This window comes from Rhizobium sp. 05N430, assembly GCF_056396985.1.
In genome coordinates, this window is the sequence record NZ_JBFTMO010000002.1 from 740,975 (window position 1) to 785,080 (window position 44,106).

Genomic DNA, 44,106 nt, shown 5'->3' on the forward strand with positions numbered 1-44,106 from the left:
GCGCGGATTGGCGAAGAGCTTTCGGGCTGCAAGCGGAATGACGAGATCCACCTTGTCGCCGCTCTTCCATTCCCGCTCGATGCGAGCATAACCGTCCACGACGACGGATTCGAGGGCGATGCTTTCTCCATTGACGGAAAGCGTCGAGCCATCAGCCCATTCCGGGATACGCAACGAGATGGCAAAGCGGGCAGGGCGGTCGAGATCGAGGTCGAAATGGATCGCGCCGTCCCATGGGTAACGCGTCGTCTGCGCCAACTCGACCTTGGCACCTGAGACCTCGAAGCGAGCCTTGCTTTCCCCATAGAGATGGACGGCAATCTCGTCTTCGGCGACCGCATACATGTAGGAGCCGACGGATGCCAGAAGCCGGGCAATGTTCGGCGGGCAGCAGGGGCAATGGTGCCAGATCCAGCGATGATGCTTGCCGGAGCTTTCCAGCGGGTTTTCGTAGAAGAAGGTCTTGCCGTCGAGCGACAGACCCGCCATCGCGCCGTTGTAGAGCGCCTGCTCCATGATATCGGCATAGCGGCGGTTGGGGCCGCGGCCGAGCATGCGGTTGGCCCAGAAGACGAGGCCGACGGAGGCGCAGGTCTCGGCATAGGCGCTCTCGTTCGGCAGGTCGTAATAGTCGGTGAAGCCTTCGTTGGAAGCCGCCGGGCCAATACCGCCGGTGACATACATCTGCTTGGTCGTCAGGTCGTCCCAGAGCGTCTCGAGCGCCGCGGTCAGCGTATCGTCGTTATACTCGGTGGCGATATCGGCCATGCCCGCATAGAGATACATGGCGCGTACGGCATGGCCGACGACCTTCTTCTGCTCGCGCACCGGCAGATGTGCCTGGCCATATTCATAGGTCTTCTGATGGAAATCGGCAGCACTGCGGCCATCGCGGGTCGCTTCCTCGGTGAAGAAATGCGGTTCAGTGCCGCGCTCGTCGATGAAGAACTTCGAGAGGTCGAGATATTTCTTCTCGCCGGTCACGCGGGCGAGCTTCACCAGCGCAAGCTCCACTTCCTCATGGCCGCAATAGCCGGGAAGTTTGCCGGGGCCATGGCCGAAGACAGTGATCAGGTAATCGGCATAGCGGCACATGATGTCGAGCAGCTTGCGCTTGCCTGTTGCCTGGTAGTAGGCGACGGCACCCTCGATCAGGTGCCCGGCGCAATAGAGTTCGTGATGGTCGCGCAGGTTCGTCCAGCGGCGGCCGGGCTGCACGCGCTGGAACCAGGCGTTCAGGTAGCCGTCCTTGTCCTGCAGCTTCTCGTACATGTCGATGATCTCGTCGACGCGGGCCTCAAGCTTCGGATTGGTGCGGCGGTAGAGCGAATAGGCCACTGTTTCGATCGACTTGCCGAGATCGCTGTCCCAGAACATCTGCGTCGAGCCGCCCCATGGGCCGATCGGGATGACGACGCCGGGGCTTGGCTGGTTGACGTCAATCGCCTGGATCAGCCCCGCCTCGACGCAGCGGTCGAGCAGCGTTTCGGCCGTCGAATCGCAGATCGCATCCTGGCGGTCGCCGAACAGGCCGGCGAGCTCGACGCTCGGCACGGGCAGGGGACGGAACTGGCGGTCTCTCTTCAGCTTGTTCATGGCTTCATCCATTTCGTTGAAAGATCATCATTTCACCGCGCCGGCCATCAGCCCGCGCATGTAGTAGCGTTGCAGAAGCAGGAAGACGATCAGACAGGGGATCGTCATGACGACGACACCGGCCTGGACCGCACCCCAGTTGATGGCGCCAAGGCGCCCGGCGCGCACCGCCGTCATCAGGACGGGCAGCGTGTATTTCTCGTTGCTGGAGAGCAGCACGAGAGCGGCAAGGAACTCGTTCCAGGCGTTCAGGAAGGCAAAGATCGCGACAGTCGCGACGCCCGGCAGGACGAGAGGCAGGAGCACGCGGATCAGCAGCTTCATATCGCGCGCACCATCGATCTGCGCCGCTTCCTCGATCTCCTTCGGCACGGCGTCGAAGGCATTGCGCATCATGAAGACCGAGAAGGGCAGCTGCAGCGTCACATAGACGAGCGTCAGCCCGAGCAGCGAGTTGTTGAGGCCGAGCTTTGCGAGGATGATGAAGAGCGGCGTCAGGATCGACTGGAACGGGATCATCAGCGTGGCGATGATCAACACGAAGAGCGCGTTCTTCAAGGGAAAGCGGTAGCGCGAGAAGCCATATCCGGCGAGCAGGCTGACGGCGACCGTCAGCACCACCGTTGCCAGCGACACGAACAACGAATTGATCATGTGCTGCCAGATACCGGCGCCGAACGTATCGAGCAGCGCATACGCATCGAAGCTGACGCCTGTCGTCGGCCATGGCGGCAAGGGCGGTAGGCTGGCTTCCGTGCCATGCCGGAAAGACGAGAGCAGGGCGATGACGAAGGGCGCCAGGAAGAACACCGAAATGGCGATGCCTGCGACATGATAGGCCGATTGCGAGCGGAAGCGCTTGCGGGCGCGGCGCTGACTGGAGGAAGTCATCAGCGTTCCTCCCCGACACGCAGCAGCCAGAGCTGGACGATGGAGATCGCCACCAGGATCGCCAGCAGCGCGATCGACAAAGCGGCGCCATAGCCGAGATTGAAGGACACGAAGGACTGGTTGAAGATGTAGTAGACCACCGAGATCATTTTGTTCTGAGGCCCGCCCGAGGTCATGATGTAGAACTGGTCGAAGGCGAGGATCGAGCCTGTAACCGAGACGATCAGCGCCAGCGCAATGGTCTTGCGCATCAGCGGCAGGGTGAGATGGCGGAAGCGCTGCCAGCGCCCGGCGCCGTCGATGCGGGCGGCTTCGGTGAGTTCCGTGGGAATGGCCTGCAGTCCGGTCAGCAGGATAATCATCGTGAAACCGGCAATCTTCCAGACGACCATGACGACGATGGTTGCAAAGGCGGTGTCGAAGCTCGCCATGATATTGGGGCTGCGCTCGACGAGACCGAGGGCGCCCAGCGCCGGGCCGAAGAAGCCGCTGTCGACATTGGCCAGCCACACCCAGAGCAGCGAGGCCGTGGCGAGACCGACGACCACGGGCAGGAAGATGATCGTTCTGTAGGTGCTGACGAAGCGCCGCTCCTTCTCGACAAAGATTGCCAGCGGAAAGGCAACGGCGAAAATCGCGATGGTGACGATGACGGTGTAATAGGCGGTGAAATTCAGCGCCGCCATGAAGCGGCTGTCATTGAACATGCGGGTATAATTGGCAAAGCCGATCCAGCGCTGCGCGCCCATCAGCGGCCAGTTGTGCAGGCTCATCCAGCCGGTAAACAGCACCGGCATCACGAAGAAGACGATGACCAGCGCCATGGCCGGCGCGATGTAGAAAAGTCCGCGCCATTGCGATCTGCGCCGCCGCTTGCGACCGGCGAGCTGGCGCTGGGGACCTGAAACGGTCATCGAAACGCTCCGCATCTTTCATTGCTGCATAAGGGATGGATCGGCCGGAGAGCTGCCACCGCTCCCCGGCCGCGGCCGGGAGAGACTTATTGGCCGCTGTCTATGATCGACTGCATTTCGGACTGGGCGTTCGAGAACGCACCATCGACATCGTCGCCGAAGATCGCTGCGTTGGTGAACGTTGCCCAGGGGCCGTTGGCGCTGTTGATCAGGTCGTTGAACTGCAGCGTGTAGGGCGTCTTGGCGACGGCGATCGCCTTCAGGCCGACTTCCATGCGCGGGTCGAGCCCGGCGAGGACCTCACTGGCGATATCGCCGCGGGTCGGCAGGCTGCCATACTTGGCCATCACTTTCTGGCCGTCCATCGAGTAGATATATTCGATGAACTCCTTCACCGCGTCGATCTTCTTCGTGCCCTTGGTGATGACGAAGTTGTCGCCACCGGCGAAGGATGACGGCTTGCCATCGACGCCGGGGATCAGCGTCACGCCGAAGTTGATATCCGGATGGCTGGTGACCAGCGTGCCGATGGCAAAGGCGCCCAGCGACTGCTGGCCGATCTTGCCGTTGGTGAAGCTCAGGAAGTTCGAGCCGTTATCGCTGGCAGCGCCTGCCGGAACTAGATCCTTCTTGACCATGTCACGGTAGAAGCCGACAGCCTTGCGCATCTGCGGCGTATCGAGCGTCGCAGTCTTGCCATCGGCCGACAGGATATCCGCACCACCGCCCCAGACGAGCGGCGTGAAGGTGAAGATCATGCAGCCGCCGCAACCGCCGCCCGAGAAATAGAAGCCATAGGTATCGTCACCGAGCTTGCGGATCTTCTCGGCATTTGCCTCGATTTCTTCCCAGGTCGCGGGCGCCTTTTCAGGGTCGAGCCCGGCCTTCTTGTAGAGGTCTTTGTTCCAGGCGAAGACCGAGGTCTCGACCGAAAGCGGCAGGCCGTAGATCTTGTCCTGATAGGTGCCGAGCCGGACATGCGACGGCGACAGCGAGTTGAAATAGGGCAGTTTCTTCGCCCAATCCGTCAGGTCCTCCAGCTGCCCTGCTGCGGCGAAGGCCGGCGTGTAGATCAGGTCCATCGACAGCGCATCGGGCGCCTGGCCGCCGGCGATTGCCGTCGCATATTTCTGCACCAACTCGCTGAACGGCACTTCGGTCGCGACGACCTGGTTTTCGTGGCTGGAATTATAGGCTTCGACGACCTTCTTGAAGGCGTCGCCGATACCTGAGCGAACCCACATTTCAATCTTTTCGGCAGCCGAGGCTGTCGATACGAGGCTAAGGGTGGCAAGGCTCGTTGCCACCAACAGACGCTTCATCATGGCACTCCTCCCAATAGGGCGCGTCTCCTTCGCGCCGTTTCTAAATCCCGAGGGCGTCGCCCCCGCATGTCTGCCGCACCACGAGGCGGCACGGCAATTTCCGGATGCCGGGCTCCACCGGCCGCCCTTCGGCAAGCGCCAGAACCGTCAATCCGGCCTGGCGCCCCAGTTCCCGCAGCTCCATGTCCACCGTTGTCAGCGGCGGACGGGTCTGGGCGGCGACAATCTCCCAATTGTCGAAGCCGACCACCGAAACATCCTGCGGCACCTTGATGCCGCGCTCGCGCAACGCGTCGATGACGCCGCGGGCAATCTGGTCGTTGCCGCAGAAGATGCCGTCGGGTCTTTCGCCCCCGGCACTCCAGAGCCTTGCGACCGCATCGTGCCCCCAGCTTTCCGACCAGACGCCGAACATCACGGGCCGCTCGCTGTCGGCAGCCTCGCGAAATGCGTTGGCCCGTTCGCGCACCGAGAAGAAATCCTCCGGCCCGGTGATATGCACGAGCCGCCGCCGCCCAAGCTTCGCCAGCCATTCCGCGGCAAGCTTTGCGCCATGTGCGTCGTCGGAACGGAAAGTGACGCTGTCAGGCGCCCCTTCGGTGAAGGCGTAGACGACAGGCACATGCAAATTCGACAGATCGACCGGCAACCGTCTATCCAGACGCTTTCCTGTCGCGATGATGCCGTCCACCTGCTTGTCGAGCATCGCATCGACATGGATCTGCGCGAGGGCCGGATCATCCTCGATGGCGCAGAGGAAGACCGAGACGCCATGATCGACCAGCGCCTCGGAAATCCCCGCCATGACAGGCAGGGTGAAACGGCCGTATGTGTCGTTGGTCAGAAGCCCGATCGTGAAGCTGCGCTTGCTGAGCAGACCGCGCGCCAGAGCATTCGGCCGGAAGCCGATCTCGGCTGCGATGCGCTTGACCCGCTCTCGGGTATCGATGCCCATGCGGCCCGTGTCGTTCAGCGCCTTCGATGCCGTCGAGATACTGACGCCGGCGGCCGCCGCCACGTCGTGAATGGTAATCCGCCCGCGCTTTCCTCCCGCGATATCCAGTGTCGTCCTCCCGCAGTTCGACGGTGAGAAAACCTTTTACCAAGTCGGCTGTCAAGTGAGAAAAGGTTTTCTCACAGCTGATAGCTGTCTTGCTTCGATCGCGGTTGTGAATAGCGGTGAGCGAGGATGGCTATCGCGCCCTCGATGGGAGAGGTGAAATACTGAAACGTCATTGGAAGCAGCGCTTCCATTCACGTGAGACTTGCAGAATGCTCGGGCGGTAGTAATATTTACCACCGATGTTGGAGAAACAGCCGATGGCCAATGTTGAAAAGATCAGTGTTTCCATGACGCCGCAGCAGGCCGATCTGCTTCGCGATGCAGTAAGCAGCGGCGCCTACGCGAGCAATAGCGAAGTGATCCGCGAGGCTCTGCGGGACTGGACCGCCAAATGGGAGAACCGCAAAGGCGACATCGAGCGCCTACGCCGCGCGTGGGAAGAAGGCAAGGCGAGCGGAGAGCCGGTTGCCGCTGATTTCGAGAGCATTCGAATGGAGGCGCGCAAAGCATTGGACACAGCGCGCAACAATGGCCGCTAAGCTACTCTGGCTACCGAAGGCTCTGACGGATGTGCACGACATCTACGTGCAAATCGGCCTCGACAATCCTGCCTCTGCCGAGCGCTTCTTCGATCGGTTTGAGCAAAAGGCACAGTTACTGGCAGGCCAGCCACGCATGGGAGTGCGCCGCCCTGAGATCAGCGCAACCACGCGAATGCTTGTCGAAGCGCCATTTGTAATTCTTTACGAGACCATTCCTGACGATGATGAGGCACCGATCGAAACCGTTCAGATCGTCCGTGTCATAGACGGTCGTCGCGATCTCGAAAATCTGCCGATTTGACCCAGGCAAGATCACACTAGCTCGCCGGCACCTGCTTGGCATCTCGCTTGTTTGGCTAATAAAGCATCGGTTTACGAAGTTTCGGCAGCGATCCTTAATATCTGAGGGGTACAGCATATCGGATGATGGTGCTGTGCGGGGATCCGTCGTCTGCGATGAGAGAGAGACTTTACTATGTGGATCGTCTGAGGGTTTTCGCCTTTGGCCTGCTGATCCTCTATCATTCCGCGGCCGCATTCTTCCCTGACATGGGCTGGCTGCTGCATAGCGAGAATACCAGTCGCGGCCTGTCGCTCATCATGGATTTTCCGCGCGCCTGGCGTCTTGCGCTGCTGTTCTTCATATCCGGCATGGGCGTCGCCTTTACCTTCAAGCCAGAGCACGGGCTGACATTCATTTACCGGCGCACCCTGCGCCTGCTCATCCCGCTGCTCTTTGCCATGGCTGTCATCGTCGTGCCGCAGGTCTGGTACGAGCGGATGTATGAGAACGGCTATACCGGTTTGTTCCTGGAATTCTGGCTGACGCGCTATTTCACCGAGGGAAAATATCCGACCGGCAATTTCACCTGGGCGCATATGTGGTTCGTCGCCTACCTGCTGGTGATGTCCGTCATCTGCTACCCGATCTTTCAGTATCTGCTGCGGCCGGGAAACCCGGTCTTTGCCTGGTTCGAGCGCACGGCCAGGACAGGCGCTATCTATCTTTTCTTCCTTCTGCCCCTTGGCCTCAACCTGGCGCTTTCGCCGATCTACCCGCGCGAGACCAACGCGCTCTATAATGACGGCGCCTGGTTTGCCGTCTGGGCCAGCTGGTTCGGCCTCGGCTTCCTGATTTCCCGCCATCACCGGGCGCTGATCGGTACGCTGATTGCGCGCCGCTATGTCAGCGGCGGGATCGCGCTGGCGACCACCATCTGGCTCTATCTGGCATCCTGGACGGTCGCGCCGGAACAAGCGATCGGCAGCTACGATATCAACGAGACGCTACTCTTCAAGACCAGCGTCTTCCTGCTTGCCTGGAGCATGATCCTCACCCTGATCGGATTTGCGGCGCGCTATCTCAATCAGCCGAGCGAACGTCTGGTGACGATGAACCGGCTGGTTTTCCCGCTCTATATCGTCCACCAGACGGTAACGGTCGGAGCGCTCTATTATATCCTGCCGCTCGATTTGCCGGCGATCCCGAGCTTTGCACTTGTCGCTGCGGCAACGGCTGTTATCTCGATTGCCTTTGCGTTTGCCGTCGATCAGTTGCCGAGCCCGTTGCGCCAATTGGTGGGGCTGACGGACAAGCCGCGGCCGGCGCGCGAAAACGACGCACTGGAGCGCTCGGCGCGGCGTGGATAATCGCCCTTCTGGCGGGTTCCGGCGCGGGGATGGCGTCAACGCGCTTGCCTAATATTTGCGGCAAATCCTATCCTGTGTGATATCGCCGAACCGCACGGATTGTACCATGACCGCTACGCGCCCGATGCCCGAAGAAAAGGGTATTCTTGAGTTCCTGGAGATCTGCGCCAGCGTCTATTCGGACGATGCGATATCGCAATCGATTGAGGCGCAACGGGCGCAATATGATGCGCTTTGCGCCCGCTTCAGCCCGCCGATTCCAGAGGGACTGACATTTGCCGACAGCATCATTCGGGGCGTCCCGACGCGGCGCTATCGGCCGGCGAAGGTGACGACACCGACGCTGCTTCTTTATCTGCATGGCGGCGGCTTCGTCGTTGGCTCGCTGGAAAGCCACCATGCCATTTGCGCCGAGATTATCGAGTTTACCGGCGCCGAACTCGTCGCTGTCGATTACCGGCTGGCGCCTGAGCACCTTTGGCCGGCACAGACCGACGATGGTTTCACGGTGCTTTCGGCGCTTGCAGAAAGCGGACAGCGGATCGTGCTGATCGGCGATAGTGCGGGCGGCAATCTGGCCGCGGGTCTGGCCGTTCGCGCAGCGCAGACGGGCATCTCCAGCATTGCAGGTCAGGTGCTGATCTATCCGGCTCTCGGCGGCGATCTTTCCAAGGGATCGTATATCGAGATGGCCGAGGCACCGGGGCTGACCACCACCGATGTCGCCTACTACCGCGAGGTTCTGCAGGCGCCGCAGGATGATCCCGTTGCCGCGCCGCTGAACAGCGCCTCGGTAAAGGGCCTGCCGCCCGCTTTCATCACTGCCGCTGCTTTCGATCCGGTACGCGATGACGCGCGGAACTATGCGGCACGGCTGGCAGAAGCCGGCGTCGAGGTCTGGTTCCGCGAAGAACCACAGATGGTGCATGCCTGGCTGCGCGCGCGCCACATGAGCGACGGAGCGCTAGCCGGATTTCGCGCCGTTTGCGAAGCAGTACGCCGCTTCGCTTGTGGCTGAGGCTCACATCAGGTCGCGCGGAATGCGCTTTTCCGCAAATACCTTCTCGAAGACCTGAACATCTCCTTCATAGGCGGTCACCACGGCGCTGATGACCCATTCGCTGGCGGTGCAGCCAATCTTTGCGGTCGAGACCGTCCGCACGAACCAGCCTAGGCGGCGCATGTCACAGGTCCAGGTGGATGTGCCGGCCATCGATAGCGGATCGCCCGGCGTGATCGACCAGGTTTCTTCGCGCAACTGCCGCGTCGAGAGCCCGGCATCCGGATGTTCGAAGAGGCCAGTATCCTCATGTATCCGGTAATCGGTGCGATTGGCCGAGAGATCGCGCAGAACCTGCCGCTTTGTCACCGATGGCGCGTGCTCGATATATTTCGGCAGCGGATCGGGATTTTCGGGCTCGGGAATGCTGATTTTCCTGTGATCGCCAAGCAAAGGTAGCCCCAAGCCAAGCGAAGCGATATCGATCTCGACACCGAGATCGTCGGGTGGCGGCAGGATCATCGGCCAATAGGCCGTCGAGATCGCCAAGCGGATGCGGTGGCCCTTGCGGAAGCGATAGCCGCAGGCATCCAGCTGCAGCCGGATGGACACCGTTTCACCCGGGACCAGCGGCTGCGGATCCGCATTGCTGTCCTTATGGGTGAGATTGATGACGCCGAAGGCGACGCGTGTTGCCGTTCCGTCGGGATGAACGTCGACGAGACGGGCGCAGAGATTGCCGGTCTTCGCCGGCGAGCGCAGGGACAGCGTCAGCACCGGGCGGCCGAGATAGTCGTGATCCGATCCGAGCGGCATCGTGTCGAAAATCAGCGAACCGGCATCGTCGGAGCGCTGATCCAGCGCCATTTCGGCGTCCGGTTTCAGCGTGAAGTATTCACCCGAAGACGTCCCAGTATCGAGTGGCGAGCGAAGATAGGCGCTATGTTCCGGGGCCTGCGGGATCGGCATGCCCTCGGTGAGCTTGCCGAACTGCTCGACATAGAAGCACTGCATTTCGGGTGCGGTCCAGACATCCTTCGCCACCCAGAACCCGGGATCGAAATCGCGCCGCGGGGCAGGGCGGATGGCGTCGAGAATGTAGGCGCGGGTCTGCGGCAGCTTGTCGATGCCGTTGTCCTCGCCGCGCAACCACTTGTTCCACCAGGCGATCGCCTCGCTGTGGAAATCCGTGCGTGGTTTTGGCCAGGCGAAATGTGGATATTTGTGCACCCAGGGGCCGACAAGCGCCTTGGCCTTTTCACCGAGGCCTTCGACTGCCATCAGCGGTGTGTTGCGATACCCGTCTGCCCATCCGGCAAGCACGAGGGCCGGGATTTCGACGTCCCCGAAATTCTCCGAGATCGAGCCATGCTGCCAGAATTCATCGCGGCGCTGGTGCGTCAGCCACTCTTCCATGAAAAACGGCTCGTGTTCGAGACGCTCCAGCCACATTTCTCTCCAGCGATCGCCGACCAATTCAGGGTCGGGCGAGCGGGACTGATAGCCGAGCATTGTCGCCGCCCAGGAAAGCTGCGCCGAGAGATGGCAGCCGTTCTTGTAGTGGATGTCGTCATTGTAGCGATCGACCGTCGAGGCGATCGAGATAACCGCCTTCAGCGCCGGCGGGCGAAGGGCTGCGACTTGGAGGCTGTTGAACCCGCCCCAGGAGATGCCCATCATGCCGACCGAGCCGTTCGACCATGGTTGCGCGGCGATCCAGGCGATCAGCTCGCAGGCATTGGCCAGTTCGAGCTCGGTATATTCGCCATCGATAACGCCATCGGATTCGCCGGACCCGCGGATATCGACGCGCACGCCGGCGATGCCTGCGGCGGCAAAGACCGGATAGGTCGACTCGTCGCGCAGGCAGGTTCCGTCGCGTTTGCGGTAGGGCAGGAATTCGAAGACAGCGGGAACCGGATCGCTCTCGGCGCCATCAGGCATCCAGATGCGGGCGGCAAGCCGGGTGCCGTCGTCAAGCGTGATCCATTGATTTTCGATGGTGGTGAAGCCGCGGTCGGTCATGCCTTTTCCTCTATGCACTCTTGCAAGACGAGGCGGCTTGCGCCGCCCCGCGCCTGTTTAGTTGCCGGCACTTTCCATGCGGCGCGTGGCAAGAACCCGTTCCAGCCAGCCGATCTCCATCTCCGGCACGGATTTGAGCAGCAGGTCGGTATAGTCGTCGAAGGGCGGCGAGAGCGCTTTCGACTTCGGCCCGAACCTGACAAGCTTGCCCCGATGCATCACCGCCACGCTATCGGCGATCGCCCGGACGATGGCGATGTCGTGGGTGATGAAGATATAGGAAAGCTTCTCCTCCTCCTGCAGTCGCAGCAGCAGCTTCAGGATACCCTCCGCGACCAGCGGGTCGAGCGCCGAGGTCGGTTCGTCGCAGAGGATGAGCTCGGGCTTTGCCGCCAGCGCCCGGGCGATCGCCACGCGCTGTTTCTGCCCACCGGAGAGTTCGGCCGGGTAGCGGTCGATGAAGCCGTTGCCCATTTCGATCTGGTCGAGCAGCTCCTTCACCCGCGCCGTCTTCTTGGCGCCCCGCAGCCCGTAGTAGAAGGTGAGGGGACGGCCGATGATATCGCGAACGGTCTGGCGCGGGTTCATCGCCGTATCGGCCATCTGATAGATCAGCTGGATACGCCGAAGGTCATCTTTCGAGCGCTTCTTCAGATCCGGCGTCAACGGCTTGCCGTCGAAGATGACACGGCCTGCATTCGGCGGCAGCAGGCCGGTGATGACGCGCGCGAGCGTCGATTTTCCGGAACCGGATTCGCCGACGACCGCCAGTGTCTGGCCCTTCGGCACGTGTAGAGAAACGTCGTGCAGCACCTTGAAGCCGTTGGAATATTCGGCGCTGACATTCTCGACCTTCAGCAGTGTCCCCGATTGATCCGGCGCCTCCGCGCGCGCGGCCTGCCGGACATTCACCAGCGCCCGCGTATAGTCCTGCCGCGGTTGCTCGATGATCTGCTGCACGCTGCCATACTCCACCGTCTTGCCGTGCCGGAGAACCATGATGTCGTCTGATATCTGCGCAACGACGGCGAGGTCGTGGGTGATGTAGAGGGCCGCCGTATGCGTCTCCTCGATCGCATGCTTGATGGCGGCGAGCACGTCGATCTGTGTCGTCACGTCGAGCGCAGTCGTCGGTTCGTCGAAAACGATCAGCGACGGGTTGGAGCAGAGCGCCATCGCGGTCATGGCGCGCTGCAGCTGGCCACCGGAGACCTGATGCGGAAAGCGGTCGCCGAAGCTTTCCGGGTTTGGCAGGCCAAGCACCTGGAAGAGATAGAGTGCCCGTTTGCGCGCCTCGTCCTTGGTCATCAGGCCGTGTTTGACCGAAGCCTCGATCACCTGATCGCCGAGCTTGTGGGCCGGGTTGAAGGCGGCAGCCGCCGACTGCGCGACATAGCAGACGCGGGCACCGCGGATCTGCCTGATGCCGCCCTTGCCGAGCGGCAGGATGTCCTTACCCTCGAGCAGAACTTCGCCGCCGGTGATCTCGGCGCCGCCGCGGCCATAGGCGAGCGCCGACAGACCGATGGTCGATTTGCCGGCGCCGGATTCGCCGATCAGGCCGAGCACCTTGCCCTTTTGCAGGTCGAAGGAAACGCCATCGACGATCGTCACCCGTTTCGGCGGCTCGCCGGGCGGATAGCTGGTGGCCTCGATCTTCAGATTGCGAACGGAAAGAAGCTCAGGCATCGCCGCGCCCTCCCTTGAGGCTGGATGTGCGTTTCAAAAGCCAGTCGACGACGAGATTGACGCAGACGGCAAGAGCAGCGATCGCCGTTCCCGGAACGAGTGCTGCCGAAATGCCGAAGATGATGCCGTCCTTGTTGTCCTTCACCATGCCGCCCCAGTCTGCTGCCGGCGGCTGGATGCCGAGGCCGAGGAAGGAGAGGGTGGAGAGAAACAGGATCGAGAAGGCGAAGCGCAGGCCGAATTCGGCCAAAAGCGGGGTCAGCGTGTTCGGCAGGATTTCCCGGAAGATGATCCAGGCCTTGCCCTCGCCACGCAGCTTTGCGGCCTCGACGAATTCCATGACGGCCACATCGAGCGCGACGGCGCGGCCGAGGCGGTAGACGCGGGTGGAATCGAGGATCGCCATGACGAGGATCAGGATGATGATGTTCTGCGGCAGGACCGCCAGAACGACAAGCGCAAAGATCAGCGTCGGGATCGACATCATCAGGTCGTTGAAACGCGAGAACACGGTATCTATGATGCCGCGCGAAACGGCTGCCGTGAAGCTGAGCAGGATGCCAAGCGAAAACGAGATCAGCGTTGCGCCGAGCGCCACGAAGAGCGTCGTTCGGGCGCCGTAGATCAACCGCGAAAGAATATCGCGGCCGAGATTGTCGAGGCCGAAGAAATACTGGCTGTCGGCCACCTGCCAGACATTGCCGACCACTTCGGTCTCGCCGTAAGGGGCAATCCACGGGGCAAAGATCGCGAAGATGAAGGCGATGACGATACCGGTCATGCCGACCCAGGCGGTGATGGGGATATCTCTCAATCTCATCGCGGGTGCCTCAATCTCGGATTGGCAACGATGGCCAGAATGTCGGCGATCATGTTGAGGAAGATGTAGACGGCGGCGAAGATCAGGCCGCAGGCCTGCACCACGGGCATGTCGCGCACCGTCACCGCATCCACCATGTACTGGCCCATGCCGGGATAGACGAAGACCACCTCGACCACGACGACGCCGACCACGAGATAAGCGAGGTTGAGCGCCACGACATTGATGATCGGGGCCAGCGCGTTGGGCGCCGCATGCTTGACGATGGAGCGGAAGGCGCTGAGGCCCTTGAGTTCCGCCGTCTCCATATAGGCCGACGACATGACCGAAAGGATCGCCGCGCGCGTCATCCGCATCATGTGAGCAAGGACGACGAGAACCAGTGTTGCCGTCGGCAGCGCAATCGCCTGCAGCCGCTCGGCAAAGCCCATGCTGTCATAGACGGTTGCCGGAAAGGTCGCGACACCCAGCTTGACGGCGAAGACGAGGATCAGCAGGTATCCGATGAAAAATTCCGGCAGCGATATCGCCGCCAGCGAAATCACGTTGATGATCTTATCGGGCAGCCGGTTTCGGAAGTGCACCGAGAACATGCCGAGCGCCACGGCCAGCGGCACAGAGATCAATGCGGCGAAACCGGCAAGAAACAGCGAGTTCCCGAGACGTTTGCCGATCTGTTCGCTGACCGAGTTCTTGCTGGCCCAGGAGGTACCGAAGTCGCCCTGAACGGCATTGCCGAGCCATTCGAAATAGCGCGTCGTCACCGGCCGGTCGAGGCCGAGATCCTGGCGGATATTGGCGACCGCCTGCGGCGTTGCCGACTGGCCGAGATAGGTGGTGGCGAAATCGCCGGGCAGGGCTTCCAGCCCGCCGAAGATCAGAACCGACACCGCAAGCAGCAGGATGAGCGAGAGCACGAAGCGCTCGATGATGAGGGCAAGCAGCGGAAAACGCTGCCTGAACCTCAGGCCCGGCAGGGGACTGCCGGTCGATGAACTGGACATGGCGAAAGCCTCGCGCTGAAACGTCAGGGGGACCGCAAGGCATGTCCTTGCGGTCCTGGTTCAGTCAGAGATGGCGGGGAAGCCCCCGGCCGTCAGGCATCAAGCCAGACGCGGGTGGCGACGTAGCCGTTCGACATGTCGTTGCCGATATCGTGGACATAGCCCTTCACCTGCTTGGAGCAGGCGTTCACGAAATCGTTGAACATCGGCAGGATCAGGCCGCCTTCATCACGCACCATCATCGCCATGGTGCGGTACATGTCCTTGCGCTTGGTCTCGTCGAGTTCCGAGCGGGCTTCGAGCAGCAGCTTGTCGAAGTCGGGACGCTTGAAGCGGGTGTCGTTCCAATCGGCCGTCGAGAGATAGGCCGTGGAATACATCTGGTCCTGCGTCGGGCGGCCGCCCCAGTAGGAGGTCGAGAAGGGCTGGACGTTCCAGACGTTGGTCCAGTAGCCGTCACCCGGCTCGCGCTTGACCTCGATCTCGATGCCGGCCTTCTTGCAGCTTTCCTGATAGAGAACCGCCGCGTCGACACCGCCCGGGAAGGCGACTTCCGAGGTGCGCAGCAGAACCGAGCCGCTGTGGCCGGACTTCTTGTAATGGAAGGCCGCCTTGTCAGGATCATAGGCGCGCTGCTCGATACCTTCGGGGAAGAGGGCATAGGTGTTGTTGATCGGAAAGTCGTTGCCGACCTTGCCGTAGCCGCCGAGGATCTTCTTGACCATGGTTTCGCGGTCCATGGCGTATTTCAGCGCGAGGCGAAGGTCGTTGTTGTCGAACGGCGCCTTGTCGCAATGCATGATGAAGACATAGTGGCCACGGCCCGAGGTCGATAGAATCTCGACGGTCGGCGCGCGCTTTAGGAGATCGACGGTCTTCGGATCGACGCGGTTGATATAGTGCACCTGGCCCGACGAAAGCGCCGCGATGCGGGCGGTGGCGTCGTTCATGCCGATGATTTCGATGGAATCGACATAGCCGCGATCCGAGCGCCAGTCGTCGGCGTTCTTCTCGAAGGTAGCGCGGACGCCCGGCTCGAAGCTCGCCAGCTTGTAGGGACCGGTACCGATCGAGGCGAGCGGATCGTCATTGCCGCCATTCGGCTGGATGACGAGGTGATAGTCCGTCAGCAGCAGCGGCATGTCCGCATTGCCTTCGGTCAGTGTCAGCACGAGGTTGCCGCCGTCAGCCTTGATATCCTTGATCGAGCCGAGAACGCCGAGCGCACCGGATTCCGACTTCTTGTCGGTATGGCGCTTCAGGGTGGCGACGACGTCGTCGATCGTCAGTTCCTTGCCGTTGTGGAATTTCACGCCCTTGCGGATCTTGAAGGTCCAGGTGGCGGCGTCCTTCGACGGTTCCCAGGATTCGGCCAGCGACGGAACGGCGGCACCCGTCAGCGGATCGGATTCCACCAGCATGTCGCCCCAGCAGCGACCGACGCAGAACATGAATTGCGAGAGAAACTTCGCCGGGTCCTTCGAGTCGGTGGCAGCGCCGCCTTCGAGGCCGAGCTTCAGGTGGCCGCCGCGCTTCGGTTCGGCGGCTTCGGCGCTTTCGGTGAAGAGCTTGTCGGCGACGGCGAGCGTGAGGCCGGCAGCCATGGCGCGTCCCAGAAATTCGCGGCGGTTAAGCCCGCCTGCGGTGACTCGGCTTGCAAGATATTTCGTGTAGTCGTTCATTCCCCTGTTCCTTCTTGTCATGATTTAAGAATTGGCAAGTGGACCGCAGAACCGGTTTCCTCTCCGGTGCCAGATCCATATTCGTTCGGGAAAACGTCGCGGTTGGTGCCGCCTTATCTTCCTTTCTCGGTTCGACGATTGCGCGTGAGCGGAGGCGCCAGCTTGATGGCGCGGCGATCGGGAATGCCGGGAGTTCTTATTGTCCGGCCTGTTTCCTGAAGATCGGAATGATGGGTGAGAATGGCGCCCGCGATGGCGAGACGACAGCGTGCCGCATGCGTCTTCGCCGCGGCGGAAGGCGGGGAGGTCAGCAGCTCAAAGGCGCTCAAGCTACGTCCGTTCAACCTACGCTACCTCCGCTCTTGCGGCGACACGGCCCGTCAGGACTGCCTCTGCCTCTGATGTGAGTGAGATTGAATTAAGGGCTGTTTTGGGCAGTAGGGGGGCGGGTGTAGCGACATGATCTGCATCGTATGCGACATAACGAGCATATGCCCGCGCCAAGGGCAGTTTCGCATTGATGAGGGCAGGAGACATTTCGCGACTGCGCGGGAAAAGCCACCCGGCAGATAGGGGTGCAGTCCTATCCCCCTGGTTGTATTGGTTGATTTCTGCGCTGCCATGCGCTCCCCATCCCGCTAGCCCGCGCAGTGATGCCTCGCGGTATCTGCTTTCGGAAAGGGGAGTTGGCAGGCAGATCATTGCTCACCCCTGTTTCTTCTGCCCGACATGGCGTCCAACGCCATCCGGGGCAGGGAGGGAGGAATGACGCTCGGCAATCGCTTTCGCTTCGGCCAGGATTTCCGGCGGTGCCGGAACCGCCTTTCCAGCATTGGAGTCGACATGCAGCAGCATCTGCTCGGCGGTTGCCAGAACCTCGCCGCTCGCCGCATCGCAGATGCTGTGGAAGACATGCAGCCGCTTGTCGTCGACCGAGAGCAGCTGGCAGGTCGAATAGATCGCCTGGCCAAGCTTCGCTTCGCCTAGATGCCGGATATGGGTCTCCACGGTGTAGTAGCTGTGTCCGGCCTCGACATAGGCGAGACCGGCGCCGATCAGCCGTAGCAGTGCGTCGGTCGTATCGCCGAACACCTGCAGGTAGCGATGCTCGGTCATGTGGCCGTTGTAATCGACCCAGGCGGGGCTGACCTTGGCATCAACAAGCCGAAGTGGAGCCGAAGTCTTCGCCTGTTCGGCCGGCTTTGCGGCAGCCCAGAGCGAATGCTCGAAATCCTTGAGCAGCTTGCCCGCACCCCAGCCCTTGCCACCATCACCGGCCTTCAGAGCCTGGAAGATACCGGCCAGGTTTTCATCGCGGATCCGTTCGAGCTCGCGGATCGAAAGATCGCCCGCCTGCTCATCCGACTGCTGGCCGATCTTTTCGACCAGTGCGTCGTCGAGATCGACGACGTCAGTGAGCTTGGTCCAGGGCCACTGCAGGCAGGGGCCGAACTGCGCCAGGAAATGGCGCATGCCGGCTTCACCACCGGCGATCCGATAGGTCTGGAACAGACCCATCTGCGCCCAGCGCAGGCCGAAGGAATAGCGGATCACGTCGTCGAGCGTCTCGACGGTGCAGATATCGTCCTGGATCAACCAGAGCGCCTCGCGCCACAGCGCCTCCAGAAGGCGATCGCCGACAAAGGCCTCGATCTCCTTAGCGATATGAACGCCCTTCATGCCGATCGGCGGCAGCTTTTCCATTGCCGCCTTGATCGTTGCATGGCTGGTTTTCTCGCCGCCGACGATCTCGACCAGCGGCAGCAGGTAGACCGGGTTATAGGGGTGGGCAACGAACAGGCGATCGGGGAACTGCATGTCTCGCTGCAGATCGGTCGGCAGCAGGCCCGAAGTCGACGAACCGATCAGCGCATCGGGGCGGCAGGCGCCGTCGATTTGAGTCAGCACGCCGCGCTTCAGATCGAGCCTTTCAGGGACGCTTTCCTGGATCCAGTCGGCGTCGACAACAGCTTCCTCCAGTGTCTTGCAGAAGGTAAGCTTGCCGCGCGGAGGCAGGGGGGCGCCTGTCAGCATCGCATAGGCGCGCTCGGCATTGGCGATCACTTCGCCGACGATGCGCTGCGCTTCCGGATGCGGGTCGAAGACATCGACATCGATCCCGGCCAGCAGGAACCTTGCGATCCATCCGCCACCGATGACGCCGCCGCCAACACAGGCTGCCTTGTTGATCTTGATCATGCAGCCCTCAACGCTTCGTGAGCTTCAGTTTTTCACGCACGGCCGCAGGGCCGATGATGCGCGCACCCATGCCCTCGACCACCTGCACGGCCTTTTCGACCAGCTGCGCATTTGTGGCGAGCATGCCTTTTCCGGCATAGAGATTGTCTTCGAGGCCGACACGGACATTGCCGCCGGCGAGCACCGCGGCCGCCGGATAAGCCATGGCGTTGCGGCCGATCGAGAAGGCTGAGAACGTCCAGCTTTTTGGCACGTTGTTGACCATCGCCATGAAGGTGTTGAGATCGTCAGGCGCGCCCCAGGGAATGCCCATGCAGAGCTGGATCAGCACCGGATCCTCGATCAGGCCTTCTTCGGCGAGCTGCTTGGCAAACCAGAGATGACCGGTGTCGAAGGCCTCGATCTCAGGGCGGACGCCGAGATCGGTCATCTTCTTCGCCATCGCCCGCAGCATCGCCGGCGTGTTGGTCATGACGTAGTCGCCGAGGCTGAAATTCATCGTGCCGCAATCGAGCGTGCAGATCTCCGGCAGGCATTCGGCGATGTGGCTGACGCGTTCGGTGGCACCGGCCATGTCGGTGCCTGCGGGATTGAGCGGCAGCGGGCGTTCGACATCACCGAAAATCAGGTCGCCACCCATGCCGGCCGTCAGGTTCAGCACGACGTCGATATCGGCGGAGCGGATACGGTCCGTCACTTCGCGGTAGAGATCGTTGCGGCGGCTTGCAGCCCCCGTCTCGGGATCGCGGACGTGACAGTGAACAACGGCCGCCCCAGCCTTGGCGGCGTCGATCGCGGAATCCGCGATCTGCTTGGGAGTAATGGGAACGTGGCTGGATTTCGAAACCGTGTCACCGGCGCCGGTGACGGCACAGGTGATGAAGACATCGCGGTTCATCGCAAGAGGCATCGTGTTCTCCCTCGTATTGACCCCATTACGCGGCAAGATGCGGCCGCATGCTTTGCAGAAACGGAATTGATTGATACAGTTTCGGCAATCTGGAGAGACCATGCTCACCCGCTCGAACGACCGCCTCGATCTCGATCTTCTCGTCCTGCCGGAGACGAACCTGATCCTGCTCGCCTCGGTGATCGAGCCGATGCGCGGCGCAAACCGTATCGCCGGCAGCGAGCTCTACCGCTGGCGGCTTTTGACGCCTGATGGCGCGCCTGTCTTGACGACGAGCGGCATTCCGGTGCCTGCGGCCGGGGCATTCAGCACTGCACGGGAGGATGCGCCACTCTTCGTTCTGGCGAGCTACAACTGGCGCCGGAGCGCAACAGCGGCGCTGAAGATGCAGCTCTCACAGGCGGCGCGCCATCGCAGCATCATCGCCGGAATCGAATCCGGCACCTGGCTGCTGGCCGAATCCAGCCTTCTCGACCGCCTGACGGCAACGATTCACTGGGAGGATTTCGAGGATTTTTCGCTGGCCTATCCGCAGGTCAAAGCGGTCAAGGACCGCTTCGTCATCGACGGAAAGCGCCTCACCACGGCGGGGCCGCTCCCGACCGTCGATCTGATGCTGGAGATCATCCGCCAGCGGCAGGGCTATTCGCTGGCGCTCGAGGTCAGCCGCCTTTTCAGCTACGAGCAGATCTCCTTCCACAACCAAAGCCAGCTTTCACCGTCCGCCGCGGGCTTGAGCATGCGCGATCCGCGCGTGGCGTCAGCCGTGCGGCTGATGGAGGAGCACATCGAGCAGCCCGTCATGCTGAGCCGTATCGCCAAACGCGTCGGCGTCAGCGCCCGCCACTTGCAGGGGCTGTTTCAGGAGAGCATCGGCGCGCCGCCACATGTGCATTATCTGGCATTGCGGCTGAATGCGGCGCGGCGGAAAGTCATCGAGACCAAGGCATCCTTCGCCGATATCGCCGCTGCAACCGGCTTCAACTCCGCCTCCGCCTTTGCCCGCAGCTATCGCGCCAGCTTCTCCGAAAGCCCATCTGACACCCGGCGAAGGCTGCGCCGTCCCGTTACGCCAGCGCCTGATACCCAATCGGCTTGAACGCCTCGCGAACCATTTCCGCGAGCTCGCGGACAGCTTCGGTTGAATGATAAGGATTGCGGCGCAGAACGACACGCGAGGAATCGACCGGCGGAAAGCCGTCATCTGCCGTCAGTTCGCGGCAACCCGGCGGGATATTGCTCCGCGACAGCGTCGTCACTGCGAGGCCCGCAGATGCTGCGTTTTTCAATCCCGAGCTCGTGTCAGCGACGAAAGCGACGCGGTATTTCCTCCCCTGCAGATCGAGCGAGCGGAAGGCGAAGTCCCGCGACCATGTGGAATTCCGGTACGTCGCAATCGGCAGGGGATCGAGATCCTGCAGCCGATGCACCATGGAGGTGACCCACACCGTCGGATCGACGCAGAGAACCTCACCCGGCGACTGGTTGTTCCAGTCGAAGACCACAGCGAGATCGAGCTCGTCGCGCTCGAGCGCGGCAAGATTCCGCGCCGTGTAATCGCAGGACACCGTAACCTCGACAGCCGGATGCCGGACGGCAAAGGCGGAAAGTGCTGCCGGCAGCACCGTCTGGCTGTATTCCTCGGGAATACCGATGCGGACCGGCCCATCCAGCGGCTTGGTGCGGATCGTCGCCGCCGCTTCGTCCAGCAGGTCGATGACACGCCGCGCATAGGGCAAAAGCTGCAATCCCCAGCGGGTCGGGACAACACCGCGGGCGCCGCGCTCGAAGAGACTTTCGCCTATGGTTTCCTCGAGTTTCTTGATCTGGGCGCTGACCGCGGACTGCGTCCGCCCGATCGCCTGTGCCGCCGCCGAGAAATTCGACGTCTCGACGACGACGAGGAAGGTCCGGAGCAGATCGCTTTCGATGGGTTGCCGCATGATTGAGCCACAAAAAATTCAGATGGCAGCCATCTCAACTATTCGTTTGCCTGATGTCAAGAATGAGAGCAAACAGGGCAAATCAGACCTCTGGTTCGGGAAAACCAATGTCACTCAATACGGACGTCCGCCCGCTCGGCCTGAGCGAGCACGAAAAGGGCGTCATTCTGGTGGTTGCCGCAACGCTGGCTTGGAGCGCGAGCGGCATCTACTCACGCATGCTCAGCATCGATGCCTGGACGACGATCGCCTGGCGGTCGCTGTTCGGCGGCCTGTTTCTGCTGATACCGAGCTTCTTCCTCGAAGGCGGCTTGTCGAGAAAGCAATGGGCTTCGATCTTCCATCCGTCGGGCATGGCGATGATCGCCTGCCAGACCTTTTGCCAAGCCTGTTTCATCGGCGCGCTCTATACGACCAGCGTGGCAAATGTCGCGGTGATCTATGCGACGGCCCCGTTCATCGCCGCGTTGCTCGGCTGGCTGCTGCTCCGGGAACGCGTTGCACGGCGAACCATGATGGCGGGCGGCGCCTGCCTGCTCGGCGTCGTCATCATCGTCGCCTCGTCGATCGGCGGAGGGACGGGCCTCGGCGATCTTCTCGCCCTCGGCATGACGGCATCCTTCGCCCTGATCATCATCATTCCGCGCATCAGCCCCGGCGTGCCAAGCCTGCCGCCGACCATCGTCAGCGCTTTCCTGACGCTGGCGATCTTCTCGCCCTTCGGTTCAGTCGGATCGATCGATCTCTATAACTGGGTCGTCCTTGCAGCTTTCGGCGCCACCAACTTCTCAATCGCGCTTGTGCTGTTCCTCGCCGGCGCGAAGCGCATGCCGCCTGCCGAGGCGGCCCTCATCGGCACGATGGAAATCGTCCTGACGCCATTTTGGGTCTGGCTGTTTCTCAGCGAAAAGCCGCCCTTGGCAACCGTGCTCGGTGGCGTCGTCATCGTCGCGGCCGTCGTCTGGCACACGGCTGCCGATTTCCTGCGGGGCCGCACGGAAGCACGCTTACGCGGCAAAACTGCCGCGTGAACATGCGGCCTTAATGCCGGCTTTTGAGAAAACAGGCGTTGCCAGAATATTTTTCCTGTACGAACACCAAAATCGAAACGATCTGATCTGTCGAAACAATTGTCGCGCCGTAAGTTGACGGCCTGCGGGTGACACGGCGCATCGCCGGAACGACGCTCAAAGAAGAAATATATAAGGAGATCAAAATGTTGCTGCAGTCTTGCCGCGCCGCGCTGCTCGGCGCCGTTTTCAGCTTTGCTTTAAGCCCGCTCGCCGCCTACGCCGAAACCCCTGCCGATACGCTGGTTGTTGCGCAGTCGATCGATGACGCCGTCAGCTTCGACCCGGCGGAAGGTTTCGAACTCACCACCGTTCAGTCATTCAACAATCTCTATCAGCGTCTCGTACAGTCGAACCGCGACGACGGCACCAAGATCGAGCCTGCACTTGCAGCGTCTTGGGAAGCTGGCAGCGACGGCAAGAGCCTGACCTTTGCGCTCGCCGATGCCAAGTTCGCATCCGGCAATCCGGTTCGTCCCGAAGACGTGATCTTCTCGCTGACCCGCGCCGTGAAGCTCAACAAATCCCCGGCCTTCATCCTCAACGAACTCGGCTGGAAGGCCGACAACGTCGATGCTGCCGTCACCAAGGTCGACGACAAACACGTGAAGTTGACATGGACCGCCGATGTCGGTGCCGGCTTTGCGCTGTCGCTGCTGACTGCGCCGATCGCTTCGGTTGTCGATGAGCAGACGGTTTCGGCCGAGGCCAAGGACAATGATTTCGGCAATGGCTGGCTGAAGACCAATTCCGCCGGCAGCGGCGCCTTCACGATCGCCACCTACACGCCGCATGAGGCGCTGGTGCTGCAGGCGAACGCCAATTCGTCCGACAAGCCGAAGCTCGAGAATGTCATCATCCGCAACGTGCCCGACGTCGGCGCCCGCCGCCTGCTCGTCGAGCAGGGCGATGCCGATATCGCCCGCGGCCTCGCTGCCGACCAGATCGACGCGCTGAAGGACAAGAGTGGCGTCAAGGTTCTCTCCGTTCCCTCGGCACGCACCGATTACATCCTCTTGAACACCAAGGCCAATCCGACGCTCGGCAACCCGGCCTTCTGGGAAGCAGCCCGCTATCTCGTCGATTACGATGGTATCGCCAAGAACCTGCTGCGCGGCCAGAGCACCGTTCACCAGTCCTTCCTGCCGGTCGGCTTCCCGGGCGCTCTGACGGACACCCCGTTCAAGCTCGACGTCGAGAAGGCGAAGAAGGTACTTGCGGATGCAGGCATCAAGACGCCGTTCAAGGTCGAGTTCATCGTTTTCAACGACCAGCCGTTCCTGTCGATCGCCCAGTCGCTGCAGTCGACCTTCGCTCAGGCCGGTATCAACCTCGATATCCAGCCGGGCGTCGCCAGCGACATCTATGCCCGCGGCCGTTCCGGCAAGTTCGAAATGACGCTGCGTTACTGGATCCCGGACTATTTCGATCCGCATTCCAACGCCAGCGCCTTTGCGATCAACAAGGACAACTCCACCAACACGGCCGCGAAATACGCCGGCTGGGTGATCCCCGAGCTGACCGACGAGACGCTCGCCGCCGTCAAGGAACAGGATGCCGCCAAGCGCGTCGCGCTCTATCAGGACCTGCAGAAGAAGATCCAGGCGAGCTCGCCCTTCATCTTTACGCTTCAGGGCAATGACCAGGTCGTGATAAGCGACAAGGTCAAGAACTATGCCCAGGGCCTGAATGCAGACCAGGTCTATTACGACAAGGTAGAGAAATAAGTGCCGCAAACGGCAATCGATAACAGTGCCGACTTGAACAACTCCCGCCAGCACAACAGCTGGCGGGAGTTGTCTTTCGTCTGGCCGCTCATCAAGTGGACATGGTCTTTCGCGCTGACGCTGTTCGGCCTGGCGCTGGTGACCTTTGCGATGACGCGGCTGTCACCGATCGATCCGGCGCTGCAGCTGGTCGGTGATCACGCCAGCCAATCGACCTATCAGCAGGCGCGGGTGGAACTCGGGCTCGATCAGCCCTTGCCGCTTCAGTTCGTCCGCTATGTCGAGACGGCGCTGTCGGGCAATTTCGGCCAGTCGATCTCCACGGGCCAGCCTGTTGCCAAGGATATCGCCCGCACTTTCCCGGCAACGATCGAGCTGGCGACTGCGGCCATCATTCTTGGAGCCGTGATCGGCCTTGCGCTCGGCATCGCCGCCGCCATGCGGCAGGGCACGTGGGTGGATAGTCTTGCACGCTTCGTCTCCCTCTTTGGCTACTCGGTGCCGATCTTCTGGCTTGGCCTGCTGATGCTGCTCCTGTTTTACGCCCGGCTGCACTGGGCGCCGGGACCGGGCAGGGCGGATGTGGTCTTTCAATACACCGTCAAGCCGGTCACCGGCTTTGCCCTGATCGATACCTGGATGTCCGGCAAGGCGGGCGCCTTTCGCGATGCGCTCGCCCATCTGGCATTGCCGGCCACCGTCCTGGCCCTGAATGCGCTGGCTGCGATCTCCCGGCTGACGCGTGCCGCCGTCCTCACCGAACTTGGACAGGAATATGTGACGACAGCGCGCGCCAAGGGGGCAGGTCTCGGCCGCATCGTCTTCGTCCACATTCTTCCCAATATTTCAGGAACGCTGCTGACCGTGATCGCTCTTTCCTATGCAGGCCTGCTTGAGGGCGCGGTACTCACTGAAACCGTCTTTGCCTGGCCCGGTATCGGCCGCTATCTGACGACGGCTATGTTTGCCGGGGATATGCCTGCCATCCTTGGCGCCACGCTGATCGTCGGCGCCTGCTTCGTGCTTCTGAATGCGCTGACCGATCTCGGTGTCGCCCGGCTGGAAGCGGGGAAGACGCGATGAGTGCGATCATCCAGGCGCCGCTTGGCGGCCCATCCTTCGTCCGGCGTGTCCTGCGCTCGCCATCGGCCGCCGCCGGCAGCGCCATCGTGCTGCTCATTCTCGCCTTCGCGCTGCTGGCGCCGCTGATTGCGCCCTATGACCCGAACCTGCAGGAGACCGCAAACCGGCTGATGCCGCCGAGCGCCCTGCACTGGCTCGGCACCGACGCTTTCGGAAGGGACATCCTGTCGCGCATGATTTACGGCGCGCGGCCGACCTTGCTCCTCGTTCTCGTCGTCGTGCTGCTGATGGCGCCGCTCGGCATTGTCGTCGGCACCTTCGCGGGCTTCTTCGGCGGTATGACCGAGCGCCTGCTGATGCGGATCACCGATATCGTCATGTCCTTTCCGCGTCTGCTGCTCGCCTTCGCCTTTGTCGCGATCATGGGGCCGGGCCTCATCAACGGAGCCCTGGCGCTGGCGCTGACCAGTTGGCCCGCCTATGCCCGGCAGGCCCGTGTGGAGACCGCTGCTCTGCGGCGCAGCGATTATCTAGCGGCCGCTGAAATGGTCGGTATCCGGGGGGCAAGATTGCTCTGGGGACATATCCTGCCGCTGGTGCTGCCATCCGCCATCATCCGGCTGGCGCTCGATCTCTCGGGAATCATTCTCGCGGCCGCCGGGCTCGGGTTCCTCGGCCTCGGCGTTCGTCCGCCGACGGCGGAATGGGGTTCGATGGTCTCCGAAGGCACACAGGTGATCTTCGATCAATGGTGGGTGGCCGCGGTTCCCGGTGTTGCCATTCTCGTCACCTCCTTTGCCTTCAATCTGCTGGCCGACGGCCTGCGCGACATTCTGGATCCGCGTCATGACTGAGCCGCTGCTCTCCGCCGAGGATCTATCTGTTACCTTTCCGTCTGAGGCCGGGCCGATCCGGGTTGTCGACGGAATTTCCTTTTCGGTCGGACGCGAAGTGGTCGCACTTGTCGGTGAATCCGGTTCCGGCAAGTCGATGACGGGCAGGGCGGTCATGGGCCTTCTGCCGAGGCGCGCTGAGGTCGCGGCGAAGCGCCTCTCCTTCGATGAAAAGGACCTCACGGCACTTTCCGCGTCCGGCTGGAACAGCCTGCGCGGCAGCGGCCTTGGCCTGATTTTGCAGGATCCCAAATATTCGCTGAACCCGGCCCATAAAATCGGCCGGCAGGTCGAGGAAACCCTGCTGCTGCACACCAAGCTTTCATCCGCTGAGCGGCGCGATCGCGCACTCGACATGCTCGGCAAGGTCGGCCTGCCTGACCCCGGGCGGATCTATTCCAGCTATCCCGCCGCCTTGTCTGGCGGCATGGGCCAGCGCGTGATGATCGCCGCCATGCTGATCAACCGGCCTAAGCTGCTGATTGCCGACGAACCGACCTCGGCGCTCGATCGCGAGCTACAGGATCAAATCCTAACCTTGCTGCGCTCGCTGACCGAAGAGCTCGGCATGGGGCTGCTGCTGATCAGCCACGACCTGCAACAGGTTTCCCGCTATGCCGACCGCGTCATGGTCATGCGCCAGGGAAGGATCGAGGAGCAGATGGCCTCCGCCGATCTTGCCAATGCCAGCTCCGCCTATACCCGTGCGCTCTGGGCCGCCCGCCCGTCGGCGGCGACCTACGGGACACGGCTTCCCGTTTACGGAGACGGGGCATGAACGCGCTGTCGATCGCCGATCTCTCCGTCACGTTCCAGGGCGGCGGCAAGGGCTTTACCGCCGTGCGCGGGGTGAGTTTCGATGTCGCGCCGGGCGAGACCTTCGGACTGATCGGCCCGTCGGGATGCGGCAAGACCACGGTTCTGCGCGCAGTCGCCGGCTTGAACACCAATTGGCAGGGCTCGATCTCCGTGTCTGGCGAACCTCTGCACCCCGGCCGGAAGATCACCGGCGCATTGCGTGCCGGTATCCAGATGGTGTTCCAGGATCCCTATTCGTCGCTGCATCCGCGCCATCGCATTTCCCGCATTCTCGGCGAACCGCTGTCACTGCGCGGCATTCGCAATGTCGAGGAAGAGGTGCGCATCGCACTCGATCAGGTTGGGCTGCCCACAGCCGTCGCGGGCCGCTATCCGCACCAGCTTTCCGGCGGCCAGCGCCAGCGTGTGGCGATTGCCCGTGCGCTGTTGCTCAAACCCAAGCTGTTGCTGCTCGACGAGCCGACCTCGGCGCTCGATGTCTCGGTGCAGGCCGAAATCCTGAACCTGCTCAACGATCTCAAGGCCTCGCACGGCATGACCTTCATTCTGGTCAGCCACGATCCCGGCGTCGTCGCCCATATGTGCGACCGTGCCGTCGTGATGGAAGCCGGGAAGATTGCGCAAGTCCTGGATCGAGAGGCGCTTTCCGGCAGCACCGTGCCGGATTGAATTCCAGGCTGTAAACTGGCCGGCAGTGAACATGCGGCATAGGTACACCGGTTCGAACTTCTCCTTTTCGCGGCAGCAAACATCCGCTATCAACCGCATCGACATACCGAAACTGCAAACGGTCTTATCTGGCTACCCCATGACCCCTCCCAGTCAGCAGCGCTTTTCCGATAAAAACTCGCTTGCGTCCCGCCTGTTTCACCCGATCCTTGCCGGCGCCACGCTGCGGGACCGGCTGCTCGCCTGTTTGGGCGCGCTCGTCGCCATCGCGATGACGGGCATGTTATGCGGATTCCTGTTCGGTGAGGGATCGCATCTGCCGCTGATCGTAGCACCCATGGGAGCCTCGGCAGTTCTGCTGTTCGCTGTCCCGGCAAGCCCGCTCGCGCAGCCATGGTCGATCATCGGCGGCAATACCATCTCGGCTTTGATGGGCGTTGCCGCAGCGAGCCTGATCAAGGATCCGATCGTTGCCACAGGCGTCGGCGTATCGCTCGCCATTGCGGCTATGTCCCTGACACGATGCCTGCATCCGCCAGGCGGCGCTGCGGCGCTCACCGCTGTTCTCGGCGGGCCCGTCGTTGCCAGCTGGGGCCTGCTTTTCCCCTTCGTGCCGGTGGCTCTCAATTCCTGCCTGCTGGTGGCGATCGGGCTGCTGTTCCACAAGCTCTCGCGGCACAACTATCCGCACGTCGTCATCGCGCCTGCAAATACCCACCGGACCGCCGATCCACGCCCGGAAGAGCGGACGGGATTTCGGGAGGAAGATATCGACGCGGCGCTTGCGGCGCTGAACGAGACCTTCGACATCGACCGCGCCGATCTCGGGCGTCTGCTGCGCCGGGTTGAATTCGAGGCAGTCGCGCGCGCCAATGCCGAGATCAGCTGCGCCGACATCATGTCGCGCGATGTGATCGCCATCGACGCCGATGCGACGGTCGAACAGGCCCGCTGGCTGCTGCTCAACCACAACGTCCGTACTCTGCCGGTGAGGGATGCCCGGCGGCGGCTGATCGGCACCGTTGGACTGCGCGAACTGGCGCTTTTTTCGGGTGCCCTGGAAGGGCGCATTTCGGAAGCGACGACAGCGCGCGCCAGTGACCGCGCCTTCGATCTTCTGCCTCTGCTGACCAACGGCCGGACGCATGCCGTCATCATCATCGACGAAAACGATCAAATTGTTGGCTTGGTTTCGCAGACGGACCTCCTGAGCTCCGTCTCACGCTCGCTGCCGAAGAAACCCGGCGAAGAGGGTGCAGCGGCCTGAACGGCTCAGCGTAGCGCCAGATAGCAGAGCAGGCAGGCTGCCGATAAGGCGGCCGCCAGCCTGGGTCTCTGCTGATCGAAAATCAGTGCAACCACGATGCCACCCGCGACCGTCAGGCTTGCGTGCCAGAGGTCCTTGTCCGATACGGTCAAGGCGAGGGCTGCCAGAAAAACCGCGCTCGCAACCATGGTGACCGGTTCCGACTGCTCGGCGATGTCGCGCCGGGCAAGGTAGGGAAGGGCAAAGCGGCGCAGGCTGAGCCCGAGCGCCGCCGCAAGCAGAAGACAGGTCATCAGAAGGTTGAACATCGGCTGCCGATCGATTGTTGGTCGATCAATCGACGCAAATCCCGTGCCATTTGAAAACCGCCTCTATTGCCGAGACCTCCGGCGGCAGCTGACTATTTCTTCTGCACGCAGCGCGTTTTTTCGTCAGATTGGCTGTGCAATCTCGTTATGCCGAGCAACGCTGTAAGGCTTGTACGCCGACCCATTGCATGGCTGTTGGCGCGCTTCGGATCCAACGGCCTAGCGCCGGCCGAGATCGATGCCGAGTGAGACAAGGGCAGGATTGTCGGTTGCGGCCGCGCCTGCCGCATTGCTGGCAAAGCCAGAGACGTTGGGTTGAAGCGCGATTGCGATCGGCAAAGCCGCCGCGCCAAGCGCCGGAAGCTCCGAGCTGTGCTCAGCCCGCATCAAGCGGGGCAGGGTGCTTGAATGCCGGTGGATCATCGCCGGCGGCAGCGGTGTCGTCGCATCCATGAGACGTTCGAGAAGCTCTGCCGGCAACCCGCCGCCGATGACGACGGTGTCCGGGTCGAACATTGCCTCGATATTGCGGATCGCGATGCGCAGATACTGCGCCGCCTCACGCAGCCACGCTATCAGGCGTGGATCGTCCTCCACCAAGCGCTCGACAAGTTCTTCGGCCGAAACCTCGTCCGGCGTGCGCGCCGGGCCGCAGATGGTTTCTGCCGCCGCATAGAAGGAGACATATTGCTCAAGGCAGCCGCGGCTGCCGCAGGCACAGAACCGTCCGCCCGGCTTGACGATCAGGTGGCCGATTTCGCCAGCGCCGCCGAACGCCCCTCGAAAGTGCTGGCCATCCAGTACCAGACCGCCGCCAATGCCGAGATTGAAGTGCAGATAGAAGAACGAGCGGACGGTGCGCCCAATACCATAGAGCCGCTCGCCAATCGCCGCGACGGTCGCGTCATTCTCGACAAATGTCTTGATCCCCGTCAGTTCCTCAAGACGCGATGTCAGAGGAAACTTCGTCCAGTCGTCGCCTTCCTGCACCTTGTCGTACCAGAAGGTGCCGTTCTCGACAGTGCCCGGAACGCTGCAGCCCACACCCCAGATCTCCTCGCGCCGCACCTGCCCCGCCACCAGCAGCCCGGAGGCGATGTCCGCCAGCACGTCGGCGGTAGTCTTCGGGTCACGCTCGCCAAGGGTCCGGGTTTCGGCAGCGACAACCGCGCCGGTCAGATCGACAAGCAGGCCGGTGACGCGCTGATAGGCGAGGCTGAGGCCGATCGTGTAGCCGCCGCGCGGATTGAGAGACAGCTCCACAGCCGGCTGCCCACGCTGTCCTGCACGTTTGCCCTGCTGGCGGATCAGACCTGCTTCCTCGAGATCCGCCGCGATGTTCGAGATTGCCTGAACCGTCAGGCCGATCGTTTGCGCCAGCTCGGTACGGGTGATCGGTCCACTGCGCCGGACGGCATCGAACACGGCTCTTCTGTTGAGCGTCCGGGTCTGTAGCAGGTTTGTGCCGGGCAGCGCACCGTCACGATCGAGGCGAAGATTCATGCCGCCATTCATACCATTGCGGCCCGCTTTATCAAAAGTCTTTTAATTAAAAAGTGTTGTGTTATCTTTTCCGCGTCTACTGTCCGAAAGACAGTGGCAACGGGTGAACGCGAAGCTATGAAAGAGCCGGATAAGCGGCCGTTGGCAGCTGGCATTTGAATGCCGGAAAGGTGAGCGCAGAACTGGGATGACATTGATAGAAACTGCCCGAAGGCGGCGCTAGAAGCTGCTGCATGGCAGGGGCAGGCGTTCACAACGGTGCTTCCGATGGAAGCTGCCGGTGGTTTATCTTTGGTTGTATTTTTCCAATGCCGCTGACGCAGAGAAATCCTACCGGCTTCTTCGATATAAACGCTAAAACAGTCGGTTAGATCGTGTTTTCAACCTCTATCTATTGACGCGATCGCATCAGAGGGCGGTAAAAAATAAAATTCTGATGTTCAACTTGACAATGTAAATTCGCCACTGCTAGCTAATAACTAAATAGTTACATAGCGGCTTGGGAGACTGGTTTGCGAGCGATGATCACCATCGAGAATGTCTCAAAATCGTTTCCTACGAAGGGCGCTGGCGCGTCCACGGCTCTGGACGGGGTCAGCCTACAGATCCAGGACCGCGAGTTCTTCACGCTGCTTGGCCCCTCCGGCTGCGGTAAGACAACACTTTTGCGCATTATTGCCGGTTTCGAACTTCCGACCGCCGGAACGGTCCGGATAGAGGGGGCGGACTCCTCTTTCTTGCCGCCGCAGAAGCGGCCGGTGAATACGGTTTTCCAGAGCTATGCCCTCTTTCCGCACATGACCGTCGCCGAAAACGTTGGTTTTGGACTGCAGATGCAAAAGGTACCCAGGGATGAACGGGATCTTCGCGTTGCGGAGGTGCTGAGGCTGGTCCGGCTCGAAACCATGGCGGCGAGATTGCCTCGCCAGCTCTCCGGGGGGCAGCAGCAGCGTGTGGCCCTGGCGAGGGCGCTTGCACCGCGGCCCAAAGTGCTGCTGCTCGACGAGCCGCTGAGCGCCCTTGACCTGAAATTGCGCAAGGAAATGCAGAGCGAGTTGAAGCGGCTGCAGCGGGAAACCGGCATTACCTTCGTCCTCGTCACCCATGACCAGGAAGAAGCGTTGGCGATGTCCGACCATATCGCCGTGATGTCGGCTGGCCGCGTGCTGCAGATCGGCGAGCCGCGCGAGATCTACGACAATCCGAAGAGCCGCTTCGTGGCTGATTTCATCGGCGAATCCAATGTGCTGCCCGGCGCCATGATCGGCCGCGGCAGCGACATTCTGATCGCGGTGCGGCCGGAAAGGATTGCGGTCTCGGCTCCGGCTAGCGGCTCGGCGGGGCGGATCCGCGGCACGGTCACCGCAGTGACCTATCTCGGGCTCGATACGCTCTACGAAATCGTCATCGAGAACGGTGATCGGCTGCGCAGCCGCACCCGCCAGTCGGTGGACGGCCTGGCCGCCGGGCAGGCCGTGGTGCTCGACTGGTCGAGCGATGCCGAACGGCATCTGACGAACTAGGGAGAGGGCGGATGAACACACAGCGCACATTAACGCTCGCTGCCCCGGCCGTCCTGGTCATCGGCATCTTCATGGTGCTGCCGTTGCTGGTGGCCGTCGCCTATTCCTTCATGACTGCCAATCCCTATGGCGGCGTCGACATGCCGCTGACGCTGGATGCCTATGTGCAGTTCCTCTTCCAGCGCGATTTCGATGATACGCTGCTGTTTTCCTGGAGCTATGTGATCATCATCCTGCGGTCGGTCTATCTGGCGGGCCTGACGACGGCGATCTGCATGCTGCTCGGGTTTCCGGTTGCCTGGTACCTGGTTTGCCAGTCTGAGAACCGCCGCCGGACGCTGCTCTTTCTCGTCACCTTGCCGTTCTGGATCAACACGCTGATCAGGACCTATTGCTGGGTGTTGATCCTGCGGGACGAGGGTCTGGCAAATGGCCTTCTCAAGGCTGCCGGGGTGATCTCGACGCCCTTGCCGCTGCTCTATAATGACGGCTCGATCCTGCTCGGGCTCGTCTATACCTTTCTGCCTTTCATGGTTCTGCCGGTTTATTCGACGCTGGAGCGGATCGACCCGCGGCTGATCGAGGCAGCCTATGATCTCTACGCCAGCCGGATCGCCGTTTTTCACCGGGTTGTCTGGCCGCTGGCAAAGCCCGGTGTTCTCGTCGGCGCCAGCCTTGTCTTTGCACCATCACTCGGTTCGTTCCTGGCCCCTGATCTTCTCGGCGGCGGGAAGAAGCTCCTTGTCGGCAGCCTGGTGCAGATGCAGTTCACCTCGTCGCGCAATTGGCCATTCGGCGCTGCCCTTTCGATCCTGGTGACGATCGCTGTTCTGGCAATCTTCCTTGTGCGGTCCAGAAAGGCCGAGGAGGCGCGGCTATGAAGACGCAGCGTCCGTTCGACTGGCGTCATACGCCGGGTTTCGGCCCTTTCACGGCCGCCATTCTGATCTTTCTCTACCTGCCGCTGGCCATTCTGGTCGTCTACGCATTCAACGCCAATCAGCTGGTGACCATTTGGTCCGGCTTCAGCCTGCGCTGGTTTGGCGAAGTGGCGGCCAACGAGGATATCCGGCGGGCGGCTTTCAACAGCATTGTCATCGCCATTGTCGCGACAATCTCCTCCACAGTGATTGCCACGGCCGGGGCCATCGCTCTCGAGCGCGGTGACTTGAAGGGGGGGCGCGGGGCACTCACCTCCTTGATCGCGCTCCCCCTGATCGTTCCGGAAATCATCGTTGCGATCATGACGCTGATCTTCTTTTCGGCGCTCGGGATGACCAACGGGCTGGTCAACCTGATGATTGCTCACACGGTCTTCTGCATCCCCTTCGCGCTCCTGCCGATCCAGGCCAGATTGCGCGATCTCGGCACCAATCTGGAAGAGGCAGCCCGCGACCTTTACGCCAGCGAATGGCAACTGTTCCGCTGTGTAACGTTTCCTCTGCTGCTGCCTGCGATCTTTGCCGGTGCGCTGATGGCTTTCGTCGTCTCGCTCGACGATTTTCTGATCAGCCTGATGGTCTCAGGTGCCGGATCGACCACCTTGCCCGTCTATGTCTACGGTATGATGCGGCTCGGCGTCACGCCGGAGGTCAATGCCATTTCCACCATCCTGCTCGGTATCTCGCTTGTGCTCGTCACCGGCGCGCTGCTGCTCGGGCGCAAGAGCCAAGGCAACGAATAACCAAAAAAGAAGAGGATGAACATGAAGACCGCAAAGAGGATGCTGGCAACCGCCAGTCTGCTTGCCATCGCCGCTCCATGCATCGCGCACGCCGATGCTGGCGTCCTGCATATCTACAACTGGACCGACTATACCTCGGAGGAGATGGTCAAGAAATTCGAGGCCGAAACTGGCATCAAGGTGACGATCGACACCTATGACTCCAATGAAACGGCACTGGCGAAGATCAGCTCGGGCGCCGCCGGCTACGACGTCATGATCATCAGCAACGATTTCGTACCGATCTTCGTCAAGCAGGGATTGCTCGAGAAGGTCGGCGTGGCCTCCATGCCGAACTTCAAGAACCTGGATCCGAAATGGCAGAAGCGCAGCTGGGACCCGAAGGCCGAATACACGGTACCATGGGTCTGGGGGACGACCTCCTATTCGGTCGATACCGCTGTCTATAAGGGACCGACCGACAGCCTGAAGGCGCTGTTCGAGCCGTCCGATGATCTCAAGGGCAAGATCGGCATGTTCGGCTCGCCGTCGGAGGTGATGTCACTTGGTCTCCTCTATCTCGGCAAGGACCAGTGCAACAGCAATCCGGCTGATCTCAAGGCGCTTAACGCCCTGCTCGAAGCCCAGAAGCCTTTCGTCAAGGTCTACAATTCGGACGGCACGACAGAGCGCCAGGTCTCCGGCGAAACCGTGATGCACGAGCAGTGGTCGGGCAAGGCGCTTGCCTCTCGCCTGCAGAAGCCGACGATCAAGTATGTCTTCCCGAAGGAAGGGGCGGTCGGCTGGATGGACAATGTCGCGGTTCCGAAAGGCGCTCCAAATCCCGAGAACGCCAAGAAGTTCCTGAACTTCCTGATGGATCCTGAGAACATCGCCCTCCAGCAGAAATCAACCGGCTATCAGAGCGCAGTCACCGGTTCCGACAAGTTCCTGCCGAAGGAAACGGGTGAATCGCCCGAATTCAATCCGCCGAAAGATATGAAGATCGTCTTTGCGCCAGCCTGCGAAGAAAAGGCAACCCGCGCCTATGACCGCATCTGGACGTCGCTCCGCCAGTGATCAGCCAAAGAGGCGGGGCGCGAATGCCCTGCCATTCCACGCATAAGACGGCAGGCGGCGCGTAGCTTCCGGCCATGAATTTGAGGACAGAACCATGAATGAAGCCGTCAAACCTGCCACCCTCAAACCTGCTGCGGCACCTCCGCCGCCGAAGCATTTGCAGGCACTGGCGCCACTCACCCCGGACGAGATCAATATAGCCGTCGCGGTCGTCAAGGCGGATCCGGAACTTGGCCCAGGCGTTTTGTTCGAGAATATAGACCTGCGCGAGCCATCGCCTGCCGAGTACCGTGCTTATCTCGACGGCGGAAAACTGCCGCGCGAGGCGCGCATCAACGTCAACCATCTCGATGTCCCGGGCGTCTGGCAGCTCATTATTTCTGTTGCCGACAAGGCAATCATCCGTCGCACGCATTTCCCGGCCGCGCGTGCCGGCTTCATGGTCGAGCAGATGATAAGCGTCGAGGTCAACGTCAAGAACGACCCGCGCTTCATCGAGGCCTGCCGCAAGCGCGGCATCTCCGACATGACGGGTGTGATCGTCGATTCCTGGTCGGGCGGCAATTTCGGCCATGAAGATGAGGAGGGAAGGCTGATCTCGCACACCTTTTCCTGGCTGCGCGTTCATGAGTTCGGCAACTACTATGCCCACCCAATCGAGGGGCTGAATGCAGTGATCGACGTGAAGACCGGCGAAGTGCTGCGGGTCGACGATTATACCGATCATCCGCCAATCCCGATGACGCGCTACGATTACGATCCGGAGTTCCTGCCGCCGCCGGACGCGCCGCTGAAGCCGCTCGATGTCGTTCAGCCGGATGGCGTCAGCTTCACGATCAAGGACCATGCGATTTCCTGGGACAAGTGGACGCTCGCGATCGGCTTTACGCCACGCGAAGGTCTCGTGCTTCACGATATCCGGTTTGACGGCCGCTCCGTCGTGCGGCGTGCGGCTATTGCCGAGCTCGTCGTTCCCTACGGATCACCACTCTACGGCCACGCCCGCCAGAACATTTTCGATGTCGGCGAGTACGGCTTCGGCAAGCTGACCAATTCGCTGAAGCTCGGCTGCGATTGCCTCGGCCAGATCCAGTATCTCGACGCACATGTGAACGGATTGAAAGGCGAGGTCGTCACTATCGAAAAGGCGGTCTGCATCCATGAGGAAGACGCCGGAATCCTCTGGAAACACTGGGATTTCCGAACAGGGCGGACGGTGCTGCACCGCGGCCGCAAGCTTGTCATTTCGAGCATCTGCACTGTCGGAAACTACGAATATGCCCAGTACTGGTATCTCGATCAGGCCGGTGAAATCGAATTCGAGATGAAGGCGACCGGCATCGTCAATACCAATGCATGCCATCCCGGACAGCCGGACAAATACTCGACGGAAATTCAGCCGGGCCTCGGCGCTCCGATCCATCAGCACATCTTCTGCGCGCGCCTCGATATGGCGGTGGATGGCGGCGGCAACAGCGTTGTCGAAACCAACTCCTACATGGAGCCCTTCAGCGACAGCAATCCGTATGGCAACGCCTTCCATGCTGTCGATACGGTGCTGAAGACCGAGCTTGCGGCGGCGCGGCGCGCCGATCTCTCCACCCATCGCAGCTGGAAGGTCGTCAATCCGAACAAGCTGAACCAGGTCGGCAAACCGGTCGCCTACAAGCTCCATGCCCCGAACTGCGTCACACCGATGATCCAGGACGACGGTCCTTCAGGTATCCGCTCCAACTTCATCCGCAATCACATCTGGGTCACGCCGTTCAATGAGAATGAACGCTATCCTGCAGGAGAATTCGTTGCCAATTCCGATGGCAGAGATGGTCTCGCAGAGCTCGTCAAACAGGACCGCAATGTCGAGAACACCGACATCGTGCTCTGGCATTCCTTTGGTCTCCACCATGTCGTGCGCGCCGAAGACTTTCCGGTTCAGCCTTGCATTTCCTGCGGCTTCTCGCTCGCGCCGGCCGGTTTCTTCGAGGTCAATCCGTCGAACAATCTGCCGCCGGTGATCAACAGGGCAAGCGTTCTCGCTGGAGAGAACAAGGCAAGCTGCTGCAGCTGATCTGAGGACAGTGACCGGTGGCGAACCGCCACCGGTCACTTGATGATGAAGCTTTGGGACAAGGGCATGGTCACGGCGATAGCACGACGGAATATCAGCAGCGGTGCCACCGATTGCGGCATGCTGGCGGTCGGTCTCGCGGCGTGGCTTGCGCTCTACTGCGCTCCACAGGCGGTCGGCGATGTTATCTGCCGGTCAGCTGGCGTGTCCACCACGGCGCCCCTCGGATTAGTGCAGGCAATCGCATCCTGGCTCGTCATGATGACGGCGATGGCCGCTCCGTCGCTGCTCCTGTCGCGCGGGCTGTTTCGTCTGAGCTGCAAGGCAGCGTCACAACCGGTATCGATGCTTCTTGCCGCAGCCATTACCGGCGCCCTGGCCGAGTGGCTGATGCGCCCGGTCGGGCTCGTCGATAGCGATGGCCGTTTCGCTGCGCCGCTTTTTGCCCCCGCCATGTTTGCCGCCGCCGTCCTGGTGTTGATCCGAGGCCGGAATGAACAGGGCAGGGAGGTGCTCTGCCGTGCCGCCTGCTGCGCCAGCATGGTTCTGCTGCAATTCGCTGGAGGGGTCTCCAACATGATCTGGATGGCGGTAATTTCCGGTTGGATGGTGCTGGAGAGCCTCGTTCCGTGGCGGCGCGAATTTGCCGTTCTTGGTGGCCTGACGCTCGGTCTCGCCGCCAGTTTTTCTCTGCTGCAGGGAAGCAGCTGACGCTTCCTGCACTTCGATGCCTGCCTGCTAAAACAAGAGGAGATTTAGATGGGCTTCCTTTCCTACAATCCAACCGATGGACAATTGATCGGCCGCTACGAAGAACACACCGGAGCCGAGGTCGAACGGATCCTCGATCAGTCGCACAAGACCTGGAAGACCTGGTCCGCCGCACCGCTCAGCGAGCGCGCTGCTTTTCTGAACCGCCTTGCGGATCTGCTGGAGGCGCGTGTCGACGAATATGCCGCGCTGATCGTTTCGGAGATGGGCAAGCCATTCGCCGAAGCACAGGGCGAAATCAAGAAATCGGCTTTCGGCGCCCGGCACTTCGCCGGTGACGGATTGGCCTATATCGCCGACGAGCCGATCCCCGGAACGCCCGCCAAGATCGTCTATCAATCGATCGGGCCGATTTTCGGGATCATGCCGTGGAATCTTCCCTTCTGGCAGGTGCTGCGCTTCTTCATCCCGGCCGCCCTCATCGGCAACACCGTGATCGTCAAGCATGCCGAAACGGTCCAGGGATCGGCGGCGGCGATCGAGAAGCTGATCCTCGATGCCGGCGCGCCGCAGGGGCTCTATTCCAATCTCGTGATCGATCGCAAACGTGCTCCTGCCGTCATTGCCGATCCACGCATCGCCGCCGTCACGGTGACGGGCAGCACGGCTGCGGGCCGCACGGTTGCGGAGCAGGCGGGTTCTCTCGGCAAGAAAGTGGTGCTGGAACTCGGCGGCTCGGATCCCTTCGTCGTCTTCGACGATGCCGATTTCGATAAAGCGGTGCAGATGGCAGTGGTCTCGCGCTATTCGAACAACGCGCAGAGCTGCATCGCCGCCAAGCGGATTTTCGTCCACGCGCCGATTGCCGAGCGCTTCGCCGCAGCCTTTGTCGATGCCGTCAAGCGCATTCCGGTCGGTGATCCGATGAAGGCGGAAACAAAGCTCGGTCCGCTGGCCCGAGCCGATATCCGAGACAATGTCCAGCGTCAGGTCGATGACGCCGTGAAGGCAGGCGCGCGCGTTCTGACCGGTGGCAAATCGATCCCCGGCGACGGCTATTTCTACGAGCCGACGGTGATTGCCGGATTGCCCCGCGATGCGGCGGTGGCACGCGAGGAGTTTTTCGGCCCCGTCGCAATGCTCTTCACTTTCAAGGATGAAGACGAGGCCGTGGCACTGGCAAATGATACGGAATACGGCCTCGGCGCTGCCGTGTGGAGCAGCAATCCGGAACGCGCCGAACGCGTCGCCTCCCGCATCGAGGCTGGAGCCGTCTTTATCAACGATTTCGTCCGTTCCGATCCCCGCGCGCCCTTCGGCGGCATCAAGGGCTCGGGCTTCGGCCGGGAGCTTGGCGGTCTCGGCGCGCGTGAGCTCGCCAATGCCAAACTCGTCTGGAAAGGTGCTTGATCAAAGAACAAAGCCAACCGGGTCCTCCGGTTGGCTTCTCGGCTCAACGCCCGTTTGATTATCTAGCGCCGCACTGTTCAGTGCGCCCTCGCGAACTGAAACGGTAAAAGATCGTCGCTCTGCGCTTCCGCATCGATGGCAGCAATGCCACCGATGATGGCTCGGGCCAAGGCTTCGCTCAACTTGGCAAAGAGAGAAATCGTCTAGCGAGGGGGGAAACTTTAGACCAAAAATGTGCGGAGGTGATGCCACACTCGGTACTTAAGGGCATGTTGCGCCGGGTTGCGCGACATGAAACCCTTTGATCAGAGTACATGTAGGTGAGGGGCAAGAATGATCGAGCTGCCGTTTGACAGACGCGAATACCAGGAGCGTCTCGGCCGGATACGTGCGGAGATGGGCAGGCGCGATCTCGAGCTTCTTGTGATCAACGACGTCGCCAACCAGCACTATATTACGGGCTACGACGGCTGGTCCTTCTATACCCCACAGACCGTCTTGCTGCCGATCGAGGAAAGCGCGGAGCCGGTCTGGCTCGGCCGTGCCATGGATGCGGCCGGCGGCTTGCTGACGGCGTGGATGCGCCCGGACAACATCGTCGGATTTCCCGAGGGCTACGTACAGCAATCCGATCGTCACCCGATGGATTGGATCGCGCAGTGGATCACTGCGAAGGGATGGGGCAGCCGGCGGATCGGCATCGAGCTCGAAGCCTACTATTACTCACCCAAGGCACATTCCCGCCTGACCGCAGGACTCCCGAATGCAACATTCGTTGACGCTGATCTGTTGGTCAATTGGATAAGGTCGGTGAAGAGCCCGGCCGAGATCGACTATCTCCGCAAGGCATCCCGGCTCGCAGAGGCAGCGGTTTCAACCGCCTATGACATTATCGCGCCAGGCGTTCGTGAATGCGATGCCATCGCGAAGATCCAGGCCGCGCAGATCGCTGGAAGTCCCGACTTTGCCGGAGACATCACCGCATTGCCGCCCACCATTCTCGCGGGTGAAAACGCCTCGGCCCCTCACATCATGTGGAGCAACCGCCGCTTTGGCGCAAACGAGACGATCGCTCTCGAACTCGCCGGCGTCTGCCGCCGGTACACGTCCGGTTTGGCGCGGACGATGCAGTTGGGGAAAGCACCGCAACAAGTCACCAACACCGCCAACGCCGTTCTTGAGGGAATGGAGGCTGTGCTCTCGGCGATCAGGCCGGGTGTGCTTGCCGAGGGTGTGGAACTCGCATGGCGCAAAGTGATCGAGCGCCATGGGCTCAAGAAGGAATCCCGGATCGGATACTCGATCGGCGTTGCCTATCCGCCCGACTGGGGTGAGCACACGATCAGCCTGCGTCCTGGAGACAAGTCGGTCCTGCAGCCGGGCAATGTCCTGCATTCGATCCTGGGCATGTGGATGGACGGGTGGGGCATAGAGGTGAGCGAAACCATTCTGGTGACGGAGACCGGTTGTGAAACCCTCACCAATTTTCCTAGAGAGATCCATGCCAAGACCTGACACTCTGTCGCCGGGCCAGATCAAGCACATGCTGGAGGTGCGAAGACACCTGCATGCCCATCCCGAGCTGTCAAATAAGGAGAGCCGGACGCAAGCCTATCTGCGCGGCCAGCTGGAGACCGGAGGATTGACAGCAGTCCGCGATGTTGCGGGCTTCGGGCTTGCGGTCGATATCGAGGGAACAGCCGGCTTTTCCAACCGGAAGGTTGCCGTTCGCGCTGATATCGACGCCTTGCCGATCGAGGAACACTCCGGCGTTGCATTCTCTTCGACCGTGAAGGGCGTCATGCATGCATGCGGCCATGATGCGCATGCGGCTATGGTGTTGGCTGCGGCAACGCATCTTCACCGGCATCGCGACACCTTTGCCGGAACGGTCCGCTTCATATTCCAGCCCGCAGAGGAGGCCGAGCCTCTCGGCGGCCGCCGCATCGTAGAAGAAGGGCTCCTCGACGATATTGACGCGGCGATCGGTATTCATGTCGATCCCTACACGCAGGCAGGCAAGATTGCCGTCGCCGGCGGCCCCTTTACGCTTGCCAGCGACATTTTCGATGCCGTGATCCGCGGCTCGTCGGCACATGCGGCCAAGCCGGAGGAAGGCGTTGATGCCATTGCCGTGGCATGCGCCATGGTCTCGGAACTGCAAAAAATCGTTTCGAGGGAGCGGGATGCCTACGATCCTTTGGTCATCTCCGTGACCAGCATCGAAGGCGGCGGTTCCTACAATGTCGTTGCCGATACCGTCCGCTTGAAGGGAACCATCCGCAGCGGCAGCCCGGCGACGCGTCTCCGCGCCCGCGAACGTGTCCAGGACATATTGAAGGGTCTTGCGCTCGCGCATAGGGCAACGGTCGAATTCAGCCTTGTCGAGGGCGAGCCACCTGTCGTCAACGATCCGGCACTGGCCCGCGTTGTCGCATTGGCGGCGGACACCCTGTTCGGTGCCGGAACTGCGGTTGCGGCGGCCGGATGGACAGCCGCCGATGACTTCGGCTTCTACAGCGAGAAACGGCCCTCAGTCTACTTCAGGCTTGGCATCCGCAATGAGGCGGAGGGCTGTATCTATCCCCTTCATCACCCGCAGTTCAAGATTGATGAGACTGCCTTGAGAGTCGGCGCCGAACTCGTCGTAAAAATCGCGTGTGACGCCCTAGGCGAGGGGCTATGAGGCTGCCCGACCGCTAGTCATTGCCGAAGTCTGGATGGATCCGGTTTTGAAGCCGCATAGCGGCATCAAGAAAAAATCACACCCTCCGAACCAGTTCCTGCTTTCCCGCCATTGCGTGGCGGCAGCATCGATCCGATCTGTATCTTCAGCGGCCACATCGGAGAAGAGACATGTCGACCATTCCCTATCGCAGCGCGCTCATCATCGGAGCGGGCCCAGGCATCAGCGCCTCACTGACGAGAAGCTTTCGCTTGGCAGGCCTCTCCGTTGCCATCGCTGCTCGCGACACCGGCAAACTCAAATCGCTGGCAGAGCAGACCGGTGCCATCGCTCTTGAGGTCGACGCCAGCGACCCGAGCCAGGTCGAGAGACTTTTCGCGCAAACGGACGCGCATATCGGACCGCCTGAGGTCGTCATCTATAACGCTAGCGGCCGCGTGCGCGGACCACTCACCGATCTTGATCCCTCGGAGGTCGAAAGGGCAGTGGCCGTTTCCGCGTTGGGTGCATTCTACTCGGTACAGCAAGCCGCCAGGCGCATGCTTGCGGCCGGCAAGGGCGCGATCCTGCTGACGGGTGCTACGGCCGGCGTAAAGGGCTTCGCCAACTCGGCACCGTTCGCCATGGGGAAATTCGCGCTGCGCGGGCTGGCACAAAGTGCTGCGAGAGAACTGGCTCCGAAGGGAATTCATGTCGCCCATGTGGTGGTTGACGGGGGTGTCCGGAGCGAGCTTCGCGGCGATCCCGCGGAAGCGCCGGATAGCACGCTCGACCCTGACGCAATCGCACAAACCTACATCGATCTCTTGCGCCAGCATCGAAGCGCCTGGTCATGGGAGATCGAAGTCAGGCCATGGGTCGAGCGGTTCTGACGGTCACAGTTCGGCATGCGCGAAGGCGTCCTTAGGGGATTGCTGAAACCAGCAGAAACACCGCAAATATCACCAGATGGATCGCGCCCTGCAGCACCGTCGTCCTGCCGGTGCCCAAAGTCAGGGTGCTGACGAAGAGGGTCAGCACCAACAGCGTCGTGTTTGCTGCTGAGATCCCCAGCGACAGTTGCTGATCGAGAACGAGCGAGACGACGGCGACGGCCGGGATGGTGAGGCCGATACTCGCAATCGCCGATCCGAGAGCGAGGTTGATGCTGTTTTGAAGCTGGTTCTTCAGCGCGGACTTCGCCGCCGCAATGCCTTCCGGCAAAAGCACGATCGCGGCGATCACCACGCCGACGAAGGTGTGGGGCAGGCCTGCCAGATCGATCGCCCTGTCGAGAGAGGGGGAAAGGGTCTTGGCAAGCAGGACGACGGCGGCGAGAGATACCAGCAGGAGACCGAGGCATGCCAGCGATTCCCGGTCGGATGGCTTCGCGTGGTGCTCTGCCACCGCGCTATCGCTTTCCACATTGTCAGCTGGCGCATCCAGGAAATAGGCGCGATGCTTGACGGTCTGCACGAAGACGAAGACGGCCCAAAGCATCAGGGAAACCAACCCGACGAACATTGCTTGCAGCGGCGAGTATGACGGCCCAAGGACTGTCAGCGTGTGGTTCGGCAGGATCAGCGCCAGCGCGGCGAGGGTGCCGAGCACGGCCAGGGCAGACGACGCGCCCTGAAGCTGGAACGTCTGCTCGAAGTGCCGCCGGCCGCCCACGATCAGGCAAAGCCCGACAACGCCGTTGAGCACGATCATCACGGCCGCAAATACCGTATCACGCGCAACCGAACCACTGCCTTCTGCTCCTGAGGCCATGATGGAGACGATCAGCGCAACTTCAATGACAGTCACGGCGATCGCCAGCAGGATCGAGCCGAAAGGTTCGCCGAGCTTGAGTGCCAGGACCTCGGCGTGATGGACGGCGCTGAAGACGGAAGCACCAAGGAAGACGGCCGCAAAAACCAGCACCAGTGCCGCGTCCGATGGCACGACATGGAGAAACTTCAGCGCCAATAGGACCGAGGCAAGAAGCGGAGCCACCCAGGTCCAGGCCGGAATTGCCGCGTGATGTGTTTCGGTGGCGGCAATCGAAGCTTGCTTCATAGCTGTTCCTGACTTCCGGCGGTGTTTGATCAGACGTGTAGCGACAGAGGCAATCTATAATCGAGGAGATCATCAAATGCACGCCGAACGTTCTGGAGCCGACCGTCGGCCACGGCAGTCTAGTTCATCATCTTTTGTGCTTCGAGGGAACTCCTCGCGAGAGGCGCAGCACGTCCGGCGTGGGGAAGCTAACCCAAGTGCATCATGGCCGCCTTGGAGGGTAGGGCATCAGCCACCTTCGCGCAAATAGGCAGCAAAGGCTTCGGCGGGGGTCCGGTATCCGAGGCATTTGCGAGGCTGTGAGTTTAGATGATGCGCCAACTCAGTCAGCTG

The 44,106-nt window shown here is 61.5% G+C and carries 38 protein-coding genes and 1 pseudogene (1 of these 39 running past the window's edge); 22 read left to right on the forward strand and 17 right to left on the reverse strand.

Annotation, left to right across the window (positions count from 1 at the left end):
• From AC1DJO_RS07220 to AC1DJO_RS07240, 5 genes are all read right to left on the reverse strand, one after another.
• Positions 1-1,596, reverse strand: partial view of a glycoside hydrolase family 127 protein gene (locus AC1DJO_RS07220; RefSeq protein ID WP_112388986.1) — the 5' portion only. The gene continues 333 nt to the left of window position 1, outside the view; 1,596 of the gene's 1,929 nt are visible here — the first part of the coding sequence; its start codon is at positions 1,594-1,596; its stop codon lies off the left edge, out of view.
• A 27-nt stretch (positions 1,597-1,623) separates the two neighbouring features.
• The gene (locus tag AC1DJO_RS07225) at positions 1,624-2,487 is read right to left on the reverse strand and encodes a carbohydrate ABC transporter permease (RefSeq protein WP_112388212.1); all 864 of its coding nucleotides are present in this window, start codon (positions 2,485-2,487) and stop codon (positions 1,624-1,626) included.
• Positions 2,487-3,401 (reverse strand): carbohydrate ABC transporter permease, encoded by a 915-nt coding sequence (locus AC1DJO_RS07230; RefSeq protein WP_112388211.1) that lies wholly within the window; start codon positions 3,399-3,401, stop codon positions 2,487-2,489. Before AC1DJO_RS07230 ends, AC1DJO_RS07225 begins: the two co-directional genes overlap by 1 nt.
• Before the next feature lie 86 nt (positions 3,402-3,487).
• Positions 3,488-4,726, reverse strand: coding sequence for an ABC transporter substrate-binding protein (locus AC1DJO_RS07235; RefSeq protein WP_112388210.1), 1,239 nt, complete (start codon positions 4,724-4,726; stop codon positions 3,488-3,490).
• 40 nt (positions 4,727-4,766) lie between these two features.
• Positions 4,767-5,744, reverse strand: coding sequence for a LacI family DNA-binding transcriptional regulator (locus AC1DJO_RS07240; protein WP_310291197.1), 978 nt, complete (start codon positions 5,742-5,744; stop codon positions 4,767-4,769).
• A 302-nt stretch (positions 5,745-6,046) separates the two neighbouring features.
• On the opposite strand from AC1DJO_RS07240, the gene AC1DJO_RS07245 reads away from it, so the two are divergent.
• The 4 genes from AC1DJO_RS07245 to AC1DJO_RS07260 all read left to right on the forward strand — a co-directional run bounded on the left by AC1DJO_RS07245 (position 6,047) and on the right by AC1DJO_RS07260 (position 8,999).
• Complete coding sequence (locus tag AC1DJO_RS07245; RefSeq protein WP_112388208.1) at positions 6,047-6,328, forward strand: type II toxin-antitoxin system ParD family antitoxin; 282 nt, start codon at positions 6,047-6,049, stop codon at positions 6,326-6,328.
• The gene (locus AC1DJO_RS07250; RefSeq protein WP_112388207.1) at positions 6,318-6,632 is read left to right on the forward strand and encodes a type II toxin-antitoxin system RelE/ParE family toxin; all 315 of its coding nucleotides are present in this window, start codon (positions 6,318-6,320) and stop codon (positions 6,630-6,632) included. The genes AC1DJO_RS07245 and AC1DJO_RS07250 overlap by 11 nt, the downstream gene beginning before the upstream one ends.
• Positions 6,633-6,787: 155 nt before the next feature.
• On the forward strand, positions 6,788-7,981 hold the full coding sequence (locus AC1DJO_RS07255; RefSeq protein WP_112388985.1) for an acyltransferase family protein: 1,194 nt from the start codon (positions 6,788-6,790) through the stop codon (positions 7,979-7,981).
• Positions 7,982-8,087: 106 nt separating this feature from the next.
• Positions 8,088-8,999, forward strand: a complete 912-nt coding sequence (locus AC1DJO_RS07260; RefSeq protein ID WP_112388206.1) for an alpha/beta hydrolase — start codon at positions 8,088-8,090, stop codon at positions 8,997-8,999.
• A 3-nt stretch (positions 9,000-9,002) separates the two neighbouring features.
• Here the strand turns inward: AC1DJO_RS07260 and AC1DJO_RS07265 are convergent, their stop codons facing one another.
• The 7 genes from AC1DJO_RS07265 to bcoG all read right to left on the reverse strand — a co-directional run bounded on the left by AC1DJO_RS07265 (position 9,003) and on the right by bcoG (position 19,310).
• The gene (locus AC1DJO_RS07265) at positions 9,003-11,006 is read right to left on the reverse strand and encodes a CocE/NonD family hydrolase (protein WP_112388205.1); all 2,004 of its coding nucleotides are present in this window, start codon (positions 11,004-11,006) and stop codon (positions 9,003-9,005) included.
• Between the two features lie 57 nt (positions 11,007-11,063).
• Positions 11,064-12,695, reverse strand: coding sequence for an ABC transporter ATP-binding protein (locus tag AC1DJO_RS07270; protein ID WP_477969550.1), 1,632 nt, complete (start codon positions 12,693-12,695; stop codon positions 11,064-11,066).
• The gene (locus AC1DJO_RS07275) at positions 12,688-13,515 is read right to left on the reverse strand and encodes an ABC transporter permease (RefSeq protein ID WP_112514923.1); all 828 of its coding nucleotides are present in this window, start codon (positions 13,513-13,515) and stop codon (positions 12,688-12,690) included. Before AC1DJO_RS07275 ends, AC1DJO_RS07270 begins: the two co-directional genes overlap by 8 nt.
• On the reverse strand, positions 13,512-14,519 hold the full coding sequence (locus tag AC1DJO_RS07280) for an ABC transporter permease (protein ID WP_477969552.1): 1,008 nt from the start codon (positions 14,517-14,519) through the stop codon (positions 13,512-13,514). Before AC1DJO_RS07280 ends, AC1DJO_RS07275 begins: the two co-directional genes overlap by 4 nt.
• 92 nt (positions 14,520-14,611) lie before the next feature.
• Entirely contained in the window at positions 14,612-16,201 is a 1,590-nt protein-coding gene (locus AC1DJO_RS07285) for an ABC transporter substrate-binding protein (protein WP_112388202.1), read from the reverse strand.
• A 705-nt stretch (positions 16,202-16,906) separates the two neighbouring features.
• A complete protein-coding gene (locus tag AC1DJO_RS07290; RefSeq protein WP_477969554.1) occupies positions 16,907-18,400 on the reverse strand; it encodes a carnitine 3-dehydrogenase in 1,494 nt (497 codons plus the stop codon).
• Positions 18,401-18,407: 7 nt separating this feature from the next.
• Positions 18,408-19,310 (reverse strand): 3-dehydrocarnitine:acetyl-CoA trimethylamine transferase BcoG, encoded by a 903-nt coding sequence (bcoG, locus tag AC1DJO_RS07295; protein WP_442209397.1) that lies wholly within the window; start codon positions 19,308-19,310, stop codon positions 18,408-18,410.
• 100 nt (positions 19,311-19,410) lie between these two features.
• On the opposite strand from bcoG, the gene AC1DJO_RS07300 reads away from it, so the two are divergent.
• On the forward strand, positions 19,411-20,409 hold the full coding sequence (locus tag AC1DJO_RS07300; protein ID WP_477969556.1) for a GlxA family transcriptional regulator: 999 nt from the start codon (positions 19,411-19,413) through the stop codon (positions 20,407-20,409).
• Here the strand turns inward: AC1DJO_RS07300 and AC1DJO_RS07305 are convergent.
• Entirely contained in the window at positions 20,378-21,253 is an 876-nt protein-coding gene (locus AC1DJO_RS07305; protein WP_112388197.1) for a LysR substrate-binding domain-containing protein, read from the reverse strand. The genes AC1DJO_RS07300 and AC1DJO_RS07305 overlap by 32 nt on opposite strands.
• Before the next feature lie 107 nt (positions 21,254-21,360).
• Here AC1DJO_RS07305 and AC1DJO_RS07310 point away from each other — a divergent pair, with 107 nt between their 5' ends.
• The 7 genes from AC1DJO_RS07310 (at position 21,361) to AC1DJO_RS07340 (ending at position 28,781) form a co-directional block, all read left to right on the forward strand.
• The gene (locus AC1DJO_RS07310; protein WP_477969558.1) at positions 21,361-22,284 is read left to right on the forward strand and encodes a DMT family transporter; all 924 of its coding nucleotides are present in this window, start codon (positions 21,361-21,363) and stop codon (positions 22,282-22,284) included.
• Positions 22,285-22,469: 185 nt separating this feature from the next.
• Complete coding sequence (locus AC1DJO_RS07315) at positions 22,470-24,050, forward strand: ABC transporter substrate-binding protein (RefSeq protein WP_112596584.1); 1,581 nt, start codon at positions 22,470-22,472, stop codon at positions 24,048-24,050.
• Positions 24,051-25,133: an ABC transporter permease gene (locus AC1DJO_RS07320; RefSeq protein WP_477969561.1), complete on the forward strand. Its 1,083-nt coding sequence runs from the start codon at positions 24,051-24,053 to the stop codon at positions 25,131-25,133. It begins immediately after the preceding gene.
• Positions 25,130-25,987 carry an ABC transporter permease gene (locus AC1DJO_RS07325; protein WP_442209407.1) on the forward strand — a complete coding sequence of 286 codons (858 nt, stop codon included), beginning with the start codon at positions 25,130-25,132 and terminating at the stop codon, positions 25,985-25,987. Before AC1DJO_RS07320 ends, AC1DJO_RS07325 begins: the two co-directional genes overlap by 4 nt.
• Complete coding sequence (locus AC1DJO_RS07330; RefSeq protein ID WP_442209409.1) at positions 25,980-26,804, forward strand: ATP-binding cassette domain-containing protein; 825 nt, start codon at positions 25,980-25,982, stop codon at positions 26,802-26,804. Before AC1DJO_RS07325 ends, AC1DJO_RS07330 begins: the two co-directional genes overlap by 8 nt.
• Complete coding sequence (locus AC1DJO_RS07335; protein WP_477969564.1) at positions 26,801-27,514, forward strand: ABC transporter ATP-binding protein; 714 nt, start codon at positions 26,801-26,803, stop codon at positions 27,512-27,514. The genes AC1DJO_RS07330 and AC1DJO_RS07335 overlap by 4 nt, the downstream gene beginning before the upstream one ends.
• A 139-nt stretch (positions 27,515-27,653) precedes the next feature.
• On the forward strand, positions 27,654-28,781 hold the full coding sequence (locus AC1DJO_RS07340; RefSeq protein ID WP_477969566.1) for an HPP family protein: 1,128 nt from the start codon (positions 27,654-27,656) through the stop codon (positions 28,779-28,781).
• 5 nt (positions 28,782-28,786) lie between these two features.
• On the opposite strand, the gene AC1DJO_RS07345 is transcribed toward AC1DJO_RS07340, so the two are convergent.
• On the reverse strand, positions 28,787-29,089 hold the full coding sequence (locus AC1DJO_RS07345) for a hypothetical protein (protein ID WP_477969568.1): 303 nt from the start codon (positions 29,087-29,089) through the stop codon (positions 28,787-28,789).
• A gap of 219 nt (positions 29,090-29,308) precedes the next feature.
• Positions 29,309-30,592, reverse strand: coding sequence for an ROK family transcriptional regulator (locus AC1DJO_RS07350; protein ID WP_477969570.1), 1,284 nt, complete (start codon positions 30,590-30,592; stop codon positions 29,309-29,311).
• 521 nt (positions 30,593-31,113) lie between these two features.
• On the opposite strand from AC1DJO_RS07350, the gene AC1DJO_RS07355 reads away from it, so the two are divergent.
• The 10 genes from AC1DJO_RS07355 (at position 31,114) to AC1DJO_RS07400 (ending at position 42,605) form a co-directional block, all read left to right on the forward strand.
• Entirely contained in the window at positions 31,114-32,115 is a 1,002-nt protein-coding gene (locus AC1DJO_RS07355) for an ABC transporter ATP-binding protein (RefSeq protein ID WP_477969590.1), read from the forward strand.
• Between the two features lie 11 nt (positions 32,116-32,126).
• The gene (locus AC1DJO_RS07360; RefSeq protein ID WP_112514955.1) at positions 32,127-32,996 is read left to right on the forward strand and encodes an ABC transporter permease; all 870 of its coding nucleotides are present in this window, start codon (positions 32,127-32,129) and stop codon (positions 32,994-32,996) included.
• Complete coding sequence (locus tag AC1DJO_RS07365; protein WP_112388185.1) at positions 32,993-33,799, forward strand: ABC transporter permease; 807 nt, start codon at positions 32,993-32,995, stop codon at positions 33,797-33,799. Before AC1DJO_RS07360 ends, AC1DJO_RS07365 begins: the two co-directional genes overlap by 4 nt.
• A gap of 21 nt (positions 33,800-33,820) precedes the next feature.
• Positions 33,821-34,858, forward strand: a complete 1,038-nt coding sequence (locus tag AC1DJO_RS07370; protein ID WP_477969572.1) for an extracellular solute-binding protein — start codon at positions 33,821-33,823, stop codon at positions 34,856-34,858.
• A 94-nt stretch (positions 34,859-34,952) separates the two neighbouring features.
• Positions 34,953-36,926 (forward strand): primary-amine oxidase, encoded by a 1,974-nt coding sequence (locus AC1DJO_RS07375; RefSeq protein ID WP_477969574.1) that lies wholly within the window; start codon positions 34,953-34,955, stop codon positions 36,924-36,926.
• A 42-nt stretch (positions 36,927-36,968) separates the two neighbouring features.
• Positions 36,969-37,637, forward strand: coding sequence for a copper chaperone (locus AC1DJO_RS07380; RefSeq protein ID WP_112388182.1), 669 nt, complete (start codon positions 36,969-36,971; stop codon positions 37,635-37,637).
• 48 nt (positions 37,638-37,685) lie between these two features.
• Entirely contained in the window at positions 37,686-39,047 is a 1,362-nt protein-coding gene (locus AC1DJO_RS07385) for an NAD-dependent succinate-semialdehyde dehydrogenase (RefSeq protein ID WP_112445350.1), read from the forward strand.
• Between the two features lie 333 nt (positions 39,048-39,380).
• The gene (locus tag AC1DJO_RS07390; protein ID WP_477969576.1) at positions 39,381-40,562 is read left to right on the forward strand and encodes a M24 family metallopeptidase; all 1,182 of its coding nucleotides are present in this window, start codon (positions 39,381-39,383) and stop codon (positions 40,560-40,562) included.
• Positions 40,549-41,733, forward strand: a complete 1,185-nt coding sequence (locus tag AC1DJO_RS07395; RefSeq protein ID WP_310291232.1) for a M20 metallopeptidase family protein — start codon at positions 40,549-40,551, stop codon at positions 41,731-41,733. Before AC1DJO_RS07390 ends, AC1DJO_RS07395 begins: the two co-directional genes overlap by 14 nt.
• Positions 41,734-41,903: 170 nt before the next feature.
• On the forward strand, positions 41,904-42,605 hold the full coding sequence (locus tag AC1DJO_RS07400; protein ID WP_112388180.1) for an SDR family NAD(P)-dependent oxidoreductase: 702 nt from the start codon (positions 41,904-41,906) through the stop codon (positions 42,603-42,605).
• 31 nt (positions 42,606-42,636) lie between these two features.
• On the opposite strand, the gene AC1DJO_RS07405 is transcribed toward AC1DJO_RS07400, so the two are convergent.
• The gene (locus AC1DJO_RS07405; protein ID WP_112388179.1) at positions 42,637-43,773 is read right to left on the reverse strand and encodes a calcium:cation antiporter; all 1,137 of its coding nucleotides are present in this window, start codon (positions 43,771-43,773) and stop codon (positions 42,637-42,639) included.
• Positions 43,774-44,001: 228 nt separating this feature from the next.
• Positions 44,002-44,106, reverse strand: a pseudogene (locus AC1DJO_RS07410) (IS30 family transposase); the annotation flags it as partial.

Coding starts and splice junctions, on each gene's coding strand:
- AC1DJO_RS07300 (WP_477969556.1), top strand. CDS start 19,411: ATGCTCACCCGCTCGAACGACCGCCTCGATCTCGATCTTCTCGTCCTG.
- AC1DJO_RS07395 (WP_310291232.1), top strand. CDS start 40,549: ATGCCAAGACCTGACACTCTGTCGCCGGGCCAGATCAAGCACATGCTG.
- AC1DJO_RS07315 (WP_112596584.1), top strand. CDS start 22,470: ATGTTGCTGCAGTCTTGCCGCGCCGCGCTGCTCGGCGCCGTTTTCAGC.
- AC1DJO_RS07345 (WP_477969568.1), bottom strand. CDS start 29,089: ATGTTCAACCTTCTGATGACCTGTCTTCTGCTTGCGGCGGCGCTCGGG.
- AC1DJO_RS07385 (WP_112445350.1), top strand. CDS start 37,686: ATGGGCTTCCTTTCCTACAATCCAACCGATGGACAATTGATCGGCCGC.
- AC1DJO_RS07290 (WP_477969554.1), bottom strand. CDS start 18,400: ATGATCAAGATCAACAAGGCAGCCTGTGTTGGCGGCGGCGTCATCGGT.
- AC1DJO_RS07365 (WP_112388185.1), top strand. CDS start 32,993: ATGAAGACGCAGCGTCCGTTCGACTGGCGTCATACGCCGGGTTTCGGC.
- AC1DJO_RS07275 (WP_112514923.1), bottom strand. CDS start 13,515: ATGAGATTGAGAGATATCCCCATCACCGCCTGGGTCGGCATGACCGGT.
- AC1DJO_RS07400 (WP_112388180.1), top strand. CDS start 41,904: ATGTCGACCATTCCCTATCGCAGCGCGCTCATCATCGGAGCGGGCCCA.
- AC1DJO_RS07390 (WP_477969576.1), top strand. CDS start 39,381: ATGATCGAGCTGCCGTTTGACAGACGCGAATACCAGGAGCGTCTCGGC.
- AC1DJO_RS07260 (WP_112388206.1), top strand. CDS start 8,088: ATGACCGCTACGCGCCCGATGCCCGAAGAAAAGGGTATTCTTGAGTTC.
- AC1DJO_RS07230 (WP_112388211.1), bottom strand. CDS start 3,401: ATGACCGTTTCAGGTCCCCAGCGCCAGCTCGCCGGTCGCAAGCGGCGG.
- AC1DJO_RS07370 (WP_477969572.1), top strand. CDS start 33,821: ATGAAGACCGCAAAGAGGATGCTGGCAACCGCCAGTCTGCTTGCCATC.
- AC1DJO_RS07280 (WP_477969552.1), bottom strand. CDS start 14,519: ATGTCCAGTTCATCGACCGGCAGTCCCCTGCCGGGCCTGAGGTTCAGG.
- AC1DJO_RS07285 (WP_112388202.1), bottom strand. CDS start 16,201: ATGAACGACTACACGAAATATCTTGCAAGCCGAGTCACCGCAGGCGGG.
- AC1DJO_RS07355 (WP_477969590.1), top strand. CDS start 31,114: ATGATCACCATCGAGAATGTCTCAAAATCGTTTCCTACGAAGGGCGCT.
- AC1DJO_RS07265 (WP_112388205.1), bottom strand. CDS start 11,006: ATGACCGACCGCGGCTTCACCACCATCGAAAATCAATGGATCACGCTT.
- AC1DJO_RS07350 (WP_477969570.1), bottom strand. CDS start 30,592: ATGAATCTTCGCCTCGATCGTGACGGTGCGCTGCCCGGCACAAACCTG.
- AC1DJO_RS07255 (WP_112388985.1), top strand. CDS start 6,788: ATGAGAGAGAGACTTTACTATGTGGATCGTCTGAGGGTTTTCGCCTTT.
- AC1DJO_RS07380 (WP_112388182.1), top strand. CDS start 36,969: ATGATGAAGCTTTGGGACAAGGGCATGGTCACGGCGATAGCACGACGG.
- AC1DJO_RS07325 (WP_442209407.1), top strand. CDS start 25,130: ATGAGTGCGATCATCCAGGCGCCGCTTGGCGGCCCATCCTTCGTCCGG.
- AC1DJO_RS07305 (WP_112388197.1), bottom strand. CDS start 21,253: ATGCGGCAACCCATCGAAAGCGATCTGCTCCGGACCTTCCTCGTCGTC.
- bcoG (WP_442209397.1), bottom strand. CDS start 19,310: ATGCCTCTTGCGATGAACCGCGATGTCTTCATCACCTGTGCCGTCACC.
- AC1DJO_RS07310 (WP_477969558.1), top strand. CDS start 21,361: ATGTCACTCAATACGGACGTCCGCCCGCTCGGCCTGAGCGAGCACGAA.
- AC1DJO_RS07340 (WP_477969566.1), top strand. CDS start 27,654: ATGACCCCTCCCAGTCAGCAGCGCTTTTCCGATAAAAACTCGCTTGCG.
- AC1DJO_RS07225 (WP_112388212.1), bottom strand. CDS start 2,487: ATGACTTCCTCCAGTCAGCGCCGCGCCCGCAAGCGCTTCCGCTCGCAA.
- AC1DJO_RS07245 (WP_112388208.1), top strand. CDS start 6,047: ATGGCCAATGTTGAAAAGATCAGTGTTTCCATGACGCCGCAGCAGGCC.
- AC1DJO_RS07335 (WP_477969564.1), top strand. CDS start 26,801: ATGAACGCGCTGTCGATCGCCGATCTCTCCGTCACGTTCCAGGGCGGC.
- AC1DJO_RS07405 (WP_112388179.1), bottom strand. CDS start 43,773: ATGAAGCAAGCTTCGATTGCCGCCACCGAAACACATCACGCGGCAATT.
- AC1DJO_RS07235 (WP_112388210.1), bottom strand. CDS start 4,726: ATGATGAAGCGTCTGTTGGTGGCAACGAGCCTTGCCACCCTTAGCCTC.
- AC1DJO_RS07270 (WP_477969550.1), bottom strand. CDS start 12,695: ATGCCTGAGCTTCTTTCCGTTCGCAATCTGAAGATCGAGGCCACCAGC.
- AC1DJO_RS07250 (WP_112388207.1), top strand. CDS start 6,318: ATGGCCGCTAAGCTACTCTGGCTACCGAAGGCTCTGACGGATGTGCAC.
- AC1DJO_RS07330 (WP_442209409.1), top strand. CDS start 25,980: ATGACTGAGCCGCTGCTCTCCGCCGAGGATCTATCTGTTACCTTTCCG.
- AC1DJO_RS07360 (WP_112514955.1), top strand. CDS start 32,127: ATGAACACACAGCGCACATTAACGCTCGCTGCCCCGGCCGTCCTGGTC.
- AC1DJO_RS07375 (WP_477969574.1), top strand. CDS start 34,953: ATGAATGAAGCCGTCAAACCTGCCACCCTCAAACCTGCTGCGGCACCT.